Here is a 56,349-nt window from a genome sequence, read left to right on the forward strand (position 1 = left end):
CTCGAAGTTGCGGCCGGCGATGCCACGGTAGAGATACTGCTTCTCTTCCTGACTCTCGGTCGGCGCGGCCTGGCCGGTGACCAGGAGCTCGTTCTCCTTCTGGGTCACGTTCAGCTCGGCTTCGGCGAAGCCCGCAACCGCCATCACGATCCGGTAGGCGTTATCGCCGGCCTTCTCGATGTTGTACGGGGGATAGCCGTTGGCGCCGGACTGGCTGGCCACCGAGTCGAGCAGGTCGAAGACCCGGTCGAAGCCGACGGTGGCGCGATAGAACGGGGAATAGTCGACAGTACGCATTTGATCATCCTCTCCTGAGCGATGTTGGACGTTCCCGCCCCGGATGGGCGCTGGGAACGAGGTTGATTTGGGTGCGGGAAGAGCCGCTTCAAGAGTGGTAAAAATTTCCTTTGCGGGGCCTTGAACGGCAGGAAATGCTTCCATCCGCCGAACCTTCGGAAATTCAACTCATGGCTAATGTGCGAGATATCGCCAGATCAAAGGCGGTAACCGCATGTCCAAGTTCATTCCCCGTTCCGAGGCTGCTTTGTGGGTCCTGTCGGTCTCGCAGGCCGCCGGCATGCTCGGTCTCAACGTCCTTTTGCGGATGGCCGTGTCATGAAGCACCTGCCGCTGTTCTTCGATCTCGCCGGCCGCAAGGTCGCGGTGGTGGGTGAGGGGGCCAAGGCCGACCTGCGGGCCAAGCTCGCGGGCTCTGCCGGGGCCCAGGTCCTGAGGCTCCACGGCCCGGTCGCGGTGCAGGAGCTGCGCGGCGCCGTGGCAGTCTTCGTGGCCACCGAGGACGAAGCCGCCGATGTCGCGGCACACCGCCAGGCGAAGGCGGCGGGCGTCCCGGTGAACGTGGCCGACCGGCCCGCCCTCTGCGACTTCATCATGCCGGCCATCGTCGATCGTGACGGGGTGGTCGTCGCGATCTCGACCGGCGGCGCGTCGCCGACCCTGGCGACGGTACTGCGTGGCCGGGTCGAGGCGGCGTTGCCCGAGCGGCTGGGCACGCTCGCCAGACTGGCGACGACATTCCGAGCGCAGGTCAATGCGCTGGTCGCCGATCCCGCAAGTCGTCGCGTCTTCTTCCGCCGCCTGGTCGAGGGGCCGGCGGCACAATTGGCGCTGGCCGGCGACGAGGCCGGTGCGCGCCGCGTGGCACTCGGCGACCTCGATGCGGCGCGCCGCCAGCTGACGCCGTCCGGCATCGCCCACATCGTGGGCGCGGGGCCGGGCGATCCCGATCTGTTGACCCTGAGGGCCGCGCAACTCCTGCAGGAAGCCGATGCCATCCTGCACGACGATCTCGTGCCGCCGGCCGTGCTGGCGCGGGCGAGGCGGGATGCGGAGGTCGTCTCCGTCGGCAAGCGCAAGGGCCGTCCGAGTTGGGCACAGGCCGACATCGATGCGGAACTGGTCCGCCGCGTCCGTGCCGGCCAGACGGTGGTCCGGCTGAAGGCCGGCGACCCGTTCGTGTTCGGCCGCGGCGGCGAGGAAGTCGATGCGCTGCGCGAGGCCGGCCTTGCCTATACGGTCGTGCCGGGTATCACTGCCGCGCTGGGGTGCGCGGCCTCGGTCGGCATTCCGCTCACCCACCGCCGCCACGCCTCGGCCGTGACTTTCGTCAGCGGGCACGGCGCCAAGGAGGGCAAGCAGCCCGCCTGGGCCTCGCTCGTCGGCGAAGGCCATACGCTGGCGATCTACATGGGCGCTTCCGAGGCGTCAGCCGTGCGCGATCGCCTGCTGGCTGCCGGCGCCGCTCCGTCCACGCCGATCGCCATCGTCGAGAGCGGCACGCGGCCCGACCAGCGTGTCTCCACCGGCCGGCTCGGCGACCTGGCACGGCTCGCTGCCGCCCACTCCCAAAGCGGCGCGGCCGGCCCCAGCCTCATCATCGTGGGTGACGTCGCGGCCTATGCCGCCGCATCCCCCAGGTCTTCGCTCGCAAAGGTGTCCTGATGGCCAAGAATCTCAGCGGCGACCTGCAGGTCGCGTCCGCGAATCGCCTGGTCGACGGCATGGTGGTCTGGCTCGACGAGGCGGGGCAGTGGACTGATCGGCTCGAGCATGCGGCGGTGGCGCGCGACAAGCGCCACGCCGAAATTCTCCTGGAACGCGCCCGCGCCGAAGCTTTCACCGTGGTCGATCCATTCCTCGTCGCCGTCACCGAGGACGAGGAGGGCATCATCGAGCCGCTGTCCCTGCGCGAAAAAATCCGCGCCTCGGGCCTGACCTTCGAGACGATCGCGGCCGATGCGGTGCGCTATGCCTGATACCCATTTCTACAAGTACGACGATTACGATCGCACGCTCGTCTCCCAGCGGGTCGACCAGTTCCGCGACCAGGTGCGCCGCCGACTGGCGGGCGAACTGACGGAGGAGCAGTTCAAGCCGCTGCGCCTGCACAACGGCCTCTATCTGCAGCTGCATGCCTACATGCTGCGGATCGCGATTCCCTACGGCACGCTGTCGTCACGACAGCTGCGCAAGCTCGCGGACATCTCGCGCCGGTACGATCGCGGCTACGGCCACTTCACGACGCGGCAAAACCTGCAGCTCAACTGGATCAAGCTGGAGGATGCACCGGACGCGCTGGCGGCGTTGGCCGAAGTCGACATGCACGCCATGCAGACGTCCGGCAACTGCATCCGCAACGTGACGGCCGACCACTATGCCGGCGCCGCGATCGACGAGATCGAGGATCCGCGCATCTGGGCCGAGATCGTGCGCCAGTGGTCGACGCTGCATCCGGAGTTCACCTTCCTGCCGCGCAAATTCAAGATCGCCATTACCGGCTCGCCGAACGACCGTGCGGCGGTGCGTGTGCACGACATCGGCTTGCGCCTGTGGCGTAACGAACAGGGAGAGATCGGCTTCGAGGTGATCGTGGGCGGTGGCCTCGGCCGCACGCCGATGATCGGCAAGACGCTGCGCGAGTTCCTGCCGAAGGACGAGCTGCTCGCCTATCTCGAATCGACCCTGCGGGTCTACAATCGCTACGGCCGTCGCGACAATCTCTACAAGGCCCGCATCAAGATCCTCGTGCACGAGGTCGGCGTCGAGACGATGCGGGAAGAGGTCGAGGCGGAGTATGCCGCGAACCGCGACGGGGCGCTCAAGCTGCCGGCCGGGACGATCGAGGCCGTCGCCCGTCAGTTCGCACCGCCGGACCTGCCGCCGCGGCCGGCGACTTCAGGGCTGGTCGAAGCGCAGCGGCTGAGCGATCCTGACTTCGCCCTCTGGCTCAAGTCCAACGTCGCGCCGCATCGCGTGCCGGGCTACGCCATCGTGACGGCCTCGCTGAAGCCTGCGGGCGCGCCGCCGGGCGACGCCAGCGCGGCTCAGATGGAGGGTGTCGCCGACATTGCCGAGGCTTACAGCCAGGCCGAGCTGCGGGTCAGCCACGAGCAGAACCTGATCTTCCCCCATGTCGCGGTGGAGGATCTTCCGCGGGTCTACCGCGAGCTGGCGGTGCTGGGCTTCGCGGAAGCCAATGTCGGCAAGATCACCGACATCATTGCCTGCCCGGGACTGGACTATTGCGCACTGGCGAACGCGCGTTCTATCCCCGTGGCGCAGCGCATCTCGAACCATTTCGCGAGCCTCGCACGGCAGCACGATATCGGCGACCTGAAGATCAAGATCTCGGGCTGCATCAATGCCTGCGGCCATCATCATGTCGGCCATATCGGCATCCTCGGCGTCGATAAGAACGGCGTCGAACTCTACCAGATCAGCCTCGGCGGCGACGTCGACTTCGGCAGGACGGCGATCGGCACGATCCTCGGTCCCGCCGTGACGGCCGACAAGGTGGTCGAGACCGTCGATGCGATCGTCGCGACCTATCTCGATGCGCGTGAGGACGGCGAGCGCTTCGTCGAGACCTACCGGCGCATCGGCCCCCAGCCCTTCAAGGAGAATGTCTATGGCTCTCTATAGCGAAGCGGGATTGCCCGCATCCTACGTTGCTCTGCCCTTCGCCGACTGGAAGGCACGGCCCGAATGGCCTGCGGTGTCGCTGGCGAACACGGATCCGGTGGAGGACCTGGCCCCGCATGTCGGGCGCCTGCGCCTGATCGTTCTCGACTTTCCCAGGTTCAGCGACGGTCGCGCCTACAGCCAGGCCCGCCTGCTGCGCGGTCGCCTGGGCTATCGCGGCGAATTGCGCGCCACCGGCGGCGTCCTGCAGGACCAGATCGCCTTCATGCTGCGCTGCGGCTTCGATTCCTTCGAAAGCGAACAGCCGGGGTTCGGGGAAGCGCTTGCGAGGGCGCGCACGCTGTTCAGCGTCGTGTACCAGCCGGCCGAGGATGATCAGGTCCCGGCCTCGCTGCGCCGGCTCGAGCAGGCGAACGCCGCGGCCTCGTGATCAGGGCTCGCCCTTAGACTGTGTGGCGAGCCACGAGAGGGCTTCGTCGGATGTGTCGAAGATCTGGGCCTGCCCTTCGAATTTGCCGAGGTTGATATAGCGCTTGGCGAGTTCCGCGCCCACGCCGGGCCTGGGCACGAGAGCCAAAGGCCCACGCTTCGCCAGGGTCGCGTAAGCGGCGGCCCGGGCTCCAAGCATCATGACGTCATTATCGTCGTATGTCCCATCGCCCTGGCTTCCGTCGAACAGCTTGCGATAGGTGAGGGCGTCCTGCGCCACGACGGCATCGGTGAAATTCTCGATGTCCTTAAGCGTTATGACCCCCAGAACCCGGGCATGGACGAGGCGCTTCTCGTGGTCGATCGTGTACTCGATGGGCATGGGCGGACTTTAAGCAAACTCCGCGGGCATCGTCGAGCCGCTTGGCGGTTCCTGTAACCCCGGGTAAGCTTCCTGCAATAGCCGGGGACACACCGGCGGGAGGAAGCGACATGATCAAGGGAGCAACGAGTGCCGTGCTGGCGCTCGCGCTGGTCTGGTGCGCGCTTGCGACGCCGGCCTCTGCACAGGTCCTGGTGAACATCCGGTCTCAGGATGCACCGAGGTACGATCCTCACAGCAACACATCGAGCGGCATGGGACATCCCATGTTCATGATGGGCGACACGCTGGTCGCCCTCGACTGGGATCTGAAGAGCGTCCATCCCTTGCTGGCCAAGTCGTGGACCATTTCGGACGACAGGCTCACCTACACCTTCTCGCTGCGCGACGACGTCACCTTTTGCAGCGGCAAGAAATTCACCGCGGCCGACGTGATCTATTCCTTCACGCGCCTGGCCGACCCTTCGGCCCGCTGGCCCTTCTATTGGCGGCTGGGCGAGATCGACAGTCTGACGGCGCCAGATCCCTACACGCTCGTCTACAAGCTGAAGCGCCCGCACTCCGAGCTGCTTGTCGATCTGGCGAATTTCGCCGCGACGATCATCAACAAGGACAATGTCGAGTCCCTCGGCGCCGACTTCGGCGTCAAGGGCTTCGACGGCACAGGGCCTTTGTGCTGGGAGAGCTGGCAGCCGCGCAAGGAACTCGTGCTGAAGCGGCACGATGCCTACAAATGGGGCCCGACCGGCGTTTACGCGAACAAGGGGCCGGTCAGGTACGAGAAGATGATCTGGCGCATCGTGCCCGAGGAGACGACGCGCATCGCCACGATGCTGTCGGGGCAGGCCGATTTCTGCCACTGGAATCCGCTGCAGGCGATCGAGAGCTTCAAGAAGGCCCCCAACCTCACCGTCTATGAGCCGACCGCCGACTTCGCGATGTACTACTGGGGCCTGAAGAGCACACGCGAGAACCTGCAGGACAAGCGGGTGCGCCAGGCGCTCGCCCACCTGGTCGACCGCGAGCAGATCAACAAGGCCATCTTCTTCGGCCAGGCCGAGACGGCGCGGTCGCTGGTCCACCCCAAGGCGCTCGACTTCGAGCCGGCGACGCTCGACGTGCTGACCAGGCACGATCCGGAGAGGTCGAGGAAGCTGCTCGACGAGGCGGGTTGGGCGATGGGTTCAGACGGCTTCCGCCACAAGGACGGCAAAAAGCTCGAGCTGCTGATGTACTCCTACACGGTGGGGCAGAATCCCAAGCTGTCGGAGGTTCTGCAGGGGGCCGCCCGCGCCGTCGGGATCGACATCAAGATCCAGACCTGGGACCCGACCGTCTTTTTCCAGAAGATCGCCCAGCAGGACTATGACATCTGGACCCTGTCGGTGCCCTACACGTCGGCTGGCGACCAGATGTATCTCTACTATCACTCGAAGAACCGGCCGGTGCCCAATCGCATGATGTGGAACGATCCCGAGACCGACCGCATTCTCGACGCCGGGCGCACGGCGACCAACGAAGCCGACCGGGCGAAGTACTTCCATGAGATCCAACGCCGCATGCATGACGAGGCGCTGATGATTCCGGCGGCACATTCGAGGCTGTTCCTGGTCGCGAAGAAGAGCATCAAGAATGTGCGCTCGCACGGCATCTACAGTGCCGCCCTCTACAAGGGGCTGGACGTCCAGCCCTGACTTCGGGATCGTGGGACATGACCACGATCTACGGCATCAAGAACTGCGACACGATGAAGAAGGCGCGCGCCTGGCTCGACGGGAAGGGCGTTGCCTACGAGTTTCACGATTACAAGAAAACGGGGATCGAGCGCGACCGCCTGGAAGGATGGGCGCGCAAGGTCGGCTGGGAAGTGCTGTTGAATCGTTCCGGCACCACCTTCCGCAAGTTGCCCGACGAGGAGAAAGAGGGGCTGACCGAGGCCAAGGCGATCGCACTGATGATCGCACAGCCGTCCATGATCAAGCGGCCGGTTCTCGAGGCCGGGGCGACGCTGCTCGTCGGCTTCAAGCCGGAGCACTACGAAACCCTCGTCTAGGCGGTTGGCGACTGGCGCGCCGGCTTGCAGGCAAGAGCGATGCACTCGACATGGCGATGGTCGGTGCCGCAGCAGCCGCCGAGAACGTTGATCTGCGGGTTCGCCCGAACGATGTCGCGATACTGGTGCCCGAGCTCGGCCGGATCGCCGGCGTCGAGATCCGGTGAGTCGTTCAGCTCCTGGTGACTGCGACGCGATGCGTTCGCACGCAGACCACGCAGGCGCTGCGTCCAGGGGTGCTCCGGGGCGATTGCATCTTCGAAGTGGGAGGGATGAGCGCAATTGAGCATGTAATAGGCGGGCGCGTTCGTGGTCGCCTGGTCGACGAGGGTGATGGCCGCGTTCAAGGTTTGCCCTGTCGGAAGGCGGCCGTCGGTCTCCACCGTGAACGAAATTGCCACCGGAATCCCAGCCCGGCGCGCGGCGGGGGCGATGCCGATCGCCTCGCTCGTATTGGTCATGGTGATGGCGCTGACCATGTCCGCCCCGGCATCTGCAAAGGCATTCACCTGTAGCGCGTGGTAGGCCTCCGCCGTGTCCTCCGACATGATCTCGCCCGGCACGTAGCCGTCGCCGCGCGGCCCGATACAGCCGTTGACGACCATGGGCGACGCCGGGGTTTCGTGAGCCTCCCGCAATTCCTGCATCAGAGCGATCGCGTCGGTGTTGGCGGCGGAAATTTCTGCGATCGAGTAGCCGAGCCTCGAGCCCCAGTCGGCGCTTGCCCGCCAGGTCGGGCTCTCGAGCACGAATCCCAGGGCGTTGAGACGCGCGATCTCGATGAAGCGTTCGTAATATTGCTTCAGCGCTCGGCGGCCCTCGGTGTCGCGCATCAGGGGAAAAGCGGCGAAGAGGGGCAAGTCGAGCCCGTCGTCGAAGATGAGGCAGGTCTCTATACCGCCGTCGGTGAGGAAGAGGCCGCCGTTCTCCTGCGGCAGCCGGTGACGGTACCGGGCAGTCGTCGTCATCAGATGCTCTCCTCGGGGACAAGGCAGCCGGTACAGCACGAGATCGAGACGAAAAACATTAAATATCAGTTGGTTATATCAGGTAATTGACACTTCGCGCGAAATCGCGAAAGATCAGCACATAAGGCCTTGTAAGGCCAAGATAATTGATTCTCGGCGCCTGCTATCACTGCTCCCCTCATTATTTCGAGGTCCAAAATGAAAATCGCTGTTTCCCTTCTCGTCCTGCCGCTTGCTCTGTCGGTTGCCGCATGCGGCGATACCTGGGGCGAACGTGCCGTGACCGGTGGCGGTATCGGTGCGGGCACCGGTCTGGCGGTCGGCGCGATCGCGGGCTGGCCTCTGGTTGCGCCCGTCCTGGTTGGCACTGCGGTCGGTGCGGGTATCGGCGCGGCAACCACGCCGAAGAAGTAGGTCAGCCGAGCAGAAGCTTGAGCTTGCGGTCGAAGACGCGCAGCACGTCTTCGAGCGTGTCCCCGTGCGCCAGCTTGCGGGGGCCATTATAGACCACGTAATTGCCGCCTCCGCCGCCCGGGACCTTGGCGATGGCGAACAGCGGCTGCTCTGCGGTGTGCCGGAAGATCGAGAAGATCGCCATGCCCGGCCGGAAGTCGATGGCGTAGTCGCGCCATTCCCCGGATGCCACACGCATGCTGTACAAACCGAGGAGTCGCGACAGTTCCCGCTTGTCGAACGAGACGATTCGGCGCCGGGCCCGCTGATCGGCCAAACGGTACAGATTGCTCATGCCGTCGCAATTTCGAACATGTCAGTTGCGTGAATTCTTGCAGAACCGTCGATGGGGGTAAAGCGTCTCGCCTGCCCATTCGGTTGTTTGCCAAAGCCGGGGTAGGGGGCTATGAACCGCCGCTGAAGCTGTTGATATTCCGCGATATTCCGGGAGCACTACGTGTCCGACTCCGCCGCGTTCCATGAAATCGACGAGGCCGTCCGCAAGGACGAGATGAAGGAGTGGTGGAGTCGCTATGGCACCTGGGTGGTTGCGGCTGCCGTCGTGGTCGTGGTGGCTGTCACCGGCTTTGTAGGATGGCGCCAATACGATCAGGCGCAGCGCGCCGCGGCCGGCGCCTCTTATTCGGCGGCCCTCGCCCAGATCGCGACGGATCCGGCAGCCGCGCGGGCAGAACTGGACAAGCAGGCAGCCACCGCCGTTCAGCCCTACCGTTCGCTCGCCGCGCTCACCGCCGCGCAGCTGCGCGCCACGCTGGAAGAGCAGGTGACGGCGCTGTCCGCCGTTGCGCCCAGCCTGTCGGCGAGCGAGCTGAGCGACCTCGCCCTCGTGATCGCCGCCTTCAAGAGCATCGATACGCCCAAGGCGGAAGAGATGGTGGCCCGCCTCGAGCCGCTTGCGGGGCCCGATCGTCCGTTCCGGCTCAGCGTCCGCGAACTGCAGGCCATGCTCGCCGTTCGCAAAGGCGATACCAAGCACGCGAAGGAACTGTGGAACGAGATCGCCAAGGATCCGGCCGTGCCGCAGGGCGCTTCCCAGCGCGTTTCGGCGATGCTCAATCTCTACGGCGGCGCGGAGGCCAAATAGTCCGATGTGGAGCGTAGTGCGCGTGGTCGACCCCCGTTTCCTTCTCGCCGCCATCCTCCTGGTGGTCTCCCTTTCCGGTTGCGATATCTTCGACAAGAAGAAGACGGCGCTGACTGGAGAGCGCATTTCGGTGCTGGGAGACCGCAAGGACCTCGAACCCGACAGCGAGGCCGCGAACATCCAGATCGTGCTGCCGCCGCCGACGGTCAACGAATCCTGGCCGCAGTCCGGTGGCTTCGCCAACAATGCGATGCACAATCTGGCCATCGGCGCCTCGCCGCAGATCATCTGGACGGCGGATGTCGGGGCGGGCAGCAGCTCGACGCGCATCCTGACCACACCGCCGGTCGTCGCCGAAGGCAAGGTGTTCGCCAAGGACGCGCAGGGAACCGTGTCGGCATTCAACGCCGATACCGGGGCGCTGCTGTGGCGCGTCACGCTGGCACCGGAGAAGGCGCGCGACTCCGACGAATTCGGCGGGGGCCTTGCCTATTACGGCGGGCGGCTGTTCGTCACGACGGGCTTCGCGAACGTCTATTCTCTCGATCCAGCAACCGGCAAAGAAGACTGGCATTCCATCGTCAGCGCGCCGGTCCGCGGGGCGCCGCTCGTATTCGGCGACCGGGTCTTCGTCATTGCGATCGACAACAAGCTGCATGCCCTCGCCGCGTCCGATGGTTCGGACCTCTGGCAGTTCGCGGGCCTGCAGGAGACCTCGGGTTATGTCGGGGGCAACAGCCCGGCAGGCTCGGGCGATGTCGTGGTGGCGCCCTTCACGTCGGGTGAACTCGCGGCGCTGCGTATCGACAATGGCCGGCCGATCTGGAACGAAACGCTGATCGGTGCGCGCGCGGACGTACGGGCCTTCGGCAATCTCGCCGACATTCGCGGCCGTCCGGTCATCGACCGTGGTCTCGTGATCGCCATTGGTTCGGGGGGCCAGATCGCCGGTGTCGACCTGCGTTCCGGCCAGCGCCAGTGGGACCGCAACATCGGCGGCAGCCAGACCCCGTGGCCGGCGGGTCGCTTCCTCTTCATCGTCACCGGCAATGCCGACGTCGTCGCCATGGTCCGTGACACGGGCAAGATCCGTTGGGTCACGCCCCTCACCCGGTACGAGGACTCCAAGAGGCACGTCCCGGTCCTGTGGGGTGGTCCGGTGCTGGCGGGCGACCGTCTTCTCCTGACCAGCTCGCTCGGTGATCTGCTCGTCGTTTCGCCCTATACCGGCGAGATCATGGGCAAGATCGACGTGCGCGACCGCGTGCGCCTTGGTCCCGTCATCGCCAACCAGACGATTTATGTCCTCACAGACTCCGGGCGACTCATTGCCCTCCGCTGAAGAACGCTCACCATCCCAGGGACTGCGTCGGGTCGCCATCGTCGGTCGTCCCAACGTCGGCAAGTCGACGCTCTTCAACCGTCTGGCTGGCCGGCGGCGCGCCATCGTCGACGACACGCCCGGTGTCACTCGCGACGTGCGCGAGCAACCGGCACAGCTGGGCGATCTCGCCTTCATGCTGCTCGACACGGCAGGTTGGGAAACCGCAGGTGGCGAGGCCCTCGAGGCGCGCATGCGCCGCTTCACCGAGCGGGCGATCGACGGTTCGGACGTCGTCCTGTTCCTGATCGATGCCCGCTCCGGAATCCTGCCGCTCGACCAGAGTTTCGCGAGCTGGCTGCGCAAGCGATCGGCCAAGGTGATCCTGGTCGCCAACAAGTGCGAAGGCCGCGCTGGCGCGCAAGGGTTGGCCGAGGCGCACGGGCTGGGCCTCGGTGAACCGATCCCGGTTTCGGCGGAACACGGCGAGGGGCTGAGCGATCTTCACGAAGCGCTGGGCCGCTATATCGAGCCGATGCCGGATGAAGACGAAGCCAGTGAGGCCGACGCGGTCGATCCCGATCTCGACGACGTGCCGGAGGGGCGGCCGCTGCTGCTGGCCATCGTCGGTCGTCCGAACGTGGGCAAGTCGACGCTCCTCAATCGCCTGGTCGGCGAGGAGCGCGTCCTGACGGGGCCAGAGGCTGGAATCACGCGCGATTCCATCCGGGTGGAATGGGAGTGGCGCGGCCGTCCGGTGCGCCTGGTCGACACGGCCGGCATGCGTCGCCGCAGCCGCATCGACGCCAAGCTGGAGGCCGCCTCGGTAGCCGATTCGCTGGACACGATCCGGCTCGCCGACGTGGTCGTGGTCGTGCTCGACGCCGCGGACATGGCCGAGAAGCAGGACCTCAACATCGCCGGCTGGGTGATCGAGGAGGGCCGCGCGCTGGTGATCGCGGTCAACAAGACCGACCTTCTGGCCGACGACCAGTCGGGCTCGGCGAAGCAGTGGCGCAAGCTGCGCGACCGCCTGGAGATGTCGTTTTCGCAGGTCAAGGACGTGGCCATCGTCGGCTTCTCGGCACTGACCGGACGCGGCGTCGAGCGCCTTCTGCCCAAGGTGTTCGAGACCTACGAGATCTGGAACAAGCGGGTCACGACACCCAAGCTCAACCGCTGGCTGCGCGAGATGGAGACGCTGCATCCGCCGCCGCTGGCGCCCAACGGCCGGCGTATCCGGTTGCGCTTCATGACCCAGATCAAGCGCCGGCCGCCGACCTTCATCTTGTCGGTCAGCCAGCCGCAGGAGCTGGGCAACGACTATCTGCGCTTCCTGACGAATCGCCTGCGCGACGATTTCGACCTGCCGGGCGTGCCGATCCGGCTCAGCATGCGCAAGCCCAAGAACCCCTACGAGGGCCGCCGCAAGCCACAGCGGTAGGGCTGAGCGGAGCTCAGCCCGGGGAGCGTCAGGACATTGCCTCTGGCAATGTCCGGGGGCGTTGAAGACAGGGCGATCACTGGAAGCTGCCTCTGCCTCCGGTCGCATTGCGGCCGATTCCCGAGAGGCGCCTTGCCCCGCACCGACCTGCTGCCCTAGGCTTCATTCCAAGAAAGTCGAAATAACGAGCTGCACCGCAGCCGCCGACGGGATGAAAGGGCAAAAGCATGGATATCCAGTACGTAGCGCCTAGAACGCTGGACGAAGCGGTTCGGGCGTTTGCCGCGGCCGCCGGCGCCGGCCGCATTCTCGCGGGCGGCACCGACCTTCTGGTCCAGATGCGCAACGGCGTCGTCGCCCCGGGCACGATCGTCGACATCAAGAAAATCGGCGAGCTGACCTCGATCGAGGAGACGAAGGAGGGCGGCTTCCGGATCGGTGCGGCGGTTTCCGGCGCGGTGCTGCGCGAACACCCGAAGGTGAGCAAGGTGTGGCCGGGCGTGGTCGAGGCCACCAACCTGATCGGCTCCACCCAGGTCCAGGGGCGTGCGACGCCCGGCGGCAACCTGTGCAACGGGTCGCCGGCCGGTGACAGCGTGCCCGCCATGGTCGCGGCCGGTGCGATCGTCACCATTCAGGGACCGAACGGCCGTCGCGAGCTTGCCGTCGAAAAGGTGCCCAAGGGGCCGGGCCGGCTCAACCTCGAGCCCGGCGAGATCGTGGTTTCCTTCACCCTGCCGCCGCGCGGCAAGGGCTCGAGCGACGCCTATCTGCGGATGATCCCGCGTACCGAGATGGACATCGCCGTCGTAGGCTGCGGCGTCAGCCTGACAATGGAGAACGGGACCTGCACCGCGGCGCGCGTCGGCCTGGGCGCGGTCGCCCCGACGGTCCTGCTGGTCGAGGAGGCGGCAAAGGCGCTCATCGGCTCCAGGCTCGACGAGGCGGCACTGGCGAAGGCCGCCGCCGCCTGCAGCGCTGCCTGCCGTCCGATCGACGACAAGCGCGGCACCATCGCCTATCGCACCAAGGTGGCCGGCGTCCTGCTGAAGCGCACCACCCTGATTGCCGCCGAACGCGCGGGAGGAAAGTAGGATCATGGCCAAGCTTCACGTCTCCACCACCATCAACGGCGAGCCGCAGGAGTTCCTCTGCGATGCCGACCAGAGCATGCTCGACGTGCTGCGCGGGCCGCTCGGCCTGACCGGTGCGAAGGAAGGCTGCGGCACCGGCGACTGCGGCGCCTGCACCATCACGCTCAACGGACGCATCGTCTGCTCCTGCCTGATGCTGGCGGCCGAGGCCGAGGGTCAGAAGATCGGCACCATCGAAGGCATGGCCGGCGAGGCGTTGCATCCGCTGCAGCAGAAGTTCCTCGAATCGGCGGCACTCCAGTGCGGCATCTGTACGCCGGGCGTCCTGATGGCCGCCAAGGCGCTGCTCGAGAAGAATCCGGATCCGACCGAGCATGAAGTCCGCTTCTGGCTGGCCGGCAACCTGTGCCGCTGCACCGGCTACGACAAGATCATCCGCGCCGTGATGGACACCGCCGCCGACATGAGGGCCGCACGATGAGCACGAATACCACTGACACCGCCAACGACAACAAGTGGATCGGCAAGCGCACGATCCGTCCCGATGGCGCCGACAAGGTGACGGGCCGCGCGGCCTATGCCGCCGACACGACCATGCCCGGCATGATCTGGGGCAAGGTCCTGCGCAGCCCGCACCCGCATGCGCGTATCAAGTCGATCGACACCAGCAAGGCGGAAGCCCATCCCGGCGTGAAGGCCGTGATGACGGCCAAGGACATCGTGAACTTCCCGATCGAAAAGTCGGTGATGCTCGGGATCCAGGACATGCGCTGGATGTGCCGAAACGTCATGGCGCGGGAGAAGGCGCTGTTCGCCGGCCATCCGGTCGCGGCGGTCGCGGCGACCACGGAGAAGATCGCTGCGGAAGCCTGCAAGCTGATCGAGGTCGAGTACGAGGTCCTGCCCTTCGTGATCGACGTCGAGGAAGCGATGAAGCCCGATGCGCCGGTCCTGCACGACTTCATCAAGTTCAAGGACAAGCCGTCGAACATCGCCGGTACCCTCGAGCATAAGCTGGGCGACATCGGTGAGGGCTTCGCCAAGGCCGACATCGTCATCGAGCGCAACTTCCGCACCCAGCCGGTACACCAGGGCTATATCGAGCCGCATGCCTGTCTGGTCAGCGTCTCCGACGGCAAGGCCACGATCTGGAGTTCGAGCCAGGGCCAGTTCATGGTCCGCGCCATGTGCGCCTACCTGACCGGGCTGCCGCAGAACGACATCCGCGCCATTCCCGCGGAGATCGGCGGCGGCTTCGGCGGCAAGACCATCATCTACCTCGAGCCGCTGGCGCTGATTCTCGCGAAGAAGTCCGGCCGTCCGGTGAAGATGACGATGAGCCGAGCCGAGGTTTTCCACGCCTCGGGACCGACCTCGGGCTCCTACAGCACGGTCAAGCTGGGCGCCACCAAGGACGGCAAGCTGGTGGCCGCACAAGGCACCTTCTGCCTGCAGGCCGGCGCGCTGCCGGGCTCGCCCATCCGCGGCGCGGCGGGCTGCGCCTTTGCGCCCTACGACATCCCGAACGTGCATTCGTTCGGCTACGACGTGGTGTCCAACCGCTCGAAGGTCGCGGCCTATCGCGCGCCCGGTGCACCGATCGGCGCCTACGCCGTGGAGTGCGTCATGGACGAAGTCGCCGAGGCGCTGAAGATGGATCCGCTGGATTTCCGTCTGAAGAATGCCGCGAAGCAGGGCACCAAGGCCGCGCACGGTCCGGTCTATCCGCGCATCGGTTTCGTCGAGACGATCGAGGAGGCCAGGAAGCATGCGCACTATACGACGCCGCTGCCCAAGGCCGGGAAGGGCATGCTGTACGGGCGCGGCGTGGCCTCGGGCTTCTGGTTCAATGCCGGCGGCGAGTCGAGCGCCCAGGTGAACGTCAACGAGGATGGTACGGTGGTTGTGATCACCGGCCACCCCGACATCGGCGGCTCGCGCGCCTCGACGGCCAACATCACCGCCGAGATCCTGGGCATCGACTACAAGAAGGTCTCGGTGCTGATCGGCGACACCAGCGTCATCGGCTTCAGCAACCTGACCGGCGGCAGCCGCGTGACCTATGCCTCGGCCATGGTGGTGACGCAGTCGACCGAGCGGGTGATCACCCAGCTTCGCGAGCGCGCTGCCAAGATCTGGAAGATCGATCCCGACGCCGTCGTCTGGGAGAATGGCGAGGCCCGGCCGGCCGGCGACAATGCCGGCAAGTTCGAGCCTCTCAGCCTCGGCCAGATCGCGGCGCAGGCCAGCGCCACCGGCGGCCCGATCGGCGCCGGCCAGCAGCTCAACACGACGGGCGCGGAAGGCGGCTTCGCCACGCACGTCTGCGACGTCGAGGTCGATCCCGACCTCGGCATCGTGCGCGTGCTGCGCTACACGGCTGTCCAGGATGTCGGCCGCGCCATTCATCCCAGCTATGTCGAGGGTCAGATCCAGGGCGGCGCCGCCCAGGGAATCGGCTGGGCGCTGAGCGAGGAGTACATCTTCAACAAGGACGGCAAGCTCGATAATCCGAGCTTCCTGGACTACCGCATGCCGGTGAGCTCCGACCTGCCGATGCTCGACTCGGTGATCCTCGAGATCCCGAATCCGAAGCATCCGCAGGGCGTGCGCGGCGTCGGCGAAGTGCCGCTGGTGCCGCCGCTCGCGGCGGTCTCGAACGCGATCTACGACGCGCTCGGCCGGCGCTTCTACAGCCTCCCGATGTCGCCGCCGAAGGTGCTGGCGGCAATGGATATGGCGGCCGAGTAGGGGATCTGGTGACGGCCTCGCGCCGTCACCCTTTCACGAAGATGCGTGGCGCCTCAGCTGACGCTGGGGCGCTGCTCGAGGGCTGCGTCTCCCGCGACCCATTCGCCGTTCATCGTGCAGGCGGGTATCGCGAGCTGGATCAGCGATTCGCCGTGCGCTTCGGGCGGGATCTGCTGCGCTTCGTCCTCGCCCGGGAAGGCTTCGCGGCGCATGAAGGTGCGCATCGGACCCGGGTTGAAGAGATTGACCTTCACCTGGGTGTGCGCGACCTCGGCGGCATAGATGCCGACCATCATGTCGAGTGCGGCCTTGCTGGTGGCGTAGGCGCCCCAATAGGGGATGATCCGGCGCGAGGCGCCCGAGGTCACGAAGATGGCGCGGCCGGCGTCGGAGCGCCGCAGCAGCGGGTCCATCGAGCGGATCAGGCGCCAGTTGGCGGTCACGTTCACCGCCATCACCTGCTCGAACACCTTGGGTTCGAAATGGCCCATCGGCGAGAGCGTGCCGAGGATGGCGGCGTTGCCGAGCAGGACATCGAGGCGACCGAAGCGGTCGAACAGCGCCTGGCCCAGCCGGTCGATGCCGGGTCCGTCGGTAATGTCGAGCGGTACCAGGGTGGCGGAGCCGCCGATCGCCTTGATCCGGTCGTCGACCTCTTCGAGGCCGCCCACGGTCCGCGCGACCAGCACACAGTGCGCGCCCTCGGCGGCGTAGGCGAGGGCTGCCGCGGCGCCGAGACCGCGCGAGGCGCCGGTGATCAACGCAACGCGCCCCGCGAGGCGGCCGACAGCGGCTTCGGTCATGGTTCCGACCTCAGGCCGATTCGACGAGGAGGGAAAGCTGGCGATCCTCGACGCCGACCACGTCGTCGAGTGCGATCGGATACTGGCCCGTGAAGCAGGCGTCGCAGAAGGCGGGGTTGGCCGCATCCCGCCCCGGCAGGCCCATCGCGCGATAGAGACCGTCGATCGAGACGAAGGCCAGCGAATCGACGCCGATGAACTTCGCCATACCGGCGACGTCGTAGCGCGAGGCCAGAAGCTTGTCCTTGTCCGGCGTGTCGATGCCGTAGAAGCAGGGATCGGTGGTCGGCGGCGCCGCGATGCGCATATGCACTTCCTTGGCGCCGGCGTTGCGCACCATCTCGACGATCTTCATCGAGGTGGTGCCGCGGACGATCGAATCGTCGACCAGGATGACGCGCTTGCCCTCGATGTGGGCGCGGTTGGCATTGTGCTTCAGGCGCACGCCGAGATGGCGGATATGGTCCGCCGGCTCGATGAAGGTGCGGCCGACATAGTGGTTGCGGATGATGCCGAGTTCGAACGGCAGGCCCGACTGCGCGGCATAGCCGATGGCCGCGGGCACGCCCGAATCCGGCACCGGGACGACGACGTCGGCCGGCACGGGATTTTCCCGGGCGAGTTCCATGCCGATGCGCTTGCGCGCATCGTAGACGCCGATGCCCTCGACCTTCGAATCCGGCCGCGCGAAGTAGATGTGCTCGAACACGCAGAAACGGCTCTTCTGCTTCACGAACGGCTTGATGGACCTGAGGCCGTTGCCATCGACGATGACGATCTCGCCCGGTTCGACGTCGCGCACGAAGCGGGCGCCGATGATGTCGAGGGCGCAGCTCTCCGAGGTCAGGATCCAGGCATCGTCGAGACGGCCGATCACCAGGGGACGCACGCCCATCGGGTCGCGCACGCCCAGCAGCGCCTCGTTCGTCAGCAGCAGGAGGGAATAGGCGCCCTTCACACGACCCAGCGCGTCGATCAGCCGGTCGACCACGGTCGAATAATTGGAGCGGGCGATCAGGTGGTTGATGACCTCGGTGTCGGTCGTCGACTGGAACAGGCAGCCGATGCGGACCAACTCCTTGCGCAGCAGGTAGGCGTTCGTGAGATTGCCGTTATGCGCCAGGGCGAGGCCGCCGAAGTCAAAATCGGCGAAGATCGGCTGGATGTTGCGGTCCGAGGAACCGCCGGTGGTAGCGTAGCGGTTGTGGCCGATCGCCGAATAGCCGACCAGCTTTTCCATGACGGCCTGCGTGCCGAAGATGTCTCCGACCAGGCCGGCGGCGCGATGATTGTGAAAGACCCGGCCATCGTAGGTTACGATCCCGGAGGCTTCCTGCCCGCGATGCTGCAGGGCATGGAGGCCAAGCGCGGTGTGCGCGGCGGCATCCGCAGTGCCGTAGATGCCGAACAGCGCACATTCCTCGTGAAACTTGTCGAGGTCGTCTTCGGAGCGTTTCAGGGGGGTATGCACGGCGGGGTTATAGCTGGGGTGTCGCCGCGACGCTATCAAGTATGACTCACTGCGGCGGTTTGGTTTCCCCCGGTGTGGCCGGTGTCGCGGGTGCGGCAGGAGTGGCATCCGACGGGGCGACGGTAGGAGGTGCGGACCGCGGCCCGGCGGTCGACGGCGCCGGAATGACGCCGCTTTCCATGCCGGGTCGCTGCAGGCGGTTGCGGAAACCGCTCGGCAGGTGTGGCTCCACGAAGGTCGCCATTTCACGGATCATCGGAAAACTGGCGGCGCCTTCGACCGCCGGCGGCAGCTGGCGGGGGCCGAGATAGCCGTAGAACAGGAAGGCCGTTCCCATTGCGACCCAGGCGCACAGCACGCCGAAGCCGGCCCCGAGAATCTTGTCGGGCCGTCCGAGCGGGCCGGTCCGGATGGACCGGGAGACCACGCTGGTGAGCATGATCAGCACGATCAACGCGCCGACGAAGACGACGAGCAGGGAGATGAAATAGGACAGTTCTGCGCTGCCGACGACCTTCAAGACTTCCGGCTCGACCACGTTCGAGAAGCGCCAGGCGATCCAGCCGGCGCCGATCCAGGAGGCGATGAAGAGGATGGCATGGGCGAAGCCCGTGGACATGCCTATGAGCGCCCCGAACAGGGCGACGGCGATGACCGCTACGTCGAAAACGGTAATTCCCAGCTGCTCCATCGACCCCGTTCTCTCCGTGCCCTCAGTGTTGATCCCGGTCGCGCCGGCGGTCCCCCGTCCCTTCGGGGGCTCCCTCGCGCCGGCCACGTTTTAGAGGCCGATCAGCCGGTTGGAAACGCGCCACAAGGTCCGATAGATGTTCAATTTCGTCAATGGCGATGCCCTCCGGTGCCCGCGGAGCGGGCCCGGAGCCGCTGCGAACCTGCGGCACGAGTGCACTCCGGAAGCCGAGTTTTGCGGCCTCGCGCAAACGGGCCTCGCGCTGGCCGACCGGCCGGACTTCGCCGCCGAGGCCGATCTCGCCGAAAACCACCATGTCACCCGGTACCTGCTCGTCGGCCAGGGAAGAGATGACGGCTGCCGCCACCGCGAGGTCGGCGGCCGGTTCGCCGATCCTGAGGCCGCCGGCGACGTTCAGATAGACGTCGTTGGCGCCGACGGTGACGCCGCAGCGCGCCTCCAGCACGGCCAGGACCATGGCGAGCCGGTTCGAATCCCAGCCGACCACGGCGCGCCGCGGCGTCGCGAGGGAGGAGGGGCTGACCAGCGCCTGGATCTCGACCAGCAGCGGGCGGGTGCCTTCGATGCCGGCGAAGACGCAGGTCCCCGAGACATGCCCGCGGCGGTCCGCGAGGAACAGGGCCGAGGGATTGGCGACATCGGAAAGTCCGCGGTCGGACATCTCGAAGACGCCGATCTCGTCGGTCGGACCAAAGCGGTTCTTGACGGTGCGCAGGATGCGGAACTGATGGCCGCGTTCCCCTTCGAAGTAGAGGACCGTGTCGACCATGTGCTCGAGCACGCGGGGCCCGGCAATGGCGCCGTCCTTGGTCACGTGGCCGACCAGCAGCACGGCGATGCCGCGCCGCTTGGCGAGTTCGACGAGCGCCTGTGCCGAGGCCCGCACCTGGGTGACGGTGCCGGGGGTGGAATCGACGGTGTCGAGCCACATCGTCTGGATCGAATCGATGACCGCCACCTTCGGAGCGTCCGGCTGTTCCAGCGAGGCCACGATGTCCCGCACCGAGGTCGCAGCGACCAATTGGACGGGCGCGTCGGCCAGTCCCAGCCGTTCGGCCCGCAGCCGCACCTGGTCGACGGCCTCTTCACCGGAGATATAGGCGCAGGCGGTGTGCTGTCTTGCCAGAGCCGCTGCCATCTGCAGCAACAGGGTCGACTTGCCGATGCCGGGATCGCCGCCGATCAGCAGCGCCGAGCCAACGACCAGGCCGCCACCGCAGACGCGGTCGAACTCATTGATGCCGCTCTTGAGGCGCGGCGGCTGCGGCGTCGAGCCGGTGAGGCCCGTGAACTCGAGCAGCCGGCCTTTTCCGCGACGGGCCATCCCGCCACCGGCCGGGCCTGGCGCAGGAGCGGCCTCCTCGACGATGGTGTTCCACTCGCCGCAGGATTCGCAGCGGCCGCTCCACTTCGACGTGATGGCGCCGCACGACTGGCAGGCATAGCGCTTGAGCGGCCTCGCCACGTCAGAGCTTCCGAACCTGCATCCGGATCGGACCCTCCGCCCGACCGTGAATGAACTGGTCCACATAAGGGTTTTCCGAACGGTCGATGTCCGCGACCGGCCCCTGCCAGATCAGCTTGCCCTCGTGCAGCATGGCGATGCGGTGCCCGATCTTGCGGGCACTTGCCATGTCGTGAGTGATCGAAACCGCCGTCGCGCCGAGATCGCTGACGGACTTCACGATCAGGTCGTTGATGACGTCCGCCATGATCGGGTCGAGTCCGGTCGTCGGTTCATCGAAGAAGATGATCTCCGGCTCGCGGGCGATGGCGCGGGCAAGTGCCACGCGCTTCTGCATGCCGCCGGACAGTTCCGACGGGAATAAATCCCCGATTTCCGGGCCGAGGCCGACCGCGCCCAGCTTGGCGATGGCGACTTCGCGGGCCTGGCCGGCCGGCATGCCGTCGCTCTGGATCGGCCCGAAGGCAACGTTCTCCCAGACGCGGAGCGAATCGAAGAGGGCGCCGCCCTGGAACAACATGCCGAACTTGCGCATGACCCGTGCTCGGTCGCGATCGGAAAGGCCGCATGTCTCCTCGCCGTCGACCTTGATCGAGCCGTTCTCCGGCCGAAGCAGCCCGAGGATGCATTTCAGCAATACCGACTTGCCGGTGCCCGATCCCCCGATCACCACCATGGATTCGCCGGCTGCCACGTCGAGTTCGATGCCCTGCAACACCTTCTTGCGGCCGAAGGCCTTGGTGACACCGCGCAACGAGATCTTGGGGGAGGCCATGCAGGGGGAGCCGATCAGCGCGCGAAGAAGGATTCGGTGATGAAGTAGTTGAAGGTCAGGATCAGGATCGAGGCCGAGACCACCGCACTCGTGGTCGCCATGCCGACGCCTTGGGCGCCACCGCGCGACCTGTAGCCGTGATAACAGCCCATGAGCGTGATGAGAAAGCCGAAGACCGCCGCCTTCACCAGGCCCGAGAAGACGTCCTGGAACTGCAGGAAGTCGAGCGTATTGCGCAGGTAGGCCGCATCGTTGAAATCGAGCTTGTACACGCCGACCAGGAACCCGCCGAGCACGCCGATGATGTCTGCGACCAGCACCAGGACCGGCAGGGTGAGCACGCCCGCGATCAGCCGTGGCGCGACGAGATATTTGAACGGGTCGGTCGAAAGCGTCGTGAGGGCGTCGATCTGCTCGGTGACTCTCATGGTCCCGATCTCGGCCGCCATCGCGGCTCCGACGCGGCCGGCAACCATGAGTGCGGCCAGGACCGGGCCGAGTTCACGGGTCAACGAGACCACGACCACATTGGGAATGGCGCTTTCGGCGGAAAAGCGCGCGAAGCCGGTATAGCTCTGCAGCGCCAACACCATGCCCGTGAAGATCGCGGTGAGGCCGACCACGGGCAGCGAGTAGTAGCCGATTTCCATGATCTGCCGCAGAATCTGTCGGCGGTAATAGGGCGGCTGCAGGCCTTGCCGGATCGCCCTGAAGGCAAAGGCCGTGACGCTGCCGATCGCCTCCAGGAAGGCGAGCGTCATGCGGCCCAGGACCGTGAGCAGGGGAATCGTCACGCCGGTTCTCCTGTTTCGTCGCCCGGCGCCTCGGCGAAGCGGTCGACATAGGCACGATGATAGCGCCGGCCCAACGCGGTCATGACCTCGTAGGCGTTCGTCCGCGCATGGTCGGCGACGTGTTCGGGCGTGACGTGCGGACCGATCACCTCGACGAGGGCGCCGGGCTGGCAGTCGGCTTCCGGTACGTCGGTCACGTCTATGGTCACGAGGTCCATCGAGATGCGGCCGATCACGGGCACGGTGTGTCCGGCGAGATGCACGAATGTGCGATTTCCAAGGTTGCGGAAATACCCGTCCGCGTACCCCAGCGCAATCGTGGCGACCCGGCTGGGGCGTGCCGAGCGCCAGGCACCGCCGTATCCCACGGTCTGGAAGGCGTCGATCTGGCGCGTCTGCAGGATCCGGACCTGCAGGGTCACGACCTCCAGCATGGGGTTGGGCTGGCCGGGCAGGGGGTTGATGCCGTAGAGCGCCGCGCCGGGACGAAGCAGGTCGAAATGGTAGTCCGGCCCCAGGAAGATGCCGGAGGAATTGGCCAGCGACGTCGGCGCTCCCGGCATCGCGCGCACGAAGGTGCGGAAACGCGAGAGCTGTTCGCCGTTGATCGGGTTGGAAGGTTCTTCCGACGACACCAGGTGGCTCATGATCAGAGCCAGGCGCAGACCGCGCAGGCGGCCGCGCTCGTTGATCAGGACCTGCGCATCCTCTGCGCCGAATCCCAGACGGTGCATGCCGGTGTCCAGGTGCACGACGGCGTCGAGCGCCAGATTGAAGCGCTGGGCGGCGGCCCGCCAGGCATTCAGCTGTGCGAGGTGATTGAGCACGGGGACGAGGCGATGCTCCACGAAATCGCTCTCGGTGCCGGGAAGCAGGCCGTTCAGCACGTAGATCGGCAGCTCGGGCAGCACGCGGCGGAGCGCTATCCCCTCGTCGATATGCGCCACGAAGAACTGCCGGCAGCCTTCGGCCGCCAGCAGGGGACCGACCACGGTCGCCCCCATGCCATAGGCATCGGCCTTCAGAACGGCGGCGCAGTCGACCGGCCGGCCGGTCGCGCGGCCGGCATCGCGCAGCCCACGCCAGTTGGCTGCGATCGCGCCCAGGTCGATGGAAAGGATCGCGCCGGCGCGGCGCGCCGGGTCCTGATCGTCGGGGATTGACACGTGGCGACCTTAGAACGCTGACACGGGCTCGTCAGCAACGCCATCGAGGTTGCCGAACTTCGTGAACTGTCCTTCGAACGACAGGCGCACGATGCCTGTAGGGCCGTGTCGCTGCTTTGCCACGATGACCTCGGCCTTGCCGTAAGTCGCTTCGCAGCGCTGCTTCCAGTCGTCGTGGCGCTCGTTGAATTTCTGGTCGCTCTCCTCCGCGCGCCGCGCGGGCTCGCCGCGGGTCAGGTAGTATTCCTCGCGATAGACGAACATCACCACGTCTGCGTCCTGTTCGATCGAGCCGGATTCGCGAAGGTCGGAAAGCTGGGGCCGCTTGTCCTCGCGTTGCTCCACGGCGCGCGAGAGCTGCGAGAGCGCGATCACCGGTACGTCGAGTTCCTTGGCGAGTGTTTTCAGGCCTCGGGTGATCTCCGAAACCTCCTGCACGCGGTTTTCCTGCCGGCTCTTGCCCGACGGGTTCAGGAGCTGGAGGTAGTCGACGATGATCAGGCCGAGACCGTGCGTCCGCTTGAGCCGGCGGGCGCGGGTGCGCAGCGCGGCGATCGACAAAGCCGGCGTATCGTCGATGAAGAAGTTGAGATGCTCGAGTTCGTGGCTGACGTTGAGGACCCTGTCGAATTCGTGACTCAGCACCTCGCCGCGGCGGATTTTCTCCGAGGAGATTTCGGCCTGTTCTGAAAGCATGCGGGTGGCGAGCTGCTCGGCGGACATTTCGAGCGAGAAGAAACCGACCACCGCGCCATCCACGGACTTGGGATGGCCGTCGACGATCTCCTCCCGGTAGGCCTTCGCGGCATTGAAGGCGATGTTGGTCGCCAGTGCGGTCTTTCCCATCGATGGGCGGCCCGCGAGGATCAGCAGATCGGATCTGTGCAGGCCACCCAGCAACTGGTCGAGATTGAACAGGCCGGTGGCCACGCCGGTGAGCTTGCCTTCGCGCCCATAGGCGGCTTCGGCCGCCGTCACGGCCTCGGTCAGGGCCATGCGGAACGGTTTGAAGCCGCCCTCGGTCTGGCCGGTCGTCGCAAGGTCGTAGAGTTTCTTTTCAGCGACCTCGATCTGCTGCAGCGCGGTCTCGTCGACGTCGCCGGAGAAGGCGCCGTTCACGACGTTCTCGCCGAGGTCGATGAGCTGCCGGCGCAGGTAGAGATCGTGAACGGCGCGGCCGAAGGCGGCGGCGTCGATCACGTGCACGGAAGCGGCTGCCAGTCGTGCGAGATAGGCAGCGCCGCCGGCCTCCTTCATCGCCGGATCCTGCTCGACATAGGTCTTGAGCGTGACGGCGCTCACGACTTGGCCACGCTCGATCAGGCGCGACAGCGAATCGAAGAGCTTGCCGTGGAGCGGGTCTGCGAAATGCTCGGGACGCAGGAACTCCGCGACACGCTGATAGGCGGCATTGTTGATCAGGATGGCGCCCAGCAAGGCCTGCTCGGCCTCGAAATTATGCGGCGGCTCGCGCAGGCGTGCATCTTCGGCGCCGGGCAGGCGTGTGACGTTCGAGGTGTCTTTCAGCGGCTCCATGACATTGTCTTTGCCCAAGATGGGAGGGGGATCACAGTGCAAAGAATCGGAGTGCGGGCTTATCCAGAGCTTAGCGAGGATACTTCCTATTCGGCGGCCATGGACCCTGCGACGTTCTTCAGACGTTCCTCGGTAACCATGTAGTCACGAGTGAGCGGCACCGCATCCTGGCGCCGGCTGATCTGAATCTGAAACACCATCTGCTGCATGTAGCGGAAGGCGACCTCGCAGCCCGCGAGGTAGAATTCCCACATCCGGCAGAAGCGATCGTCGTAGCCGGCGATTTCCTTGATTCGGTCCCGGTTGGCGAGGAAGCGCTCGCGCCAGAGACGCAGGGTCTCTGCATAATGGAGACGCAGCACTTCGATGTCGGTCACCCACAGGCCGGCCCTCTCGATCGCCGCAAGGACCTCCGACAAAGCGGGGGAATAGCCGCCTGGGAAGATGTATTTGCGAAGCCAGGTGTTGGTGCCCCCTGGAGGTTCCATTCGGCCGATCGAATGCAGCAGCATCACGCCGTCATCGGCCAGGAGATCTCTGATCTTCCGGAAGTATTCGCGGTAGTGGGCCGAGCCCACATGCTCGAACATTCCAACCGAGACGATCCGGTCGTAGCGGCCGGCTTCCTCGCGATAGTCGATCAGCTTGAAGCGGGCCCGGTCGGAGATGCCTGACTCCTGGGCGCGTCGGTTGGACACGCCGTGCTGTTCGCGGGAGAGCGTGACGCCCGTGACGTCGACATCGAAAGTGCGGGCGAGGAACAGCCCCATGCCGCCCCAGCCAGATCCGATGTCGAGCACCCTCTGACCGGGTTTCAGCAGCAGCTTGGTCGCAATATGCAACTTCTTGTCCGCTTGGGCGGTCTCGAGCGACTCGCTGCCGGTCTTGAAGTAGGCGCAGGAATACTGACGGTCCGGATCGAGGAAGAGATCGTAGAGTTCGCCCTTCAGATCGTAGTGATGGGCGACGTTCTTCTGGGCCTTGCCGATCGGATTGTACTGCTCCAGCAGCCGTAGCGATCGCTGGAATGCGTAGGACCAGCGCATCAATGCCGTCGAATCGACGGCATTGATGTTGCGACCGAGGAGGTCGAGCAGGTCGTAAAGGCTGCCCTGTTCGACGGTCAACCGACCGTCCATATAGGCCTCGCCCAAGGCGAGTCGGGGCCGCAAGGCCAGGCGGATCCCGGTCCACCAGTCGTGGACCCGCATGGTCACTGCGGGACCGGCTTTTGCGCCCTTGATCTGATGCGACCGACCAGTCTCATCGACGATGGTCAGTTCGCCTTCGTTCACGACCCGGGCAAGCACCTGCGCCAGAAGCACAATGGATCACTCCAAGTTGTCGCTGCCCAAATTTTAATCCCATCTGTATTTTCGACGCAAACGGGTGAACGCACGAAATTTGGCATCGGTAAATGTGAATAAATCGCATTTGAATTGCCAATATTCAGGCGCAGTGATATCGGGCCATTGATACTCACTCGCAGTGGAGGAAGACGTGAAGAGACGTGCGCTCGTGAAGACTGGCCTGGCGTTTGGTTCCGGCGTGTTCATCGCCCGTCGCGCCTGGGCACAGGGCGGCACGCTCAATCTCTATTCGGCCCGCCACTACAAGACCGACGAGGCCCTGTATGGCAATTTCGCCGACCTCACCGGCGTGAAGATCAACCGCGTGGACGCCGAGCCGGATCCGCTGATCCAGCGTCTGCGCACGGAAGGCGACAAGAGCCCGTGCGACGTGTTCATCACCGTCGACGCCGGCCGCATCGAGCGGGCGCGTGAGATGGGGCTGCTGCAGGCGACCGACTCAGCCGTCCTCGCCAAGGCGATCCCGGCGCACCTGCGCGATCCCGACAACACCTGGTTCGGCTTTTCCAAGCGTGCCCGCATCATCGTGTTCAACAAGGAGAAGATGCAGGCCGCCGCCGCGCCGCAGAACTACGAGGACCTCGCCGACCCGAAGTGGAAGGGTAAGGTCCTGATCCGCTCTTCGGGCAACATCTACAATCAGTCTCTCACCGGCTCGATCCTGGCGGCAGACGGTCCGGAGAAGACGGAAGCCTGGGCCAAGGGCGTGGCCGCCAACCTGGCGCGTCCGCCACGGGGCGGCGACACAGACCAGATCAAGGCCGCTGCAGCCGGCGAGGGCGACGTCGCCGTCGTGAACACCTACTACTTCGTGAACCTGATACGCTCGGCCAAGCCGGAGGATCGCGCGATCGTGGCCAAGCTGGGCGTCATCTTCCCGAACCAGTCCAATCGCGGCACGCACGTGAACCTGAGTGCGGGCGGTATCGCCAAGCACGCACCGAACAAGCAGGCGGCGGTCAAGTTCCTCGAGTACCTGGTCTCGCCCCAGGCCCAGAAGTACTTCGCCGACGGCAATTCGGAATACCCGGTCGTGGCCTCGGTCGAGCTCTCGCCGGAGCTCAAGGCGCTCGGCACCTTCAAGGAAGATCAGCTCAACGCCCGCGTGTTCGCGCAGAACAATGCCGAGGCGCTGAAGATCATGGACCGCGCGGGCTGGAAGTAGGACGTCCCGACGCCGCCACCGTGCGGCTGAGCAGGATCACCGGTGCAAGCGATACGGTGACGATCAGAATGGATCCGACGGCCGCCTGGGCAAGGCGCTCGTCGGATGCGAAGCGGTAAACCCCGATCGCCAGCGTGTCGAAGTTGAACGGCCGTATCAGCAGGGTCGCCGGCAGCTCCTTCAGCACCTCGACGAATGCGACGATGCCGGCCGTCAGGGCCGGCGCCCTCAGCATGGGTATATGGATGCGCCACAAAACATCGCGTGGCTTGGCTCCCAGAATCCGCGCGCTCGCGTCCATGGCCGGATCGATCGCGGCAAGTCCGGGTGCGACGTTGGCCATGCCGACGGCGAGGAAGCGAACCGTATAGGCGACGATCAGGGCGAAGGCCGTGCCGCTCAGCAGCAGGCCGGTCGGCACGCCGAACAGCTGGCGCGAGAGCAGATCGAGGCCGTGATCGGCGAATGCCAGCGGCAGCAGGACGCCAACGGCGATGACGGCGCCGGGGATGGCGTAGCCCAGCGACGCGAAGGCGATGGTGCGATGGAGCAGTCGACGGCGCACGAGACGTCCAGCGTAGCTCAGGAAAACGGCGAGGCTGACGATGATGACCGCCGCCACGGTCGCCAGAATCAGGCTGTTGAACGCATCACCGATGAAGCGCGGGTCGGACATCAGCACCCCGGAAGACAATGCGAGCTGCGCGAGGTGCGCCGTCGGCACCATGAAGCCGAGCAGGATGGGCAGGGTGCAGGCCGCCAGGGCGGCGAGGCCTGCAGGCAGGGCGAGCTGCACCGGTTCGGCGACGTAGCGCAGGTTCGAGGCGATGGTGAAACTCGCCCGTCCGCGCGACCGGTATTCCAGGGTGACGAGGGCCACGGCGATCAGGATGAGAACCATGGAGAGCTGCGCGGCCCCCTCGCGATTGCCCATGCCAAACCAGGTCCGGTAGATCGCCGTGGTGAAGGTGTGGATGCCGTAATACTGGACGGTGCCGAAGTCGGCGAGCGTCTCCAGCAGCGCGAGGGCCGCGCCCGCGGCGATGGCCGGACGGGCGAGCGGCAGGCCAATGCGCAGGAACGTGCGCCACGCCCCGTTGCCGAGGATGCGGCTCGCTTCGAGCAGGGACTGCGACTGGGCAAGGAACGCCGTGCGCGCGGCAAGATAGACGTAAGGGTAGAGGACCAGGGTGAACAGCAGGGCGACGCCCTGTGGCGAGCCGAACTGCGGAAACCAGTAGTCGCCGCGGCTCCACCCCATGGCGGTGCGCAAGGCTGACTGCAGTGGGCCGGCGAAGGTCAGCAGGTCGGCATAGGCATAGCCGATGATGTAGGTCGGCATCACGAGCGGCAACAGCAACGCCCATTGCAGCACGCGGCTTCCGGGAAACCGGCACATCGTGACGAGCCAGGCCGTGCCGGTTCCGATCACGACCGTGCCCAGGCCGACCCCAACCAGCAGGATGATCGTGTTGCTTGCGATGTCGCCGAGCTGCGTCTCGGCCAGATGACGCCAGAGCTCGCCCTGGGCGCTGAACAGGCTGGAGGCGATGCCGAGCAACGGCAGCGCGACGACGGCTGCCACGGCGAGGGCGCCAAGTCGCCAGATCACCGATGCACCAAAAGAAAACGCATGCCACCGCGGTACGGTGGCATGCGTTCGAAGCGCTGCGCGGTGCCTGTCGGCACGCGGATTACTTCTGGTCGGCCGGCGTTTCCTCGGCCGCAGCCTCGGCGGTTTCGCCTTCGCCCTCGGCAGCCTCGGCCGACTTGGCCTCGAACAGCGCGGCGGCCTGATCGGCCGCGCGCTGGGCGGCTTCCGCCGCCTCCATGGCCGCACGCTCGGTCTCTGCGACCAGCCTGCCGCCCTTGGCGAGGAACTCGGCCTCTTCGGCGGAGCGGGCCACCAGCACGGAGATCTCGACCACGACTTCCGGATGGAGGTGGATCTTGATCTTGTGCTCGCCCAGCGCCTTGATCGGCTTGTCCAGTTCGACCTGGCTGCGCTCGATCTTGACACTCTGGGCGGCAGCGCCATCGGCAATGTCACGCGAGGTGACGGAACCGTAGAGCTGGAGCGCCTCGGAGGCCTGCCGGATGATGGTGACCTTGAGGTCGCTCATCTTGGCGCCGACCGCTTCGGCTTCCTGGCGGCGCTCGAAGTTCTGCGCCTCGAGGACCTTCCGCTGCGATTCGAAGTAGGTGAGGTTGTCCTTGGTCGCGCGCAGCGCCTTCTTCTGCGGCAGGAGGAAGTTGCGGGCGAAGCCGGGCTTCACCTTCACAACGTCGCCCATCTGGCCGAGTTTCGGCACGCGCTCGAGCAGGATGACGTTCATCGGCATGATTGCGTCTCCCGACTAGGCGATGAGGTAAGGCAGGAGGGCCAGGAAGCGGGCGCGCTTGATCGCCTGGGCGAGTTCGCGCTGCTTCTTGGACGAAACCGCCGAGATGCGGCTCGGTACGATCTTGCCGCGTTCGGAAATGAAGCGCTGCAGGAGACGCACGTCCTTGTAGTCGATCTTCGGGGCGTTCGCGCCGGAGAACGGGCAGCTCTTGCGGCGGCGGGTGAACGGACGACGCTGGGCGCTCATGCTTCTTCTCCCGTTTCAGAGGCCACCGGGGCGGCACTGGCCTCGTCGCCGAAGCGCGAACGCTCGCGACGCGGCGGGCGATCGCCCCAGCGGTCGCCACGATCGCCGCCCGGACGGTCGGACTTCTCGGCGCTACGCACCATGATGGCCGACGGGGCTTCCTCGAGCTCGTCGACGCGCACGGTCATGTAGCGGATGATGTCTTCGTTGATCGACATCGTGCGCTCCAGCTCCTTCACCGCCGCCGAAGGGGCGTCGATGTTGAGCAGGGTGTAGTGACCCTTGCGGTTCTTCTTGATGCGGTAGGTCAGCGAGCGCAGGCCCCAATACTCCTTCTTGGAGACGGTGCCGCCCAGGCTGGTGACCAGTTCGGTGAACTGGGTGGTCAGAGCCTCCACCTGCGTCGTCGCAACGTCCTGACGCGCAATGAAGACATTCTCGTAGAGTGCCATGTAGATTCGGCTCCTTATGGCTGTTTGCGACCCGGAGTTGCGAACAACCGCCCGGATCTAGCCGCCCCACGCGGAATGCCCCGGGGCGGCAAGGAGATCGGGGCCGATTCAGGCCCCGAAGAGGCGCGGTTATACAGGCCAGCAGTTCGAAAGCAAGTATTCCCGGTGCGGCTTGACTGCGCCCCGCGCCCCGGTATGACTGCCCGCAATTGCGATGAAAATCATGGGAAAACGCGCATGAGTCGGGCTTTTGTCTTTCCGGGGCAGGGATCGCAGGCCGTCGGTATGGGGGCGGACCTCGCCGGCGGCTTCGCCACCGCCCGCGAAGTATTCGGTGAGGTCGACGAGGCGCTGAAGCAAAATCTCTCGAAAATGATGCGAGAGGGGCCGGAGAGCGACCTCGTCCTGACGGAGAACGCCCAGCCCGCCCTCATGGCCGTGAGCGTCGCGGTCACCCGTATTCTGGAAAAGGACGGAGGAAAGCCGCTGCCGTCGCTGGCCGCCTATGTCGCGGGTCATTCGCTCGGTGAATATTCGGCGCTGGCCGCTGCCGGCGCCCTGACACTCGCGGACGCCGCCCGTCTTTTGAAGTTGCGCGGACAGTCCATGCAGAAGGCCGTGCCGGTCGGCGTGGGCGCCATGGCGGCCCTGCTCGGCATCGAGCTCGAAGCCGCGCAGGAGGCCTGCAAGGAGGCAGCCCAGGGCGAGGTGGTCGCGGTTGCAAACGATAATGGTGGCGGCCAGATCGTGGTGAGCGGTCACAAGGAAGCAGTCGAGCGCGCCATCGAGGCTGCCAAGTCGCGGGGCTGCAAGCGCGGCATGATGCTGCCGGTGAGCGCCCCCTTCCATTGCCCGCTGATGCAGCCGGCGGCCGACGCCATGAAGGTCGCGCTGGAGGAAGTGGTGCTGGTGCCCCCGCGGGTGCCGCTCGTGTCCAACGTGCTGGCCTCCGAACTCAGCGACCCGGCCTCCATCAAGCAAAGGCTGGTGGAACAGGTCACAGGCCTCGTTCGTTGGCGCGAGAGCGTCCAATATATGAAGACTAAGGGCGTCGACGCCTTGGTCGAATGCGGAACCGGGAAGGTCCTGTCGGGCCTCGTCAAGCGTATCGACAAGGACATGACCGGCATGGCGCTGAACACGCCGGCGGATATCGAAGCCTTCCTGAAGACGGCATAAGGAGAGAGTGCCATGTTCGATCTGACCGGCAAGGCAGCTCTCGTCACCGGCGCATCCGGGGGGATCGGTGGGGCGATCGCGCGCGCGCTGCACAAGCAGGGCGCGACCGTGACCCTGTCGGGCACGCGCGCCGTAGCGCTGGTGCAGCTCTTGGCCTCGCTCGGCGAACGCGCGCATGTGGTCGCAGCCCGCATGGATGATCCGGCCGATATCGATCGCCTGGCCAAGGAGGCGGAAGCCGCCATGGGCGGCAAGCTCGACATCCTGGTGAACAATGCCGGCATCACGCGCGACAACATCTCGATGCGCATGAAGGACGAGGAGTGGGAGAAGGTCCTGCAGGTGAACCTGACGGGGACCTTCCGCCTGACCCGTGCGGCGATGCGCGGAATGATGAAGCGGCGCTTCGGCCGGGTCATCAACATCACCTCCATCGTGGGCGTCACCGGCAATCCGGGGCAGGCGAACTATGCGGCGGCCAAGGCCGGCCTGATCGGCATGTCGAAATCGCTGGCGCAGGAGCTGGCGTCGCGCGGCATCACCGTGAACTGCCTGGCACCCGGTTTCATCGCCACGCCGATGACCGACGTACTGACGGACGACCAGAAAAAGGCCATTCTCGGGCGCGTGCCTGCCGACCGGCTGGGGACGCCCGAAGAGATCGCGGCCGGCGTGGTCTATCTCGCCAGCGACGAAGCAGCCTACGTCACGGGTCAGACGCTGCACATCAACGGCGGGATGGCGATGATCTGAGGGACAGGCTTACAAGTGCCTGATTCTGTGGGCTTTTCGGACCTAGCCAATGGCCCGGGAGCTATGTTAAGAGCCCGGCATTCGCCAACCCCCTGGCGACCGGAATTTGTTGGATAGACGGGAAGGACAAGAAATGAGCGATATTGCCGAGCGCGTTAAGAAGATCGTTGTCGAGCATCTCGGCGTCGAGGCCGCGCAGGTCAAGGAAGAGGCCAAGTTCATCGACGATCTCGGCGCGGACAGCCTCGACACGGTCGAGCTGGTGATGGCGTTCGAGGAAGAATTCGGCATCGAGATTCCCGACGACGCGGCGGAGAAGATCCAGACCGTCGGCGACGCCATCGGTTTCATCAAAGGCACCGCGAAGTCCTGATCTTCACCGGTTCCTGAAAGAGGAAAGGCGGAAGATGAGGCGTGTTGTCGTAACCGGCATGGGAATGGTGACGCCGTTGGGTGACGGCGTCGACACGAACTGGCGTCGCCTGATGGCGGCCGAGTCCGGCATCCGGTCGATCCAGGCTTTCGACACTTCGGATCTCGCGACCAAGATCGCGGGTGAGGTTCCCCAGGGCGACAAGGCAAACGGCCACTTCAACGTGGACGATTACCTTGCGCCCAAGGAACAGCGGAAGCTCGACAAGTTCATCATCTTCGGAATCGCGGCCGCACAGCAGGCCGTCGAGGATTCCGGGTGGATGCCGCAGGACGAGGAAGGTCTCAACCGGACCGGCGTCATGATCGGCTCCGGCATTGGTGGCCTCCAGACGATCTACGAGACGTCGCTGATCTTGAAGGAGCGGGGACCTCGCCGCGTCAGCCCGTTCTTCATTCCCTCGGCGCTGATCAACCTCGTGTCGGGGCAGGTCTCGATCAAGTATGGCTTCAGGGGCCCCAACCACGCCGTCGTCACGGCCTGTGCGACCGGCGCGCACGCGATCGGCGATGCGGCCCGGCTGATCCAGTACGAGGACGCCGACGTCATGGTGGCCGGCGGCGCCGAAGCCGCGATCTGCCGGATCGGCATCGCGGGCTTCAATGCCTGCAAGGCGCTGTCGACCGACTTCAACGATACGCCGACTGAGGCCTCGCGTCCCTGGGACAAGCGGCGCGACGGCTTTGTGATGGGCGAGGGTGCCGGCTGCGTCGTGCTCGAAGAATACGAGCACGCCAAGAAGCGCGGCGCCAAAATTTATGCCGAGATTCTGGGCTACGGCCTGTCGGGCGACGCCTATCACATCACCGCTCCGTCCGAGGATGGCGATGGTGCGTTTCGCGCCATGAAGGCGGCGCTGAAGCGGGCCAATCTCGGCACCGACCAGATCGACTATGTGAACGCGCACGGCACATCCACGATGGCCGACGTGATCGAACTGGGCGCCGTGAAGCGCGCATTCGGTCAGGACGTGCACAATCTCTCGATGTCGTCGACCAAGTCGGCCACCGGCCATCTCCTCGGCGCCGCCGGGGCGATCGAGGCGATCTACTCCATCAAGTCCCTGATCGATCAGGCCGTTCCGCCGACGCTCAATCTCGATGAGCCGGACGAGGGCTGCGACATCGATCTCGTGCCGAAGCAGGCCAAGCAGCGCAAGGTTCGCTACGCGCTGAGCAACTCGTTCGGCTTCGGCGGCACCAACGCTTCCCTGATCGTCGGGCCGGTCTGACTTCTTTTTGAGGAGCTGAGTCATGCTCAGCTACTTCCGCTGGGTTCTCTTCTTCATCGCGCTGTTCGTCACCCTGATGGGCGGCTCGATCTACGTCGGCCACGTCATCCTCACCGCGCAGGGGCCGCTCCCGCAGACCAAGAATGTCGTGATCCCGCGCGGCGCGGGCCCGGCCACCATGTCCAAGCTGCTGCAGGAAGAGGGGGTCATTGCCCATCCGCGCCTGTTCCGCGTGGCGCTGATGATCGACCCCTCGCCCAAGCCCATCAAGGCGGGCGAGTACGAGGTGCCGGCTCACACCTCCATGCAGTCGCTCGTGGAGCTGCTTCAGTCGGGCAAGGTCGTCCAGCGGCGCCTTACGATTCCCGAGGGCATGACGACGCCGGAAGTGTTGGAACTGGTTCGGAAGACCGACGCACTTTCGGGCGACATCACGCTCGACGTGAAAGAGGGCGATCTCCTGCCCGAGACCTACTTCTACTCGCGCGACGACACCCGCGACGGGCTGCTGCTGCGCATGAAGGAAGCGATGGAGAAGACGCTCGACGAGGCGTGGCGCAAACGCGCCGCCGGCCTGCCGCTCGCCAACAAGCGTGAGGCGCTGATCCTGGCATCGTTGATCGAGAAGGAGACGGCGGTGCCGTCCGAGCGCACCCGCGTGGCTGCAGTGTTCATCAACCGGCTGCGCCGCCGCATGAAACTGGAGAGCGATCCCACCACCATCTATGGCCTGACCGAAGGCAAGGCGCCGCTCGGCCGCGATCTGACGCGGGCCGACCTGCAATCGAACACGCCGTTCAACACCTATGTGATCACGGGCCTGCCGCGCGGACCGATCTGCAATCCCGGGCGCGCCTCGATCGTCGCGGCGACCAACCCGGCGCGCGACCGCTCGCTCTTCTTCGTGGCCGACGGACAGGGTGGCCACGCGTTTGCGCTCACACTCACCGAGCACAATCGCAACGTCGAGCGTTGGCGCCAGATCCAGCGCGAGCGGGCGGAGTCCCAGTCTCAGACACAGCCGCAGACGCCGGCGCCGCAGGCGCCAACGACGCGGCAATAGAATGCCGGCGGCGCTCCTTCTGGCGCTCCTTGCTTTCGCGGCCCTCGCTTTGGGCATTTCCTGGTTTCTGCGGGCAAACCCCTCTTCGATGGCGCGCGTCTTGCGTGTGATCACGATGGTTCTCGGGGGCATCGGGATTGGCGGACTGCTCATTTTCGGCCTGCGTTTCCTGCCGGGCCTCATGCCGGAACTCCTCGGGCTGGCGGGCGTCGTGATCACCGCGCTGATCGCTCGAGCGGTCCGGCGGCGACCTTCGGGTGGTTTCAGTTCACCCGGTGTCGGCCAGAGGACGGAGGTCAGGACGACCTTCCTACAGGCCTGGATCGATCATGCGAGCGGCGACGTCGGCGGGACGATCCTGGCGGGCCGCTTTGCCGGGAGGGCGCTCGACGCGCTCGGGGAGGGCGAGCTTCTGGAACTGCGGGAGGAGTGCGCACGCGATGCGGATTCGCTGAGAGTGCTCGAAGCCTATCTGGACCGCCGCCTCGGCGCCGACTGGCGCACGGCGCGGGACGCTCCACCGCCGAGAGGGACGAGGACTGACATGACGCAGGAGGAGGCGCTGGCCGTGCTCGGGCTGACCGAAGGTGCCACCACGGAAGAGATCCGCGCCGCCCATCGACGGCTGATCCAGCGCATGCATCCGGACGTCGGAGGCACTGCGGACCTGGCGGCGCGCATCAACCGCGCCAAGGACGTCCTGCTTGGTGGTTGATCTTGCCAGGCAGAGCGCCGACATGGCATCAAACCAGCCGTGTTCTGCCACCATCCTGTCAAATCATTGATTCTAATACACAAAACCAGATGCTAGATGAGGTCGATAAGCATGGCGCAGCGTGTTCGTAAAGCCGTCCTGCCTGTCGCCGGCCTGGGAACGAGATTCCTGCCTGCGACCAAAGCCATGCCGAAGGAGATGCTGACCGTCGTCGACCGGCCCCTCATCCAGTATGCGGTCGAAGAGTGCCTCGCTGCCGGCATCGAGGAATTCATCTTCGTGACCGGTCGGAACAAGGGCGCGCTGGAAGATCACTTCGATCACGCCTACGAGCTCGAAGCGACACTCGAGCAGCGCAAGAAGGCTCCTGAGCTGAAGCAGACGCAGGAGGCCACGATCAAGCCCGGCAACGCCATCTTCACGCGTCAGCAGAAGCCGCTCGGCCTCGGCCACGCCGTGTGGTGCGCCCGCCACTGGATCGGCAACGAGCCGTTCGCCGTGCTGCTGCCTGACGAATTGACGATCGACACGCCGAGCTGCATCGGCCAGCTGGTGCAGGCCCACGAGAGGACGGGGGGCAGCGTCGTCGCCGTCATGGACGTGCCGCGGGAGCAGACCAAGAGCTACGGCATCGCTGCGGTGAAGAACGAGCGCGGCAATCTCTCCGAAATCACCGGGATGGTGGAAAAGCCCAAGCCGGAAGAGGCACCCTCGACGCTCGCCCTGATCGGTCGCTACGTGCTGTTGCCCGAAGTGTTGGAGCATCTCGACCGGCACGAGACGGGGGCCGGCGGGGAAATTCAGCTTACGGACGCCATGGCGAAGATGATCGGTCATAAACCGTTCCACGCCCTGCGATATGCTGGCCAGCGCTACGATTGCGGCAATCGCCTCGGCTTCCTCGAGGCGAACGTCGCCGTGGCCCTGCACCGCGCCGATACCGCCGCGGAGACGCGGGCTCTTCTTGGTCGATTTGTGAGAGGCTGAGCATATGCGTATTGCGATGATTGGATCAGGCTACGTTGGCTTGGTGTCCGGAGCGTGCTTCGCTCATTTCGGCCACGACGTGGTCTGCGTCGACAAGGACGCCAGCAAGATCGAGAGGCTGCGCAGGGGCGAGATCCCGATCTTCGAGCCGGGGCTCGACAAGCTGGTGTCGGACAATACGCGTTCGGGCCGTCTCAGCTTCAGCACCCAACTGGGCGACGCGGTCGGCGAGGCCGACGCCGTCTTCATCGCCGTCGGCACACCGACGCGCCGCGGCGATGGTCATGCCGACCTGTCCTACGTCTATGCCGCTGCCGCGGAGATCGCACAGGCCATCCGCGGCTACACGGTCGTCGTGAACAAGTCGACCGTGCCGGTCGGCACCGGCCGCGAGGTCGCCCGCATCATTCGGGAAACGCAGCCCGCCGCGGAGTTCGACGTTGCATCCAATCCGGAGTTTCTTCGCGAGGGCGCGGCGATCGAAGACTTCATGAAGCCTGATCGGGTCGTGATCGGCGTCGAAAGCCAGCGCGCGCAGGATGTGATGTCGATGATCTATCGTCCGCTCAACCTGATCCAGACCCCCATGGTGTTCACCAACATCGAGACGGCCGAGGTCACCAAGTACGCGGGCAATGCCTTCCTCGCGACCAAGATCACGTTCATCAACGAGATCGCGGATCTCTGCGAGAAGGTCGGCGCGGACGTGCATGACGTGGCGCGCGGAATCGGACTGGATGGCCGCATCGGTCGCAAGTTCCTGCATCCGGGACCGGGCTTCGGCGGCTCCTGCTTCCCCAAGGATACGCTCGCACTGGCCTACACCGCGCGCGAGGCTCACGCCCCTCAGACGCTCGTCGAGCAGGTCATCCAGGTGAACAACAGCCGAAAGAAGAAGATGGCGCAGAAGGTCATCGACTTCTGCGGCGGTTCGATCGCGGGTCTGACCGTCGGCGTGCTGGGCCTCACGTTCAAGGCAAACACCGACGACATGCGTGACGCGCCGTCGCTCGACATCGTGCCCGCCCTGCAGGCCGCAGGCGGCAAGATCATCGCCTTCGATCCCGAGGGCATGGTCGAAGCGGCACGTCTCATGAAGGATGTGATCTTCGCCGAAAATGCCTACGAGGCGGCGGCGGGGGCCGACGTACTGGTGGTCATCACCGAATGGCACGAGTTCCGTGGCCTCGATCCGCGTCGTATCAAGGAAGCCATGCGCGAGCCGCGTATCGTCGACCTGCGCAACATCTTCGATCCGGCTGAGATGCGCTCGCTGGGATTTTCCTATGACAGTATCGGCCGGCCAGCCACACAAGCCTGAGTACCCTGACGGCACCTTTCCGGAGTCCATTGCATGAGCCAGATGGCGCACAAGTTCGATCCGAGCATCCTGCGTGAATACGATATCCGCGGCATCGTGGGCGGGACGGTCCATGCCGCGGACGCGCGGGCAATCGGACGCACTCTGGGCACGCTCGTCCGCCGCAAGGGCGGCAAGCGCATGGCGCTGGGCTACGACGGAAGGCTGAGTTCTCCCGAACTCGCAGCCGCCTGCATCGAAGGCCTGACTGCCGCAGGCATCGATGTGATCGACATCGGTCTCGCCGCGACGCCGATGCTCTACTTCGCGGTCTATCATCTCGAGGCCGATGGCGGGATCCAGATCACGGGATCGCACAACCCGCCGGATTACAACGGCTTCAAGATGATGATGGGCAAGAAGTCCTTCTTCGGTGCCGACATCCAGAAGCTCGGCGAGATGGCGGGGAAGGCCGACTGGGAAACGGGGCAGGGCAAGGTCGAGAGGCGGGCGATTCTGGCCGACTATGCCGCGCGACTCCTGCGGGACGTCAAGCCGGGCAGGAAGCTCAAGGTCGCCTGGGATACCGGCAACGGAGCGGTCGGAGTCTCGATCCGGTCGGTCGTCGACAAGCTCGAAGGCGAACATTTCGTGCTGAACGAGAAGGTCGACGGCACCTTCCCGGCGCATCATCCGGACCCCACCGTACCGAAGAACCTGGAGCAACTCATCGCCGAGGTGAAGGCGCGGGGCTGCGACCTGGGCATCGCCTTCGATGGCGACGGAGACCGGATCGGGGCCGTGGACGGGCAGGGCCGCATCCTGTGGGGCGACCAGCTCCTGGTCCTGTGGTCGCGCGACGTCCTCAAGAACCATCCCGGTGCCACCATCATCGCCGACGTGAAGGCGAGTCAGGTCCTGTTCGACGAGATCGCCAAGGCCGGCGGCAAGCCGCTGATGTTCAAGACCGGACACTCGCTGATCAAGAGCAAGATGGCGGAGATCGGCGCGCCGCTCGCCGGCGAGATGAGCGGGCACGTGTTCTTCGCCGACACTTTCTACGGCTTCGACGACGCACTTTACTGCGGACTGCGGCTCCTCAACATCGTGGCGAATGCCAAGGAGAGCCTCGCGGAGATGCGCGATGGGCTTCCGCAACCGGTCAATACGCCCGAACTGCGCTTCGATTGTCCCGACGACCAGAAATTCGGGGTCGTGGAGAAGGTCAAGGCGCGCCTGCAGAAGGAGGGTGCTACATTCTCCGACATCGACGGCGTGAGGGTCAGCACCAAAGACGGGTGGTGGCTCCTGCGTGCCTCGAACACCCAGCCCGTTCTGGTCGCGCGTTGCGAGGCGGCGGACGATGCCGGCCTCGAGCGCTTGATGGCCGACCTCAAGGCCGCCTTGGCGGCGTGCGGCGTGGAACTCCCGGACGACGCCTCGTCCGGCCATCACTGATGCGCTTCTTCTTCTACGGCACGTTGCTCGATCGCGACGTGACGGCCTTGGTTCTGGGGCGGCGGTTGCCGCCTCAGGCCTATGTGGCGGCAAGCCTGCAGGGGCACGAACGACGGCGCGTGCAGGGCGCCACCTATCCCATCGTCATCGCAGATCCATGTGGCGAGGTGTCGGGTGCGGTCGTGGGCGGCCTCAGCGACCGGGATATCGCACACCTTGCAGCCTACGAGGGGCCCGGTTACCGGATTGCACCGCTGCGGGTGAAACTACAGGGGCAGATTACCGAAGTTTCTGTCTTCGAGCCCATCCAGTCGCGTCTGATACCCAGTCCCGAATTGTGGGACCTGGCGCTTTGGCAGCGCCGTCACAAGCGGTCGTTCATCGATCGACTGAGGAAAGCGCTCAGCGTGCACCCGGCGTATTCCAGGCCGTGACCTGGAGCGCCGCGCAATAGACCTTGCGCTTCTCGAGCCGCTTGCAGCCCTCGACCGCCTGGTCCTGCGACAGGTTGATGAGCCGCGCGCGATGGAAGACGCGGTTCGCCATCTGAACCTCGTCGACGATCGCCGACGCCGAACGCGCATCGGGAAGGGCGGCCGTCGCGCGTTCCAGGGCGGCCTGGGCCGCTTGCGGCTCGCTAAAGGATCCGACCTGGATCACCCAGCTGCCAAGTGCGGGCGTGTCCGCGGCGGCGGGCGGGGCGGCGGTGAAGGCGGCGGGGGCAGCCGGTGTCGCCGGGGCGGGCGGGACGAATCCCGCATATTTTGGGCTGACCTGCTTCGAGGGGGTTGCCGGCGGCCGATACGCCTCGGCGAAGCTGGCGCCGGGATCGAACTGGGCGGCGGTGTAGCGTGCCGACGGCGGCTTGCGGACCGAGGTCCAGGCAGAAAGCTGCATGGCCTGCGCCAGGGCGAAGCCACGATCCATGAGGGCGGCCATCGTGCGGTCGCGCTGGGCGGCGCTGGTGCCGCCCATGACGACGCCGATCAGGCGCCGGTTGTCGCGCACCGCCGACATCACGAGGTTGAAGCCCGAAGCGTTGGTGTAGCCGGTCTTCAATCCGTCGGCGCCGTCGTAGTTGCCGAGCATGCGGTTGTGGTTCTCGAGGGAGCGGCCGCGGTAGGAGTAGCTCTGCACCGAGAAGATCGCATAGTAGTGCGGGTAGTCGCGCAACAGCGCGTTGGCGAGCTTCGCCAGATCCCGGGCGGTGGTAACCTGCTCACTGTTGGGCAGGCCCGAGGCATTCCGGAACACTGTCGAACTCATGCCAAGCTGGCGCGCCTTCTGCGTCATGAGCCGGGCGAAGGCTTCCTCGCTGCCGGCGAGACCTTCTGCCAGAAGGACGGCGGCGTCGTTGGCCGAGCGGGTGACCAGCGCCATCGTCGCGTCGCGCACGTTCACCGTCCCGCCGGGCGACATGCCCATCTTCGTGGGAGGCGCGTTCAGGGCGTTGACGGACACCGGCAAGGCGTCGCCGAGGGACAGGCGGCCCGAATCCAGGGCCGAGAAGGTAAGGTAGATCGTCATCAGCTTGGTCAGCGAGGCTGGATGACGAAGCTCGTCCGCGCGATCCGCAGCAAGCTCGCGGCCGCTGGTTGCGTCGACGATCAGATAGGATTCCTTGGCCGTGACACCAGGATTGGCAACCCATGAGGACGAGGTGTTGCGCGAGGGGGCTTTCGCGCGCGCCTTCGCGGGCGGGGCGGCCCGCTTGACCGACTTCGCTTGCGTCTGCGCGTCAACCGGCGACGGCGCGAGCGCGGCACCTAGGAAAAGAATGCTGACGGCGAGCCAAGAAATGCCGACCGCCATTCGCCTGAGGGGAAAAGTCATTGCGAATACGCCACACGCGAAATCAGAATTCTTGTGCTCATCCAACCGCTTATGAGCAATTGCTGGAACTTTACTAAAGTTTGGGAGGCTGTGCAACTTAGGTCGTGCCGCTCTGCTGCCCCAGTTGGTTCGGATTATGCAATTCCCTCGTTAGGAGACGCGATGAAGGCACTTTTACTGGCGCTGGGAGTCCTGACCGCGGTTTCGGCGACGCCCGCTCTTGCTCAGCGGCCGGACCGCAATGTCGAATTGCCGGTCGTGCGCAGTTTCCATTGGTTCGACTTCGTTGCGGCCAATGACATCCGCGCCGCCTGCGTGCCGGGCGGGCGAAGCCATCTCAGACTCATCTACAATGCCCTCTGGGAGGAGCAGGTCCGCGCCTACGACATCTATCTGCAGCCCGACGGTGTGGCGGGAATGAACATCGGCGTGCTGGAAGGGCAGGGCAATGTCACGACCGGCATCACCAACATGCTCATCTCGAACCCCAAGGACATATTTGCGCCGTGGAGCATGAAGGGCGGTCAGCGCATCCTGACCGTCGACGAGACGCGCGAACTCATGACGCTTCTCGAAGAGAGCCGCGCCTTCGGCCCTCCCAAGGACGGAATGCGCCTGCCCGACAACGACTTCTGGTGGACCGTCGCCTCCTGCCGGAATGGTGTCTGGGGCTTTCAGGCCTACCACTATCCGACCGACGGCTTCGCGAACGTGAAATTCTCGGCCAAGCTGTTTTCGTGGGACAAGGTCCCGATTCCGGTCAATCCGCCCCGCAAGCTGGAACCGGCGGAATTGCGCCGCGACTGGAACGCGCCGCTTCACCGCGCCCGCGCCGACCGCTGGATGCTGGTGGTGGGAAAGGACGGTCTCCGGCCGAGGTAGCGGAATCCGTAACGCTACCTATATAATTCACGGGTGGCTTGTTTTTGGAGCGTGACGACGACGATGGATTTTCTGCGTAGCGCAGGCGAATGGCAGCTCGGCGGGGCTGGCGAGCCCCCTCAACAGCCGCCCGGTGGCCCACCCCAGCAACCGCCCCGTCGGGACGATGGCGAAGGGGACGATGGCCGCACCGGCGCGTTGACGCTTACGCGGACGCGCACGAAGAAGCCTTCGATGTACAAGGTCCTGATGCTTAACGACGACTACACCCCGATGGAGTTCGTGGTCGACGTTCTGCAGAACATCTTCCAGAAGAATCGCGAAGAAGCGACCGAGGTCATGCTGCACGTCCATCAGAAGGGCGTAGGGGTCTGCGGTGTCTACACCTACGAGATCGCCGAAACCAAGGTGACGCAGACGGTGGACTATGCGCGCAAGAATCAGCACCCTCTCCAGTGCACGTTGGAGAAAGAGTAACGACGGCCAAGAGTAGTTCGTTTTTCCAGTCGAGGTGGTTCGATGTCCATGCTGTCCAAGAACCTCGAGAAGTCCCTGCATCGCGCCTTCGGGCTCGCAGGCGAGCGCCGCCATGAATATGCGACGCTCGAGCATTTGCTGTTGTCCATGACGGAGGACGAGGACGCCACGCCCGTTCTCAAGGCGTGCGGGGTCGATATCGACCGGCTGAGGCACGATCTCGAGACCTTCGTCGACAACCGCCTGAAGGGCATCATCACGCAGAGCGGCAGCGAGCCGCTGCCCACCGCGGGTTTTCAGCGCGTCGTCCAGCGTGCCGCCGTGCATGTGCAGTCCTCGGGGCGCAACGAGGTGACGGGTGCCAATGTGCTGGTCGCCCTGTTCTCCGAACGCGACAGCCATGCCGTGTCCTTCCTCGAGAACCAGGGCATGACGCGCCTCGACGCGGTCGACTACATCAGTCACGGCAAGGCCAAGGTGCCCGGCCGCGCCCGCACGCGCCGCGTCAGCGGTTCGGAAGAGGAGGCGGGTGGCGACGCCGCGCCCAAGCAGGGCAACGAGGCGCTCGCGACTTATTGCGTGGACCTCAACCAGAAGGCCCGGGAAGGGCGCGTCGATCCCTTGATCGGCCGCGAGCACGAGGTCGAGCGTACGATTCAGGTCTTGTGCCGCCGTACCAAGAACAATCCGCTCTATGTGGGTGAGCCGGGCGTTGGAAAGACCGCGATCGCCGAGGGACTTGCCCGCAAGATCGTCGACGGAGAGGTGCCGGAGGTCCTGAAGGAGTCGATCATCTACTCGCTCGACATGGGCGCCCTTCTGGCCGGCACGCGCTATCGCGGCGACTTCGAGGAGCGTCTGAAGGCCGTCCTGACCGAACTCAAGAAGAAGCCGAACTCGGTCCTTTTCATCGACGAGATCCACACGATCATCGGCGCCGGCGCGACGTCGGGCGGCTCGATGGACGCGTCGAACCTGCTGAAGCCCTCGCTGCAGTCGGGTGAACTGCGCTGCATCGGCTCGACGACGTACAAGGAGTACCGCAACTACTTCGAAAAGGATCGCGCGCTGGTCCGCCGCTTCCAGAAGATCGACGTGCCGGAGCCCACGATCAGCGACGCGGTCGAGATCATGCGCGGTCTCAAGCCCGTATACGAGAAGCACCATCACGTCAGCTTCACCGACGACGCGATCAAGGCGGCCGTCGAGCTGTCGGCGCGCTACATCCATGACCGCAAGCTCCCGGACAAGGCGATCGACGTGATCGACGAGGTCGGCGCCGCCCAGATGCTGCGAGCGCCGGGAGACCGCAAGACCACGATCGACGTGGCCGACATCGAGGAGGTGGTGGCCAAGATCGCCCGCATCCCGCCGAAGTCGGTCTCCAAGGACGACACCGAGATGCTGCGCACCATCGACCGCGACCTGAAGACGGTCGTATTCGGGCAGGATCATGCGATCAACCAGCTGGCGGCGTCGATCAAACTCGCCCGCGCGGGACTTCGCTCGCCGGAGAAGCCGATCGGCAGCTACCTGCTGGCCGGCCCGACCGGTGTCGGCAAGACCGAGGTGACTCGCCAGCTGGCGCGTCTGCTCGGCCTCGAGGTCGTCCGCTTTGACATGTCGGAATACATGGAACGGCACAGCGTCTCGCGCCTGATCGGCGCTCCGCCGGGCTATGTCGGCTTCGACCAGGGCGGCCTGCTCACCGACAAGGTGAACCAGCATCCGCATTGCGTCGTGCTGTTCGACGAGATCGAGAAGGCGCATCCGGACGTCTTCAACGTCCTGCTGCAGGTGATGGACTACGGCAAGCTCACCGACCATAACGGCCGCACCGTGGACTTCCGCAACGTCATCCTCTGCATGACGACCAACGCCGGCGCCGCCGACATCGCCAAGCCCGCGCTGGGCTTTGGCCGTGAGCAGCGGCACGACGAGGACAACGAGGCGATCAATCGCATGTTCGCCCCGGAGTTCCGCAACCGCCTGGATGCGATCATCAAGTTTGCCAATCTCGGCCCGGAATCGATGGGCAAGGTGGTGGACAAGTTCGTGGCCGAGCTCGAGGTCCAGCTCGCCGACCGCAAGGTCTTCATCGAACTCACTGACGGTGCGCGCCGCTGGCTGGCGGAAAAGGGCTACGACAAGCTGTTCGGCGCCCGGCCGCTGGCCCGTGTGATCCAGGAATATGTGAAGAAGCCGCTGGCGGAGGAGGTGCTGTTCGGCAAGCTCTCCGACGGCGGTACGGTCCGGGTCGATGCCGACGGGCCGGGCGAGACGGGCAAGCTCGTCTTCACCTTCCTGCCGCCTGAGCGGGGCGCACTGCCTCCGGCCAGCCAGGAACCGGTGCTCGCCGAATAGTGAGTGCGTTCAAGCCTCTCTGGATCGCCTTACGCGCCGCGGTGCTCGCCACCGCGGTGTTCTGGGTGGTCCTGTTCATCGTCGAGAAGATCGGCTGGCAGGCGCCGCTCGGGCTCACCGTGCAACTCGTCTTCTTCGTCGTTTTCTTCTTCGGCGTCCTGATGGCCAAGTAGGCCATCAGGTAGGCCGTCAGGCCTCGTTCTCTTTCCGGAACGGCGAATACTGCATCAGCCCTTCGATCTCCTGCTGCACGGCGATGCGTTCGCGCTTGAGATAGTCGTCGACGGCGCGACGGAAATTCGGATCGACGATCCAGTGGGCGGAGTAGGTCGGCACGGGCAGATAGCCGCGCTGGATCTTGTGGTCGCCCTGCGCTCCGGCCTCGACCCGGGCCAGACCATGGGCGATCGCATAGTCGATGGCCTGGTAGTAGCAGGCCTCGAAATGCAGGAAGGCGTGGCTTTCGAGGCAGCCCCAGTAGCGCCCGTAGAGCGTGTCGTCGCCCTTGAGGTTGAGCGCGCCGCCGACGGCCTGGCCATCGGCCTCGGCCAGGACCAGCACGACCTTGTCGGCCATGGTCTTGCCGAGGATGTCGAAGAAGGCGCGGGTCAGGTAGGGCGTGCCCCACTTGCGGCCGCCGGTATCCATGTAGAAGGCGAAGAAGGCATCCCAGTGCTCGGCCCGGATGTCATCTCCGCTCAGCGTGTGGATGACGAGGCCTTCGCGCCGCACGGTGTCGCGTTCCTTGCGGATCGCCTTGCGCTTGCGCGAGGAAAGCGCGGCCAGGAAATCGTCGAAGTTCCGGTAACCGTCGTTGCTCCAATGATACTGCTGCCCGAGCCTTAGCAGCCAGCCCCGTTCGCCGAACCGCTTCCACTCTTCTTCGGTGCAGAAGGTAGCGTGGACCGAGCTGATGTTGTTGTCGCCGGCGATCTTGGCCAGCATGTCGATCAGGGCATCGCGAACGCCGTCCGCGAGGGGCCCGGGGCGGGCAAAGAGGCGCGGTCCGGGGACCGGCGTGAAGGGCACGGCGACCTGGAGCTTGGGATAGTAGCGGCCGCCCGCGCGTTCCAGCGCCTGGGCCCAGCCATGGTCGAACACATACTCGCCTTGGGAATGGCTCTTCATGTAGAGCGGGGCGGCGCCCTGGAGCGTCCCGTCGTCCGATTCGGCCAGCAGATACTGGGGCTGCCAGCCGGTGCGGCGCCCGACCGATTTCGAGTCCTCCAGCGCCTTGAGGAAGCGATAACTCAGGAACGGGTTGCCAGCGGATCCCGGCGCGAGCGCGCAGGCATCCCATTGCGTGGCGTCGATCGCTGCGAGCGAATCGACGATGCGCAGGCCGATCGTCGGGGCATCATCCGGCATGGGGGCAGCATAGCGCGAATCGTGCCAGCACGATGGCCAATCGTTGCCGCTGATTCTACTCGGCAGGCTTGTGTTCGCGGGCCATCTCGTCCGCCGAGCGACTGAAGCGGCGGGTCGCCCACAGGCTCAGACGCTCGATATAGATCAGCATCACCGGCACGACGACCAGGGTCAGCAAGGTCGAGCTGATCAGGCCGCCGATCACGGCGTGCGCCATCGGCGCGCGCTGCGTGGCGCCTTCGCCCAGTCCCAGCGCCAGCGGGAGCATGCCGAACACCATGGCGAGCGTGGTCATCAGGATGGGCCGCAGGCGGATCGAGCCGGCCTCGAGCAGGGCCTCGTTGACCGGCGTCCCGCGCTCGCGGGCCTGGTTGAAGAAGTCGACCAGCAGGATGGCGTTCTTGGTGACGAGGCCCATCAGCATGATGAAGCCGATCGCCGAGAAGATGTTCAGCGTCGTGCCGGCCACCAGAAGGCCGAGGAACACGCCGATCAGCGACATCGGCAAGGACATCATGATCGCGATCGGCTGGAGGAAGCTGCCGAACTGCGAGGCCAGGATGAGGTAGATCAGGATGACCGCCATCAGCAGCGCCTGGCCGGCGTAGGCGGCGCTTTCCGCCATGTCCTTGGTCGAGCCGCCGAACACGAAGCGGTAGCCGGGCGGCAGCTTGATCTCGGTCAGAATCTTCTGCAGGTCGCTGGAGACCTCGCCCGCCGAGCGGCCGTGGACGTTGGCCGTGATCTGGACCTCGCGGTTGAGGTCGCGCCGGTTGATCTGCGAGGCCCCGACATCGGTCACGACGTCGGCGACCTGAGCGATGTGGACCATGCGCGGCAGCCCGTTGGGCTCTGTACCGGCGGTGAACCAGACGCGGTGCAGGTCGGCGATGCCGGTGCGGTCGTCGGTCGGCAGGCGGACCATGACCATGTAGTTCTCGCCATCGGGTGCCCGCCACAGGCTGGTCTCGTCGCCGGCGAAGAGCGGCCGCAGCGACTGGGCGACCGCGGCGGTTCCCAGGCCGAGGTCGGAAGCCGCATCGCGGCGCAGGCGGACCGACAGGATCGGCTTGGCGGCCTTGAGATTGCGGTCGAGATCGACCAGGCCGCGAATGCCGGCGGCCCGCTTCATCACGTCCTGCGAGATCGTGTCGAGTACGTTGGTGTCGGGCCCCTGCAGCGAGAGCTGAAGCTGCTTCTGGACGCCGCCGCCCGGCCCGCCGGGAATGTTGATGGAGACCAGAATGCCCGGGATGCTGGCCAGCCGTTCGCGGATCGGCTGGGCGAGCTGCTCGGGCGAGCGCTTGCGGTCCTTCAACGGCTTCAGCTTGAGATAGAGGCTCGCCTGGTTCTTGCCATTGGCGTAGCCGGTATTGACCGTGCCGTAGGTGTAGTCGATCTCGGGAAACTCGCGCAGCGCCGCATCGACCTGCCGCAACTTGGCTTCGGTGTATTCCAGCGACGAGCCGACCGGCGTCTCGATGCTGACGACCTGCTCGCCCAGGTCCGCCTGCGGCACGAACTCGAAGCCGATGTATTTCGGCAGCGCGAAGCTGCCGACGAAGGTCGCAAGGGCGATCAGAAGAGTGGTCTTGGGCCAGCGAAGCGCCCAGGCGAGCACGACGCGATAGACGGCGTTGGCCTTTTCCTGTGACCCGTTGACGATGCGGGCGAAGCGGCCGTTGGCGTGGGCCTGCGGGTCGTACCAGACCGATGACAGCATCGGGTCGAGGGTGAAGGACACGAACAGGGAGATCAGCACGGCCGCCGAGACCATGACGCCGAACTGGAAGAAGAAGCGGCCGATGATGCCGCCCATGAAAGCCACGGGCAGGAACACCGCCACGATGCAGAAGGTGGTGGCGAGCACGGCGAGGCCGATTTCGTTGGTCCCGTCGATCGCGGCCTGGCGGTGGGTCTTGCCGAAGCCGATATGGCGCATGATGTTCTCGCGCACCACGATCGCATCGTCGATCAGGATGCCGATGGCGAGACTGAGCGCCATCAGCGTCAGCACGTTCAGGGTGAAGCCGAAGGCGGCCATCACCATGAAGGCGCCGAACACCGAGATCGGCAGGGCGAGGCCGGTGATGACGGTACTGCGCCACGAGTGCAGGAACAGAAAGACGATGGCGATCGTGAGCAGGCCACCTTCGACCATGGTCTGTTGGACGTTGTCGACCGAGTTCTGGATGCCGCGCGAGCTATCGCGCACGATCTCGAGCTTCACGTCGGAGGGCAGGGAGGACTGGAGTTCGGCAACGGCGCGGCGCACGCCGCGGGCCACCTCGATCGTATTGGAGCCCTGGGTCTTCACCACGTCGATGGCGAGTGCCCGCTCGCCGTTCAGGGTGGCGACGTTCTCCAGCTCCTGCTGGCCGTCGACCACAGTGGCGACCTGGCGGAGATAGACCGGCGCCTGGCCGCGCCGGGCGACGATCAGGTCGGCGAAGTCGCCCGGATCGACGACGCGGCCGGTGACTTCGATCACGCGGTCGTCGTTGCCGCGCTGGACGTTGCCGGCGGGAAAGTTCTGATTCTCGTCCTTGATCGCCCGCATGATGTCGTTCACGCCGACACGGAGCGCATGCATGCGGCCGGGATCGAGTTCGATGTTGATCTGGCGCTTGAGGCCGCCGGCGATGGTGGCGCGGCCGACGTCGCGCACGGTCTGCAGACGCTTGATGATGATCTGGTCGGCGAGGGTCGTGAGGTCCCGTACTGAGCGAACGTCGGACCGCACCGCGATCGACACGATCGGCTGGTCGTCCGGATTGAAGCGCTGGATCAGCGGCTCCTTGATCTCCGGCCGGAAGGACGCCCGGACCATCTGGACCTTCTCGCGGACATCCTGCATGGCGACCGCCGAGGGGACCGACAGTTCGAACTCGGCGATGACGATCGACTTGCCTTCGAGCGAACGCGAGGTGAGCGTCTTGAGGCCGGCGATGGCGTTGACCGATTCCTCGATCTTGCGGCTGATCTCGCTCTCGACCGTCTCCGGCGACGCGCCGGGATAGTCGGTGGTGACCACGACGATGGGAAAGTCGACGTTGGGGAACTGGTCGATGCCGAGCTGGCGGTAGGAGAACAGGCCCATCACGAGCAACGCCACCATCATCATGGTGGCGAAGACGGGATTGTCGACCGCGATCTGGGTGAGCTTCACGGCCGGTCTCCTAGCGCGTCTCGACGATCTTGACCTTCTGCCCGGCATGCAGGCCGGGCAGGGGGGCCGAGACCACCGTCATGCCCGATTCCAGGCCCTTCACCTCGACCAGCTCGCCGCGCGACCAGGTGCGGACGGCGCCCACCGGCTTGCGCACGAGCGTGCCGTTCTCGACGATCAGCACGTAGTCGCCCTGATCGTCCTTGCGCATCGACGAGGCCGGTACGGCGAGGGCATGTCCCTTCTCCTGCACGGTGACGGTGCCCGTGCCGAACAGGCCGCCGCGCAGCGCCTCGTGGCGGTCGACGATCTCGACATAGACCGGGATCGAGCGCGAGCCGGGCTGCGTGGTGGGGCTGATGCGGGTGATCTTGCCGCTGAAGACACGATCGCCGAAGCCTTCGAGATTGACCTGGGCTGTCTGGCCCACCTTCATGCGGATGACGTCGGCGGCCGGCATCTGGGCCGCGATCTCGACGTGACTGGTGTCGAGAAGGGCCAGGATCTTGCCGTCGATCGGCAGCGATTCGCCCTGGTTGGCGATGCGCTCGCCCACTATGCCTTCGAAGGGCGCCTTGACCTCGGCATCGGCCAGGTTCTTGCGCGCGACGTCGAGCTGGGCCTCGGCGACGGCCACCATGGAAGCGCGGTTCTCGGCGGTCGCGCGTGCCTGGTCGGCGGCCGACTGCGAGACGATGTTGCGGGTCGCCAGCGTCTCCTTGTCGGACCGGTCGCGCGCGGTCCAGCGCGCGTCGGCCTGGGCCGCCTCGAGGGCTGACTGCCGCTCGTTCAACTTCGCCTGCAACTCGGTCGTTTCGAAGCGGGCCAACACCTGGCCCTCGGTGACGCGATCGCCTTCGCGCACGAGAACCTCGGCCAGGCGGCCGGCAACGCGACCCTTCACGATGGTCTGGTCGATCGGCTGCGTGGTGCCGGTGAACCGGACCACATCGACCAGGCCGCGCGGCTTGATGGTGTGGACCTCGGCCGGGATCAGTTCCAGGGTGCGATCGGTGGCCTTGGAAACGGCGATCCCGGTGCCGGTCGGCGCCGTGCCTTTGCCGTTCTTCCACGCGAAGGCACCACCTCCCAGGACGATGGCGGCGCCGACGATGGCGAGGATGATCTTGGCACTGGTCTTCATGGCCGGAGCCCTTTGAGAACGAAATCGAGATAGGCGGTGTAGAAGCGGTCGCCATCGACCTGGCTCCGGTCGAATGGCGCCAGGGAGCGTTTCCAGACCGAGAACATCGCAAGCGGCTGCAGGATGACGATGGCCGTGGTTTCGAGGTCGGGGAGGGGCCTGAACTCGCCGCTTTCGACACCGCGGCGCAAGGTGCGGATGAACAGGTCGCGGCCGCGAACGTCGAAGTGCGTGCAGTAGAACTCCGCGACGTCGGGAAAGTTAGCGGCCTCGGCCAGGATGAGCTTCACGACGCCGCCGGCCGGCGTCTCCTCGAACGCTCGAAAACCCGCCACCAGGATGCGAAGCAACTCCTCGCTCGTTCCCGCGAAGTGCCCGATCATGTCGTTCGCCTGTGCGAGCGGCCCGGCGATGGCCTCTGCGATGACGGCCTTGAACAGCCCTTCCTTGCTCTTGAAATAGAGGTAGGGAAGTCCCTTGCTGACCGACGCCTCCTTGGCGACGTCCTCGAGTTTGGTCGCAGCGAACCCCTTGGTGACGAAGAGTTCGAGCGCGGCACGCGCAATCTCGGAGGCGCGGTCCTCCGGCCGGCGAACACGCGGGACGACGCCAGACACGCTATTGACTGACCGGTCAGTATCCATGTGCGTGCATGTAATGCGAATGCACATCGCGTTCAAGCCGGAAAAAAAGTCCGGCAGACCGAAGTCGCCGGATGCTTTGGCCAGTTTCGCCTTTCCACCCCCGCGAGCGGGAGCGTCGGATCGGCTTTTCGCTCGTCTTCTGATTAGGGGGCCTCCGGTGAGGCCCCAAGAGAGGGCACCCACACGGAGGCCGAAAGGCTTGTTAGAGGGGTCAAAGCTGCCTTTGACCTCCGCCCTTTCCTATTTACTGCTTCTTCTTCTTAGCAGCCTTCTTCTTCGCAACCTTTTTCTTAGCAGCCATAACTGTCTCCTATGGTTAGCTATGGGGTCCCCAACCGTGAGGTCCCCGGGGTACGCCGGTACGCTACGCCACGCATGCTCAACTGCAGCCGGTGGTGCCGCCGCAGGTCGTGCATTTGAGGCACGTCCCGTTGCGGACCATCGTGAAGTTGCCGCATTCCGGACACGCATCCCCTTCGAATCCCTTGAGTCTCGCCTCGAGGGCGAGCCCCAAGGGGGAGGAGGATGATTCTCCGAGCGCGACGCTGACGACGGCCGCCTTGGCGATGTGCGCCGAAGCGACGGCTGGTCCGTCGGTCAGTTCGTTGGGCAGGGCGGCCGCCACGATCGCCTGATCGGCGCTCATGGCATTGCCGGCAGTCCTGCCTGCCAATACGTGGAGATTGCTGCGCACGTAGCCGACACTCGCGATCCGGCTCACCGCAGCGGCGGCGGCTTCGGCGGCGCTGGTGCCGGGCGACGGCAGCTCTCCCTGAATTTCACCGCGTCCAACACCGTCGGGGCGGAGGTCCGCCTGCTCGACATGGCTGAGGTCGTTGCGCCCGAGGTAGGAGATCGCTAGTTCGCGGAAGATGTAGTCGAGAACGGACGTCGACATCTTGATAGCGTCGTTGCCTTCGACGAGCCCCGAGGGTTCGAATCGCGTGAAGGTGTAGGCCTCGACGAATTCTTCGAGCGGCACGCCGTACTGGAGGCCGATCGAGATTGCGATGGCGAAGTTGTTCATCAGGCTGCGGAACGCCGCGCCTTCCTTGTGCATGTCGACGAAGATCTCGCCGACGCGCCCGTCCTCATACTCTCCGGTTCTGAGATAGACCTTGTGGCCGCCGACGATGGCCTTCTGCGTGTACCCCTTGCGACGCTGGGGCAGGCGCTCGCGGCCGGCCCGGACTTCGCGCTCGACGATCCGTTCCACGATCCGCTCGGCGATGATCGGCGCTCGTGCTGCGGGCGACAACTTGGCAAGATCGTCGTTCGCCGCCATGTCGTCGCCCAGCGCCATCGCAGACAGGGGCTGCGAGAGCTTGGAGCCGTCACGATAGAGGGCGTTGGCTTTCAATCCGAGCTTCCACGAGATCTCATAGGCCTTACGGCAGTCCTCGACCGTCGCCGCGTTCGGCATGTTGATGGTCTTGGAAATGGCGCCCGATACGAAGGGTTGTGCTGCAGCCATCATGCGTATGTGACTCTCGGCAGACAAGAAGCGTGTGCCATCTCGTCCACAGGGATTCGCACAATCGAACACAGAAAGATGTTCGCGCTTGAGATCGGGTGCGCCTTCGACGCTCATCGTCCCGCAGGCATGGATGGTCGCGGCGGCGACGTCACTGCGCGAGAAGCCCAGTCGCGACAGGATATCGAGCTTCGGATCCGCCAGCGCCTCGTCGTCGAGACCGAGTGTCTCGCGGCAGAAGGCTTCGCCCAGCGTGTAGCGCGAGAAGGCGAGGCGGATGTCGAAGGCGGTGGCGATCGCTTGGTCGACCCGCTTCAGTGTTGCGGCATCGAAGCCGCGCGCCGCCAGGCTCTGGTGATTGATGGAAGGTGCCGACGCCAGCGAACCGTGGCCGACCGCATGGCTTGCGATGCGCGTGATCGCGGCTTCGTCATAGCCGAGGGTTTTAAGCGCCAGCGGGACGGTCTGGTTGATGATCTTGAAGTAGCCGCCGCCGGCCAGCTTCTTGAACTTCACCAGGGAGAAGTCGGGTTCGATGCCGGTGGTGTCGCAATCCATCACCAGCCCGATCGTGCCCGTCGGCGCGATGACGGAGACCTGGGCGTTGCGGAAGCCGTGGCGTTCGCCCAGTTCCAGTGCACGATCCCAGGCCCGGCGTGCCGCGGCGACGAGCCGGGCGTCCATGCAGTTGGCCGCGTCGAGAGCCTGCGGCGCGATCGACAGGCGTTCGTAGGCCGGGTCCGCGGCATGCGCCGCCCGACGATGGTTACGGATGACGCGCAGCATCGGCTCGCGGTTGGCTGCGAAGCCGGGAAAGGCGCCCATCAGGCCCGCCATCTCCGCCGAGGTGGCGTAGGCGGTGCCGGTCATGATCCCGGTGAGGGCGCCGGCGATGGCGCGACCCTCGGCACTGTCGTAGCCGAGGCCCGAGGCCATGAGCAGGGCGCCGAGATTGGCGTAACCCAGACCCAGCGTGCGGTACTGGTAGGAAAGCTCGGCGATGCGGCGCGAAGGGTACTGCGCCATCATCACGGAGATTTCGAGGACGACCGTCCAGAGGCGGCTCGCATGCTCCAGCGCCTCGACATCGATCGAGCCATCGTCGCGCCGGAATCGCATCAGGTTCAGCGACGCGAGGTTGCACGCCGTGTCGTCCAGGAACATGTATTCCGAGCACGGGTTGGAGGCATTGATACGCCCCGAAGCCGGGCAGGTGTGCCAGTCGTTGATCGTGGTGTCGTACTGCACGCCCGGATCGGCAGAGTGCCAGGCGGCTTCGGCGATCTGATCCCAGAGGGCGCGCGCGCCGATCACCTTCGAAACCTTGCCGGAGGTGCGCTCGGTGAGCGCCCATTGCCGGTCTTCTTCCACCGCCCGCAGGAACCCGTCGGTGACGCGCACCGAATTGTTGGCATTCTGTCCGGAGACCGAGGCGTAGGCCGCCGATTCCCAATCTGTATCGAAGGTCGGGAATTCGATGTGGCGATAGCCCTGGCGGGCGAACTGGATGACGCGCTGTATGTAGTTCTCGGGCAGTTCGGCCCGGCGGGCGGCCACGATCTCGCGGCGCAGCCTGACGTTCTGTCGGGGATCGAACGCCGCATCGCCGACCTCGCTCTCGAGGCAGGCCTGCATGATCGCATTCAGGTGGCGGTTGGCGAGGCGAGAGCCGGCGACCAGCGCGGCCACCTTCTGCTCCTCGAGCATCTTCCAGGAAATGAAGTCTTCGATGTCGGGATGATCGATGTCGACCGTAACCATCTTGGCCGCCCGCCGCGTGGTGCCGCCGGACTTGATGGCTCCCGCTGCGCGATCGCCGATCTTGAGGAACGACATCAGGCCCGATGACTGGCCGCCGCCGGAGAGCTTCTCACCTTCACCGCGCACGCGGGAGAAGTTGGAGCCGGTGCCGGACCCGTACTTGAAGAGACGTGCCTCACGGATCCACAAATCCATGATGCCGCCTTCGTTCACCAGATCGTCGGAGACGCTCTGGATGAAGCAGGCATGCGGCTGCGGCCGCTCATAGGCGGAACCGGATGGGTACGCGGCGCCATCGGTATGGTCGACGAACCAGTGGCCCTGGCCCGGGCCGTCGATACCGTAGGCCCAGTGCAGCCCGGTGTTGAACCATTGCGGCGAGTTCGGTGCGCAGATCTGAGCCGCGAGCATGTAGCAGTGCTCGTCATAGAAGGAGCGGGCGTCCTCCTCGCTGTCGAAATAGCCGCCTTTCCAGCCCCAGTAGGTCCAGGCACCGGCCATCCGCTGGAAAACCTGGCGGGCGCTGGACTCGCTGCCGAAACGCTCGCTCTCCGGCATCGCATCGAGGGCGGCCTCGTCGGGGATCGATCGCCACAGCCACTGGGGCATGTCCTCGTCGGGAACGCGCATCATCCGCGCCGGCACGCCCGCGCGCCGGAAGTACTTCTGCGCGAGAACATCCGAGGCGACCTGAGACCACTCGGCCGGCACGTCGATGTTCTTAAGCTGAAAAACGATGGAGCCGTCCGGGTTGCGGATCTCCGAATCGGTCACGCGAAACGCTATTCCTGCGAATGGCGACTTTCCTGCCTGCGTATACCGACGCTCGAAGCGCATCGACGATCCCCCGTGCCCAATCCCGTCAATTTGCTTCCCTATCGCGGGGGTGTTCGATCCCGATCGAACACGCACATATGGGCACGAAGTGATGGTAAATTACAAAATCTTGTGGGCGCAACTATATTTTGTAGACCTGCCTGTTGATGATACTAGATGATGCAAGAAGGCAACACTCGATCGACGCGCGCCCTGGGCGCCTCGTCGAACGATGTGAACGTCAGATCCTTTACGTTGCATTGCACGCGATGAAGCGCCCGCGTACAAGCGCGCATCACCTACGAAGCGGTTGGTTCATGATCATCGGTACCTGGCTCTTCACGAAGATGCGCGGCGAATTGGTCGGCACGGATGCCGAAGGCAATCGCTACTTCCAGGACAAGCGCGTCGTTCCCGGAATGCGGCGCAAGCGCTGGGTGATGTACAATGGCATCGCGGAAGCTTCGCGCGTTCCGCCCGAGTGGCATGGTTGGCTTCACCACACGCTTGCCGACCCGCCGCCCGCCGGCGGTCTGCCCCGCAAGCCGTGGCAGAAGGAACACCTGCCGAACCTGACGGGCACCGATCATGCCTACCGGCCGCCAGGCCATTCGTTGTCCGACGGCGACAAGCCCAAGCCCCCTTACGAGGCTTGGCGTCCAGGCTGAGGCCGCGGTCGCGGGGGAATGAGCGTGGGCCGTAATGTCGTCGAAACGATCGTGGGCGCGCTGGTGCTGGTGGTGGCTGGCGTCTTCGTGTTTTACGCCTTCTCGAAATCGGACAGGGCCGGACCGGATGGCTACGAGCTGGTGGCGCGCTTCGGCCGCATCGATGGGCTGAAGCGCGGCGCCGATGTCACCCTGAGCGGGGTGAAGATCGGCAGCGTGACCGGCTTCAGCCTCGATCCCAAGACTTATCAGGCGGTAGTGCGTCTCGGCGTCGCCTCGAACGTCGACCTGCCGACCGACACGAACGCCAAGATCGTGGGCGAATCGCTGCTGGGCGGCATGGTCGTCGTGCTGGAACCGGGCGGTGACAAGCAGATGCTCAAGAACG

At 65.4% G+C, this 56,349-nt stretch carries 53 protein-coding genes (2 of these 53 running past the window's edge); 30 read left to right on the plus strand and 23 right to left on the minus strand.

Annotated features, from left to right (window positions below; all coding sequences use genetic code 11):
* Positions 1 to 297, minus strand: the 5' portion of a protein-coding gene (locus tag ACT6UX_RS07545) for an Hsp20 family protein (protein WP_444774531.1). Its footprint begins 156 nt before the window's first position; 297 of the gene's 453 nt are visible here — the first part of the coding sequence; the start codon lies at positions 295 to 297; the stop codon falls past the left edge of the window.
* Positions 298 to 615: 318 nt separating this feature from the next.
* Between ACT6UX_RS07545 and cysG the strand changes: the two genes are divergently transcribed.
* The 4 genes from cysG to ACT6UX_RS07565 are packed head-to-tail and all read left to right on the plus strand — an operon-like array spanning position 616 to position 4,372.
* On the plus strand, positions 616 to 1,962 hold the full coding sequence (gene cysG, locus ACT6UX_RS07550) for a siroheme synthase CysG (protein ID WP_444774532.1): 1,347 nt from the start codon (positions 616 to 618) through the stop codon (positions 1,960 to 1,962).
* On the plus strand, positions 1,962 to 2,276 hold the full coding sequence (locus tag ACT6UX_RS07555; protein WP_444774533.1) for a DUF2849 domain-containing protein: 315 nt from the start codon (positions 1,962 to 1,964) through the stop codon (positions 2,274 to 2,276). Before cysG ends, ACT6UX_RS07555 begins: the two co-directional genes overlap by 1 nt.
* Positions 2,269 to 3,942, plus strand: a complete 1,674-nt coding sequence (locus tag ACT6UX_RS07560; RefSeq protein WP_444774534.1) for a nitrite/sulfite reductase — start codon at positions 2,269 to 2,271, stop codon at positions 3,940 to 3,942. Before ACT6UX_RS07555 ends, ACT6UX_RS07560 begins: the two co-directional genes overlap by 8 nt.
* Entirely contained in the window at positions 3,929 to 4,372 is a 444-nt protein-coding gene (locus ACT6UX_RS07565; RefSeq protein ID WP_444774535.1) for a DUF934 domain-containing protein, read from the plus strand. Before ACT6UX_RS07560 ends, ACT6UX_RS07565 begins: the two co-directional genes overlap by 14 nt.
* On the opposite strand, the gene ACT6UX_RS07570 is transcribed toward ACT6UX_RS07565, so the two are convergent.
* Positions 4,373 to 4,753 carry a hypothetical protein gene (locus ACT6UX_RS07570; protein WP_444774536.1) on the minus strand — a complete coding sequence of 127 codons (381 nt, stop codon included), beginning with the start codon at positions 4,751 to 4,753 and terminating at the stop codon, positions 4,373 to 4,375. It abuts the gene before it with no gap.
* Between the two features lie 110 nt (positions 4,754 to 4,863).
* Here ACT6UX_RS07570 and ACT6UX_RS07575 point away from each other — a divergent pair, with 110 nt between their 5' ends.
* Both ACT6UX_RS07575 and ACT6UX_RS07580 read left to right on the plus strand, forming a co-directional pair.
* Positions 4,864 to 6,447 (plus strand): ABC transporter substrate-binding protein, encoded by a 1,584-nt coding sequence (locus tag ACT6UX_RS07575; protein ID WP_444774537.1) that lies wholly within the window; start codon positions 4,864 to 4,866, stop codon positions 6,445 to 6,447.
* Between the two features lie 17 nt (positions 6,448 to 6,464).
* Positions 6,465 to 6,806, plus strand: coding sequence for an ArsC family reductase (locus ACT6UX_RS07580; protein WP_444774538.1), 342 nt, complete (start codon positions 6,465 to 6,467; stop codon positions 6,804 to 6,806).
* Here the strand turns inward: ACT6UX_RS07580 and ACT6UX_RS07585 are convergent.
* A complete protein-coding gene (locus ACT6UX_RS07585) occupies positions 6,803 to 7,774 on the minus strand; it encodes a homocysteine S-methyltransferase family protein (protein ID WP_444774710.1) in 972 nt (323 codons plus the stop codon). The two genes, ACT6UX_RS07580 and ACT6UX_RS07585, sit on opposite strands and share 4 nt — an antisense overlap.
* Positions 7,775 to 7,972: 198 nt before the next feature.
* Here ACT6UX_RS07585 and ACT6UX_RS07590 point away from each other — a divergent pair, with 198 nt between their 5' ends.
* Positions 7,973 to 8,188: a cell envelope biogenesis protein OmpA gene (locus ACT6UX_RS07590; protein WP_422013122.1), complete on the plus strand. Its 216-nt coding sequence runs from the start codon at positions 7,973 to 7,975 to the stop codon at positions 8,186 to 8,188.
* Between the two features lies 1 nt (position 8,189).
* Here the strand turns inward: ACT6UX_RS07590 and ACT6UX_RS07595 are convergent, their stop codons facing one another.
* Positions 8,190 to 8,522, minus strand: coding sequence for a DUF2794 domain-containing protein (locus tag ACT6UX_RS07595; RefSeq protein ID WP_444774539.1), 333 nt, complete (start codon positions 8,520 to 8,522; stop codon positions 8,190 to 8,192).
* A 162-nt stretch (positions 8,523 to 8,684) separates the two neighbouring features.
* On the opposite strand from ACT6UX_RS07595, the gene ACT6UX_RS07600 reads away from it, so the two are divergent.
* The 6 genes from ACT6UX_RS07600 (at position 8,685) to ACT6UX_RS07625 (ending at position 15,942) form a co-directional block, all read left to right on the plus strand.
* Complete coding sequence (locus ACT6UX_RS07600; RefSeq protein WP_444774540.1) at positions 8,685 to 9,332, plus strand: tetratricopeptide repeat protein; 648 nt, start codon at positions 8,685 to 8,687, stop codon at positions 9,330 to 9,332.
* A 22-nt stretch (positions 9,333 to 9,354) separates the two neighbouring features.
* Entirely contained in the window at positions 9,355 to 10,674 is a 1,320-nt protein-coding gene (locus ACT6UX_RS07605) for an outer membrane protein assembly factor BamB family protein (RefSeq protein WP_444774541.1), read from the plus strand.
* On the plus strand, positions 10,661 to 12,097 hold the full coding sequence (gene der / locus ACT6UX_RS07610; RefSeq protein ID WP_444774542.1) for a ribosome biogenesis GTPase Der: 1,437 nt from the start codon (positions 10,661 to 10,663) through the stop codon (positions 12,095 to 12,097). Before ACT6UX_RS07605 ends, der begins: the two co-directional genes overlap by 14 nt.
* Positions 12,098 to 12,330: 233 nt before the next feature.
* Positions 12,331 to 13,191, plus strand: a complete 861-nt coding sequence (locus ACT6UX_RS07615) for an FAD binding domain-containing protein (protein ID WP_444774711.1) — start codon at positions 12,331 to 12,333, stop codon at positions 13,189 to 13,191.
* A 4-nt stretch (positions 13,192 to 13,195) separates the two neighbouring features.
* On the plus strand, positions 13,196 to 13,672 hold the full coding sequence (locus ACT6UX_RS07620) for a (2Fe-2S)-binding protein (protein ID WP_444774543.1): 477 nt from the start codon (positions 13,196 to 13,198) through the stop codon (positions 13,670 to 13,672).
* Positions 13,669 to 15,942, plus strand: coding sequence for a xanthine dehydrogenase family protein molybdopterin-binding subunit (locus ACT6UX_RS07625; protein ID WP_444774544.1), 2,274 nt, complete (start codon positions 13,669 to 13,671; stop codon positions 15,940 to 15,942). The genes ACT6UX_RS07620 and ACT6UX_RS07625 overlap by 4 nt, the downstream gene beginning before the upstream one ends.
* A 53-nt stretch (positions 15,943 to 15,995) precedes the next feature.
* Here the strand turns inward: ACT6UX_RS07625 and ACT6UX_RS07630 are convergent, their stop codons facing one another.
* From ACT6UX_RS07630 to ACT6UX_RS07670, 9 genes are all read right to left on the minus strand, one after another.
* Positions 15,996 to 16,745, minus strand: a complete 750-nt coding sequence (locus ACT6UX_RS07630) for an SDR family NAD(P)-dependent oxidoreductase (RefSeq protein ID WP_444774545.1) — start codon at positions 16,743 to 16,745, stop codon at positions 15,996 to 15,998.
* Positions 16,746 to 16,755: 10 nt separating this feature from the next.
* Positions 16,756 to 18,216, minus strand: a complete 1,461-nt coding sequence (purF, locus tag ACT6UX_RS07635; RefSeq protein WP_444774546.1) for an amidophosphoribosyltransferase — start codon at positions 18,214 to 18,216, stop codon at positions 16,756 to 16,758.
* 46 nt (positions 18,217 to 18,262) lie between these two features.
* Positions 18,263 to 18,907 carry a CvpA family protein gene (locus tag ACT6UX_RS07640; RefSeq protein WP_444774547.1) on the minus strand — a complete coding sequence of 215 codons (645 nt, stop codon included), beginning with the start codon at positions 18,905 to 18,907 and terminating at the stop codon, positions 18,263 to 18,265.
* Positions 18,908 to 18,929: 22 nt separating this feature from the next.
* On the minus strand, positions 18,930 to 20,393 hold the full coding sequence (gene radA / locus ACT6UX_RS07645; RefSeq protein ID WP_444774548.1) for a DNA repair protein RadA: 1,464 nt from the start codon (positions 20,391 to 20,393) through the stop codon (positions 18,930 to 18,932).
* 1 nt (position 20,394) lies between these two features.
* Complete coding sequence (locus tag ACT6UX_RS07650) at positions 20,395 to 21,168, minus strand: ABC transporter ATP-binding protein (protein WP_444774549.1); 774 nt, start codon at positions 21,166 to 21,168, stop codon at positions 20,395 to 20,397.
* 14 nt (positions 21,169 to 21,182) lie between these two features.
* On the minus strand, positions 21,183 to 21,962 hold the full coding sequence (locus tag ACT6UX_RS07655) for an MlaE family ABC transporter permease (RefSeq protein ID WP_444774550.1): 780 nt from the start codon (positions 21,960 to 21,962) through the stop codon (positions 21,183 to 21,185).
* On the minus strand, positions 21,959 to 23,128 hold the full coding sequence (gene alr / locus ACT6UX_RS07660; protein ID WP_444774551.1) for an alanine racemase: 1,170 nt from the start codon (positions 23,126 to 23,128) through the stop codon (positions 21,959 to 21,961). The genes ACT6UX_RS07655 and alr overlap by 4 nt, the downstream gene beginning before the upstream one ends.
* A gap of 9 nt (positions 23,129 to 23,137) precedes the next feature.
* Positions 23,138 to 24,664, minus strand: a complete 1,527-nt coding sequence (locus ACT6UX_RS07665; RefSeq protein WP_444774552.1) for a replicative DNA helicase — start codon at positions 24,662 to 24,664, stop codon at positions 23,138 to 23,140.
* 86 nt (positions 24,665 to 24,750) lie between these two features.
* On the minus strand, positions 24,751 to 25,989 hold the full coding sequence (locus tag ACT6UX_RS07670; RefSeq protein ID WP_444774553.1) for a class I SAM-dependent methyltransferase: 1,239 nt from the start codon (positions 25,987 to 25,989) through the stop codon (positions 24,751 to 24,753).
* 175 nt (positions 25,990 to 26,164) lie between these two features.
* On the opposite strand from ACT6UX_RS07670, the gene ACT6UX_RS07675 reads away from it, so the two are divergent.
* The gene (locus ACT6UX_RS07675; protein WP_444774554.1) at positions 26,165 to 27,199 is read left to right on the plus strand and encodes a Fe(3+) ABC transporter substrate-binding protein; all 1,035 of its coding nucleotides are present in this window, start codon (positions 26,165 to 26,167) and stop codon (positions 27,197 to 27,199) included.
* Here the strand turns inward: ACT6UX_RS07675 and ACT6UX_RS07680 are convergent.
* The 4 genes from ACT6UX_RS07680 to rpsF all read right to left on the minus strand — a co-directional run bounded on the left by ACT6UX_RS07680 (position 27,174) and on the right by rpsF (position 30,242).
* Entirely contained in the window at positions 27,174 to 28,811 is a 1,638-nt protein-coding gene (locus ACT6UX_RS07680) for an ABC transporter permease (RefSeq protein ID WP_444774555.1), read from the minus strand. The genes ACT6UX_RS07675 and ACT6UX_RS07680 overlap by 26 nt on opposite strands.
* A gap of 82 nt (positions 28,812 to 28,893) precedes the next feature.
* Positions 28,894 to 29,535 carry a 50S ribosomal protein L9 gene (rplI, locus tag ACT6UX_RS07685; protein WP_444774712.1) on the minus strand — a complete coding sequence of 214 codons (642 nt, stop codon included), beginning with the start codon at positions 29,533 to 29,535 and terminating at the stop codon, positions 28,894 to 28,896.
* Positions 29,536 to 29,556: 21 nt separating this feature from the next.
* Positions 29,557 to 29,790: a 30S ribosomal protein S18 gene (gene rpsR, locus ACT6UX_RS07690; protein WP_295135841.1), complete on the minus strand. Its 234-nt coding sequence runs from the start codon at positions 29,788 to 29,790 to the stop codon at positions 29,557 to 29,559.
* Complete coding sequence (rpsF, locus tag ACT6UX_RS07695; RefSeq protein ID WP_444774556.1) at positions 29,787 to 30,242, minus strand: 30S ribosomal protein S6; 456 nt, start codon at positions 30,240 to 30,242, stop codon at positions 29,787 to 29,789. The genes rpsR and rpsF overlap by 4 nt, the downstream gene beginning before the upstream one ends.
* Before the next feature lie 237 nt (positions 30,243 to 30,479).
* Here rpsF and fabD point away from each other — a divergent pair, with 237 nt between their 5' ends.
* From fabD to ACT6UX_RS07745, 10 genes are all read left to right on the plus strand, one after another.
* On the plus strand, positions 30,480 to 31,421 hold the full coding sequence (gene fabD / locus ACT6UX_RS07700) for an ACP S-malonyltransferase (RefSeq protein ID WP_444774557.1): 942 nt from the start codon (positions 30,480 to 30,482) through the stop codon (positions 31,419 to 31,421).
* Between the two features lie 12 nt (positions 31,422 to 31,433).
* Entirely contained in the window at positions 31,434 to 32,174 is a 741-nt protein-coding gene (gene fabG, locus ACT6UX_RS07705) for a 3-oxoacyl-[acyl-carrier-protein] reductase (RefSeq protein WP_444774558.1), read from the plus strand.
* A gap of 133 nt (positions 32,175 to 32,307) precedes the next feature.
* Positions 32,308 to 32,547: an acyl carrier protein gene (locus tag ACT6UX_RS07710; protein ID WP_295135853.1), complete on the plus strand. Its 240-nt coding sequence runs from the start codon at positions 32,308 to 32,310 to the stop codon at positions 32,545 to 32,547.
* Positions 32,548 to 32,581: 34 nt separating this feature from the next.
* Positions 32,582 to 33,838 (plus strand): beta-ketoacyl-ACP synthase II, encoded by a 1,257-nt coding sequence (fabF, locus tag ACT6UX_RS07715; RefSeq protein WP_444774559.1) that lies wholly within the window; start codon positions 32,582 to 32,584, stop codon positions 33,836 to 33,838.
* A gap of 22 nt (positions 33,839 to 33,860) precedes the next feature.
* On the plus strand, positions 33,861 to 34,901 hold the full coding sequence (gene mltG, locus ACT6UX_RS07720) for an endolytic transglycosylase MltG (RefSeq protein ID WP_444774560.1): 1,041 nt from the start codon (positions 33,861 to 33,863) through the stop codon (positions 34,899 to 34,901).
* A gap of 1 nt (position 34,902) precedes the next feature.
* A complete protein-coding gene (locus ACT6UX_RS07725) occupies positions 34,903 to 35,616 on the plus strand; it encodes a hypothetical protein (RefSeq protein WP_444774561.1) in 714 nt (237 codons plus the stop codon).
* A 111-nt stretch (positions 35,617 to 35,727) separates the two neighbouring features.
* Complete coding sequence (galU, locus tag ACT6UX_RS07730) at positions 35,728 to 36,603, plus strand: UTP--glucose-1-phosphate uridylyltransferase GalU (RefSeq protein WP_444774562.1); 876 nt, start codon at positions 35,728 to 35,730, stop codon at positions 36,601 to 36,603.
* Positions 36,604 to 36,607: 4 nt separating this feature from the next.
* Entirely contained in the window at positions 36,608 to 37,924 is a 1,317-nt protein-coding gene (locus ACT6UX_RS07735) for a UDP-glucose dehydrogenase family protein (protein WP_444774563.1), read from the plus strand.
* A 33-nt stretch (positions 37,925 to 37,957) separates the two neighbouring features.
* Positions 37,958 to 39,361 (plus strand): phosphoglucomutase/phosphomannomutase PgmG, encoded by a 1,404-nt coding sequence (gene pgmG / locus ACT6UX_RS07740; protein WP_444774564.1) that lies wholly within the window; start codon positions 37,958 to 37,960, stop codon positions 39,359 to 39,361.
* Positions 39,361 to 39,795, plus strand: coding sequence for a gamma-glutamylcyclotransferase family protein (locus ACT6UX_RS07745; protein ID WP_444774565.1), 435 nt, complete (start codon positions 39,361 to 39,363; stop codon positions 39,793 to 39,795). Before pgmG ends, ACT6UX_RS07745 begins: the two co-directional genes overlap by 1 nt.
* On the opposite strand, the gene ACT6UX_RS07750 is transcribed toward ACT6UX_RS07745, so the two are convergent.
* Positions 39,764 to 41,194 carry a D-alanyl-D-alanine carboxypeptidase family protein gene (locus ACT6UX_RS07750; protein ID WP_444774566.1) on the minus strand — a complete coding sequence of 477 codons (1,431 nt, stop codon included), beginning with the start codon at positions 41,192 to 41,194 and terminating at the stop codon, positions 39,764 to 39,766. The genes ACT6UX_RS07745 and ACT6UX_RS07750 overlap by 32 nt on opposite strands.
* A 162-nt stretch (positions 41,195 to 41,356) precedes the next feature.
* On the opposite strand from ACT6UX_RS07750, the gene ACT6UX_RS07755 reads away from it, so the two are divergent.
* The 4 genes from ACT6UX_RS07755 (at position 41,357) to ACT6UX_RS07770 (ending at position 45,090) form a co-directional block, all read left to right on the plus strand.
* On the plus strand, positions 41,357 to 42,076 hold the full coding sequence (locus ACT6UX_RS07755) for a hypothetical protein (protein ID WP_444774567.1): 720 nt from the start codon (positions 41,357 to 41,359) through the stop codon (positions 42,074 to 42,076).
* 63 nt (positions 42,077 to 42,139) lie between these two features.
* Positions 42,140 to 42,553 carry an ATP-dependent Clp protease adapter ClpS gene (clpS, locus tag ACT6UX_RS07760; RefSeq protein ID WP_444774568.1) on the plus strand — a complete coding sequence of 138 codons (414 nt, stop codon included), beginning with the start codon at positions 42,140 to 42,142 and terminating at the stop codon, positions 42,551 to 42,553.
* Positions 42,554 to 42,595: 42 nt separating this feature from the next.
* The gene (clpA, locus tag ACT6UX_RS07765; RefSeq protein WP_444774569.1) at positions 42,596 to 44,917 is read left to right on the plus strand and encodes an ATP-dependent Clp protease ATP-binding subunit ClpA; all 2,322 of its coding nucleotides are present in this window, start codon (positions 42,596 to 42,598) and stop codon (positions 44,915 to 44,917) included.
* Positions 44,917 to 45,090, plus strand: a complete 174-nt coding sequence (locus tag ACT6UX_RS07770; RefSeq protein ID WP_444774570.1) for a hypothetical protein — start codon at positions 44,917 to 44,919, stop codon at positions 45,088 to 45,090. Before clpA ends, ACT6UX_RS07770 begins: the two co-directional genes overlap by 1 nt.
* Positions 45,091 to 45,106: 16 nt before the next feature.
* Here the strand turns inward: ACT6UX_RS07770 and ACT6UX_RS07775 are convergent, their stop codons facing one another.
* From ACT6UX_RS07775 to ACT6UX_RS07795, 5 genes are all read right to left on the minus strand, one after another.
* Positions 45,107 to 46,285, minus strand: a complete 1,179-nt coding sequence (locus tag ACT6UX_RS07775) for a GNAT family N-acetyltransferase (RefSeq protein WP_444774571.1) — start codon at positions 46,283 to 46,285, stop codon at positions 45,107 to 45,109.
* A 55-nt stretch (positions 46,286 to 46,340) separates the two neighbouring features.
* Positions 46,341 to 49,454: an efflux RND transporter permease subunit gene (locus tag ACT6UX_RS07780; protein ID WP_444774572.1), complete on the minus strand. Its 3,114-nt coding sequence runs from the start codon at positions 49,452 to 49,454 to the stop codon at positions 46,341 to 46,343.
* A 10-nt stretch (positions 49,455 to 49,464) separates the two neighbouring features.
* Positions 49,465 to 50,598, minus strand: a complete 1,134-nt coding sequence (locus tag ACT6UX_RS07785; protein WP_444774573.1) for an efflux RND transporter periplasmic adaptor subunit — start codon at positions 50,596 to 50,598, stop codon at positions 49,465 to 49,467.
* Positions 50,595 to 51,215 (minus strand): TetR/AcrR family transcriptional regulator, encoded by a 621-nt coding sequence (locus tag ACT6UX_RS07790; protein ID WP_444774574.1) that lies wholly within the window; start codon positions 51,213 to 51,215, stop codon positions 50,595 to 50,597. The genes ACT6UX_RS07785 and ACT6UX_RS07790 overlap by 4 nt, the downstream gene beginning before the upstream one ends.
* A 406-nt stretch (positions 51,216 to 51,621) precedes the next feature.
* Positions 51,622 to 55,314, minus strand: coding sequence for a vitamin B12-dependent ribonucleotide reductase (locus ACT6UX_RS07795; protein ID WP_444774575.1), 3,693 nt, complete (start codon positions 55,312 to 55,314; stop codon positions 51,622 to 51,624).
* Between the two features lie 296 nt (positions 55,315 to 55,610).
* Here ACT6UX_RS07795 and ACT6UX_RS07800 point away from each other — a divergent pair, with 296 nt between their 5' ends.
* Together ACT6UX_RS07800 and mlaD are read left to right on the plus strand one after the other, a co-directional pair.
* On the plus strand, positions 55,611 to 55,961 hold the full coding sequence (locus ACT6UX_RS07800; RefSeq protein WP_444774576.1) for an NADH:ubiquinone oxidoreductase subunit NDUFA12: 351 nt from the start codon (positions 55,611 to 55,613) through the stop codon (positions 55,959 to 55,961).
* Positions 55,962 to 55,985: 24 nt separating this feature from the next.
* Positions 55,986 to 56,349, plus strand: partial view of an outer membrane lipid asymmetry maintenance protein MlaD gene (gene mlaD, locus ACT6UX_RS07805; protein ID WP_444774577.1) — the 5' portion only. 86 nt of this gene lie beyond the right edge of the window; only the first 364 of its 450 coding nucleotides appear in the window; its start codon is at positions 55,986 to 55,988; its stop codon lies off the right edge, out of view.

It is taken from the genome of Reyranella sp., assembly GCF_052439685.1.
Lineage (GTDB): Bacteria > Pseudomonadota > Alphaproteobacteria > Reyranellales > Reyranellaceae > Reyranella.

What these genes read in the sequence shown, in the direction of transcription:
- rplI (WP_444774712.1), bottom strand. Translation starts at nt 29,535, where the DNA reads ATGAACGTCATCCTGCTCGAGCGCGTGCCGAAACTCGGCCAGATGGGC.
- ACT6UX_RS07585 (WP_444774710.1), bottom strand. Translation starts at nt 7,774, where the DNA reads ATGACGACGACTGCCCGGTACCGTCACCGGCTGCCGCAGGAGAACGGC.
- ACT6UX_RS07580 (WP_444774538.1), top strand. Translation starts at nt 6,465, where the DNA reads ATGACCACGATCTACGGCATCAAGAACTGCGACACGATGAAGAAGGCG.
- ACT6UX_RS07665 (WP_444774552.1), bottom strand. Translation starts at nt 24,664, where the DNA reads ATGGAGCCGCTGAAAGACACCTCGAACGTCACACGCCTGCCCGGCGCC.
- clpA (WP_444774569.1), top strand. Translation starts at nt 42,596, where the DNA reads ATGTCCATGCTGTCCAAGAACCTCGAGAAGTCCCTGCATCGCGCCTTC.
- rpsF (WP_444774556.1), bottom strand. Translation starts at nt 30,242, where the DNA reads ATGGCACTCTACGAGAATGTCTTCATTGCGCGTCAGGACGTTGCGACG.
- ACT6UX_RS07560 (WP_444774534.1), top strand. Translation starts at nt 2,269, where the DNA reads ATGCCTGATACCCATTTCTACAAGTACGACGATTACGATCGCACGCTC.
- fabF (WP_444774559.1), top strand. Translation starts at nt 32,582, where the DNA reads ATGAGGCGTGTTGTCGTAACCGGCATGGGAATGGTGACGCCGTTGGGT.
- ACT6UX_RS07650 (WP_444774549.1), bottom strand. Translation starts at nt 21,168, where the DNA reads ATGGCCTCCCCCAAGATCTCGTTGCGCGGTGTCACCAAGGCCTTCGGC.
- ACT6UX_RS07710 (WP_295135853.1), top strand. Translation starts at nt 32,308, where the DNA reads ATGAGCGATATTGCCGAGCGCGTTAAGAAGATCGTTGTCGAGCATCTC.
- ACT6UX_RS07570 (WP_444774536.1), bottom strand. Translation starts at nt 4,753, where the DNA reads ATGCCCATCGAGTACACGATCGACCACGAGAAGCGCCTCGTCCATGCC.
- ACT6UX_RS07640 (WP_444774547.1), bottom strand. Translation starts at nt 18,907, where the DNA reads ATGGAGCAGCTGGGAATTACCGTTTTCGACGTAGCGGTCATCGCCGTC.
- fabD (WP_444774557.1), top strand. Translation starts at nt 30,480, where the DNA reads ATGAGTCGGGCTTTTGTCTTTCCGGGGCAGGGATCGCAGGCCGTCGGT.
- galU (WP_444774562.1), top strand. Translation starts at nt 35,728, where the DNA reads ATGGCGCAGCGTGTTCGTAAAGCCGTCCTGCCTGTCGCCGGCCTGGGA.
- ACT6UX_RS07565 (WP_444774535.1), top strand. Translation starts at nt 3,929, where the DNA reads ATGGCTCTCTATAGCGAAGCGGGATTGCCCGCATCCTACGTTGCTCTG.
- ACT6UX_RS07625 (WP_444774544.1), top strand. Translation starts at nt 13,669, where the DNA reads ATGAGCACGAATACCACTGACACCGCCAACGACAACAAGTGGATCGGC.
- ACT6UX_RS07750 (WP_444774566.1), bottom strand. Translation starts at nt 41,194, where the DNA reads ATGACTTTTCCCCTCAGGCGAATGGCGGTCGGCATTTCTTGGCTCGCC.
- fabG (WP_444774558.1), top strand. Translation starts at nt 31,434, where the DNA reads ATGTTCGATCTGACCGGCAAGGCAGCTCTCGTCACCGGCGCATCCGGG.
- ACT6UX_RS07800 (WP_444774576.1), top strand. Translation starts at nt 55,611, where the DNA reads ATGATCATCGGTACCTGGCTCTTCACGAAGATGCGCGGCGAATTGGTC.
- ACT6UX_RS07755 (WP_444774567.1), top strand. Translation starts at nt 41,357, where the DNA reads ATGAAGGCACTTTTACTGGCGCTGGGAGTCCTGACCGCGGTTTCGGCG.
- ACT6UX_RS07725 (WP_444774561.1), top strand. Translation starts at nt 34,903, where the DNA reads ATGCCGGCGGCGCTCCTTCTGGCGCTCCTTGCTTTCGCGGCCCTCGCT.
- ACT6UX_RS07595 (WP_444774539.1), bottom strand. Translation starts at nt 8,522, where the DNA reads ATGAGCAATCTGTACCGTTTGGCCGATCAGCGGGCCCGGCGCCGAATC.
- ACT6UX_RS07735 (WP_444774563.1), top strand. Translation starts at nt 36,608, where the DNA reads ATGCGTATTGCGATGATTGGATCAGGCTACGTTGGCTTGGTGTCCGGA.
- ACT6UX_RS07555 (WP_444774533.1), top strand. Translation starts at nt 1,962, where the DNA reads ATGGCCAAGAATCTCAGCGGCGACCTGCAGGTCGCGTCCGCGAATCGC.
- ACT6UX_RS07775 (WP_444774571.1), bottom strand. Translation starts at nt 46,285, where the DNA reads ATGCCGGATGATGCCCCGACGATCGGCCTGCGCATCGTCGATTCGCTC.
- rpsR (WP_295135841.1), bottom strand. Translation starts at nt 29,790, where the DNA reads ATGAGCGCCCAGCGTCGTCCGTTCACCCGCCGCCGCAAGAGCTGCCCG.
- ACT6UX_RS07745 (WP_444774565.1), top strand. Translation starts at nt 39,361, where the DNA reads ATGCGCTTCTTCTTCTACGGCACGTTGCTCGATCGCGACGTGACGGCC.
- mltG (WP_444774560.1), top strand. Translation starts at nt 33,861, where the DNA reads ATGCTCAGCTACTTCCGCTGGGTTCTCTTCTTCATCGCGCTGTTCGTC.
- pgmG (WP_444774564.1), top strand. Translation starts at nt 37,958, where the DNA reads ATGAGCCAGATGGCGCACAAGTTCGATCCGAGCATCCTGCGTGAATAC.
- ACT6UX_RS07620 (WP_444774543.1), top strand. Translation starts at nt 13,196, where the DNA reads ATGGCCAAGCTTCACGTCTCCACCACCATCAACGGCGAGCCGCAGGAG.
- ACT6UX_RS07575 (WP_444774537.1), top strand. Translation starts at nt 4,864, where the DNA reads ATGATCAAGGGAGCAACGAGTGCCGTGCTGGCGCTCGCGCTGGTCTGG.
- ACT6UX_RS07630 (WP_444774545.1), bottom strand. Translation starts at nt 16,745, where the DNA reads ATGACCGAAGCCGCTGTCGGCCGCCTCGCGGGGCGCGTTGCGTTGATC.
- clpS (WP_444774568.1), top strand. Translation starts at nt 42,140, where the DNA reads ATGGATTTTCTGCGTAGCGCAGGCGAATGGCAGCTCGGCGGGGCTGGC.
- ACT6UX_RS07785 (WP_444774573.1), bottom strand. Translation starts at nt 50,598, where the DNA reads ATGAAGACCAGTGCCAAGATCATCCTCGCCATCGTCGGCGCCGCCATC.
- cysG (WP_444774532.1), top strand. Translation starts at nt 616, where the DNA reads ATGAAGCACCTGCCGCTGTTCTTCGATCTCGCCGGCCGCAAGGTCGCG.
- ACT6UX_RS07590 (WP_422013122.1), top strand. Translation starts at nt 7,973, where the DNA reads ATGAAAATCGCTGTTTCCCTTCTCGTCCTGCCGCTTGCTCTGTCGGTT.
- ACT6UX_RS07795 (WP_444774575.1), bottom strand. Translation starts at nt 55,314, where the DNA reads ATGCGCTTCGAGCGTCGGTATACGCAGGCAGGAAAGTCGCCATTCGCA.